Source organism: Bacillus sp. EB106-07-01-XG149, assembly GCF_058791555.1.
On sequence record NZ_JBYTDP010000002.1, the window covers coordinates 816,621 to 874,291 of the forward strand.

Sequence of the window (57,671 nt, forward strand, 5' to 3'; positions counted from 1 at the left end):
GTTTCCACCTTGGTTGTCGTTTCCACCTTGGTTGTCGTTTCCACCTTGGTTGTCGTTTCCACCTTGGTTGTCGTTTCCACCTTGGTTGTCGTTTCCGCCTTGATTACCTAAAACTTTTATACTATCTTGATCAAATACAAATTGAACATCGTAGAAATGGTGATAATTCATCGCATCAATATCTACTTTTACTTTTGCGTTTAATTTTTTAGATAAATCATCTACTTCTAACTCTACTACTTTTGTATTTTGCTCTTTATTCTCACTTAATACTTTTGCATTAACAAAAGAACTATTCTTCTCAAACTCAAACTTTGTAATCCATGCACTATTCGTTAATGTAAACGATACATACTTCTTACCATCTTTCACTTTTAGTACAGCTGGACTCTTTGTATATGTGTTCATCATTGAAATTTCTTCTGTTTTATCTTTTAGAACTTTAAAGCCAATGCTGTATTCACCATCTTTAAGGGCTTTTGGATCAATGGTTGTGTTGTTGCCTTGGTTGTTGTTTCCGCCTTGGTTGTCGTTTCCGCCTTGGTTATTGTTTCCGCCTTGGTTATCGTTTCCGCCTTGGTTATCGTTTCCGCCTTGATTATCGTTTCCGCCTTGATTATCGTTTCCGCCTTGATTATCGTTTCCGCCTTGATTATCGTTTCCGCCTTGATTGTCTAACGGTTTAACGCTATCTTTATCAAATGCGAATTGAATGTCGTAGAAATGATGATAATTCATTGAATCGATATCTACTTTTACTTTTGCATTTAACTTTTTAGATAAATCATCTACTTCTACTTCCACTACGCGTGTATCAGCTTTTTTATCTTCACTTAATACACTCGCATCAACGAACGAACCATTTTTCTCAAATTCAAACTTTGTAATCCATGCACTATTCGTTAATGTGAATGATACATATTTTTTACCATCTTTCACCTTTAACACGCCCGGACTCTTCGTATACGTGTTCATCATTGAAATTTCTTCTGTTTGATCTTTTAAAGCTTTGAAACTGATGCTGTATTCGCCATCTTTCATTGTTTCAACATTCGGCTTCTCTACTTCTGGTTTCTCTACCTCTGGCTTTTTATCTCCATCTGGTTGCTTTTCTTCGTTCTTAATTGGCTCAAGTTTATCTTGATTAAATTGAAGTTGTAATTCATGCGTTTGTTTATAATTTTGTGATGCCACTTCAATAAATACTTTTGTATTCAACTTTTTAGATAAACTGTCTACTTCAAATTCTACTACTCTTGTATTTTTCTCTTTATCTTCACTTACTACTTTCGCATCAACAAATGAACCATCTTTTTCTGTTTGGAAATTTTTAATTGATGCGTTATCTGTTAATGTTACAGTCGCTTTTTTCTTACCGTTTTCTACTTTTAATACTGCTGGACTTATTAGCTTGTCTTTCATTCTAGATTCTTCATCTGTCTTATCTTTTAATACTTTAAATGGAATGCTGTACTCTCCATCTTTAATTGTTTCAACTTCTGGTTTTTCTACTTCCGGCTTTTTATCTCCATCCGGTTGTTTTTCTTCATTTTTAATTTGTTCAAGTTTATCTTGTTCAAATAAAAGTTGTACATTATGTGTTTGCTTGTAACCTTGTGATGCCACTTCAATAAATACTTTTGTATTTATTTTTTTAGATAAATCGTCCACTTCAAACTCTACTACTCTTGTATCTTTTTCTTTATCTTCACTCACTACTTTTGCATCAACAAATGCGCCATCTTTTTCCGTTTGGAAATTTTTAATTAATGAGCTACTTGTTAGTGTTACAATTGCCTTTTTCTTACCGTTTTCTACTTTTAATACTCCTGGATTTACCATGTAAGTATTCATCTTAGATTCTTCATCTGTTTGATCTTTTAACACTTTAAATGGAATACTATAATTCCCATCGTTAATTGTGTTAGAATTGGGTTGTTGATCTGGGTCAGGCTTTTGGTCGGGCTTCTGACTTGGATCCGGTTTTTCATTTGGATCTGGCTTATTTGCTGGATCCTCTTTTTCATTTGGTTTTTCTACATGAATCGGTGTAATACTATTTTGATCAAATGCAATACGCACATCATAGTCATGATGATAACTTAAAAAGTCTATGTCTACTTTTACTTTCGCATTTAATACTTTCTCTACATCGTCCACTTCAAATTCTACTACTCGTGTATCTTTTTCTTTATCTTCACTAATTACATTTGTCGCAACAAACTGGCCACTTTTTTCTGTTTCAAACTTCGTAATCCATGAACTATGTTCTAACGTAAAGGATACCTTCTTCTTCCCATCCTTCACTTTTAAAGTTCCTGGACTTACAGAGTATTGATTCATCATAGATTCTTCATCTGATGTATCCTTAAGAACTTTGAAACCGATTGAATATTCACCGTCAGCTAGTTGGCTTGCTGCTTGAACTGCAAGAGGTTGTAATGTTGATACGAATGTAAATATCATTAAACACATCGCAACAACAATTTTAAGATATCTATTCAATGGGATAACGCTCCTTTATTTAGTTTTGACGTACTTTACGAATTAAGAAAACACCTGAAATAAGAATTAACACTGCAAATAATCCGATGCGTGCTTCATCGCCTGTTTTTGGGTTATCTGTTTTTTCAGCTTTACCACTTTCATTTGTTCCTTTGTTCGCCTCTTTATTTGTTTCTTTATTCTCTTCTTTCTTCACTTCTTCTTTTACTTTTGTATCTGTTTTTGTCTGATCATTATTCTTTGTTGCAGCAGTTGCTTTATTTTCTCCACCTACCGCTTTTACATTTGCATCAAACGCAAAGCGAATTGTGTAGTTATGGTCATAATTTACGTTAGGTACAACAACATGAATTTTTGCAGCTGCTGGCTTAGATAAATCGTCTATTTTAAACTCTACAGTTCTTTTATCTGCTGATTCATCTTTACTAACAACTTTTGCATCAACAAAGTTCCCGTTCTCTGGTGCTTTAAATTCTGTAATCCAAGCACTATGATTCATCGGAATTTGTACTCTCATCTCACCATTTTTCACAATTAACTTAGCTGGTTTTTCAAAATAATCATTTGCCATTGAAGCTGAATCATTTTCTGCTTTTTGTATGACATAGTTAATATCATAAGTACCGTCAGCTACATTTGCCGAAGCTTGTCCAAATGGCACTACGAAAAAAGCTAGCATACATACGAATGTCATCATAAAAGCGGGTAATACAGAAATCTTTCTCATTTGGCTTACTTCCTCCTTGTTTATCTTTCATCCATACTTTTTTGAAAATGATAATTATTCTCAATTTATAAGAAAAAAATAATAATCCTCTATCATTATTTAATTGTAATTTATTTATGTAATGTAGATATTATTGATTATCATTCTCACTACGTGTTAAAAATAATATCCCTCCCTATTCCTTATAAAGAGCGATTTACATTTTAACATAAGTCCCTATTTCTATTGATGATTATCATTCTCAATGAAGGTCAAAAAAAATAAAACTAACCATTCTCCTACTCTATCACCTCTATCTACAAAATGATATCGTTATAGAAAACCTTATACCTTTCACTCCTCACTTTCCTTCCAATATTTCCACAACTAAGTCAATCTTAGCCTAATGCTAATTTTTTTGTCAACTATATTACGTATAAAATTTTTAATATCTAAATTTCCCTATATGTAATTTTTTCTACAAAAAAAGAGACTTTCTTTCATAGAAAGCCTCTTTTCACTATTTTTCTACAGCAACTTCTTGCTTTTGAAATAAAGAAACTACATATCCAATTGCAATTCCAATGATACCCGGAACTAGCCAACCAATCCCTACACTATATAGTGGAATTTTATCTAAGATAGGAGCAAGGGCCACTACTTGAAGATTTGCATTATGCAACCCATCAAAGAAGCTAATTGCAAATGAACCTACAATACCGCCTACATACATAGCTAATGGAAGACGAATATAGTTTTCAACAAGTGATAATACAATCAGTACGATACCAATTGGGTAAATTGCAATTAAAATCGGTAATGCTAATGCGTTTAACTGAGTTAACCCAAGGTTTGCTACCATAAATGCTAATACACAGAAGATGAAAACAACCTTTTGATAAGAAAGCTTTGGTAATAAGGAAGAAAAATATTCCCCACAAGCTGCAACAATACCTACAGAAGTTGTTAAACATGCCGCTGTAATTGCGATCCCTAATAATAAAGTTCCGTAACTACCAAATAAATGATTTACAACGTTTGTTAAAATAATTCCTCCGTTTGCCCCCATTCCAAGAGACACACTAGAAGCTCCCAGATAAGCAAGTGCTAAATAAACAAGTAGTAAACCGAGCGCTGCAATAAATCCTGCAAAGATTGTTACTTTTGCAATGCTGTTCTTATTTGTAACGCCTTTTGCTTTTAAAGCATTAATAACAACATTTCCGAAAACAAGTGCTGCAAGTCCATCTAAAGTTAAATATCCATCAATAAAACCTTTAAAGAGCGGAGCATTATACGCTTCTGTCGGTGCACCAAATTCTCCAATTGGTGTAATAATTGCTTTACCTACGATAATTGCTATAACAGCTAACAAAATCGGAGTTAATACTTTACCGATGCGGCCCACTAATTTCGATGGGTTTAAAGCTAAATAGAAAGTTACTGCAAAGAAAATGAATGTAAAGATAACAAGTGGATAAGATTGACCAGCTATCTCACTTGGTAAAAATGGTGCAACACTCATTTCATAAGCAACTGTTCCTGTACGCGGAACACTTACGAATACGCCTAAACATAAATAAATTGCAGTGATAAAAACAAGTGCGAATACAGGGTGTACACGTCCCGCTAGCTCATTAATATCTCCCTTTAGAGCTATAACAATTACCCCTAATAAAGGTAATCCAACACCTGTTACGATAAAGCCAAATAACGCGATCCATACGTCTGTTCCAGCACCTTGCCCTAACGCCGGCGGGAAAATCATATTACCTGCACCGAAAAATAGTGCAAACAACATTAAACTTATTGCAAACATCTCAGAAAACTTTAAAGATGATTTCATTTCTACTAACCTCCTAATTTTTTATATTAACAAAATATTCTGAATTAAATACCGTCACATATCCTCTTTCAAGCATACTTCCCCGTAAAAGAACGCAAAAAACACCCGTCCCTAACAAAGGGACGAGTGTTGAAATCGTGGTTCCACCCTTATTCTAATAAAATGAATTTATAACAAAATAAGCTCATTTTATAGCTCGTGTAAATTGATAACGGTTTTATCCGCCAAGAATTACAATGCATCATGCAGTTCACTCTTGAAGTTTAGAGGTGGTAAGTTTGTCTTTCCGTATTAGGAAGCTCACAGCCTAGGCTTCCCTCTCTGAGAATCGTCAAAAACAACTCATGTCCTCATCATTACTTTTATAAAATATCTTGTCGAAACTTGTTGTTTTTTATTATATGGGCTATTTTTTAAAAAATCAATAGTTTTATTGTTTCTGACAAAAAAATATAGGGAGAAAATTTTCCCTCCCTATAACTGATTTATTAAAATATCTAATTCCTCAGATGTAACGCTCCGCCATTTTCCCACTTCAAGATCGTCTAGCTCTATATTCAGAATACGAACCCGCTTTAGCTTTGTTACAGTAAACCCGAAAGCACGGCTCATTCTACGAATTTGTCTGTTCATTCCTTGCGTTAAAACGATGCGAAATGTAGATTGATCCATTCTCGTCACTTTACAAGGCTTCGTCATTCCATCTTTAATCTTTACACCGCTGGACATCTCATCAATAAACCAATCTGTAAACGGCTTATCAACCGTAACGATGTATTCTTTCTCGTGCTCATGATCACCGTGTAAAATTTGATTTGCAATCCCACCGTCATTCGTTAATAAGATTAGTCCTTCCGACGCTTTATCTAATCGCCCAACAGGAAAGATACGCTCTGGGTAATTGATATAATCGATAATATTATCTTCAATATGCTCGGCTGCTGTACAAGTAATACCAACTGGTTTATGAAAGGCAATATACACCTTTTCCTTCTCTTCTTTTGCAATAACCTGTCCATCAATCGTTACCACATCACCATCGCTCACGAGTGCACCGTGCGTACATATTTCGCCGTTAATAGCCACGCGTCCGGCTTTAATGAGACGGTCTGTTTCGCGTCTTGAGCAAGATTTTGCTTCGCTTATGTATTGGTTGATTTTCATAGCTTATTCCTTTTCCTATATATTAAAAGCGTCAATCTATGGCAATATCACTCTGCCACGATTGACGCTCGTTTACTTCGCAAAAACAACTAAATAAATAACCCCAATCACCAAAAATATTCCGCAACAAGCTAACAATACTTTTGCAAGTTTGTCCATAAACATATAATGGTTCCCCTTTGTTTCGTTGTTTGCTATTTTAATTCGACAACTGTTACGCCTAGGCCTCCCTCGCCCATGTCACCGTAGCGGTAGTTTTTCACACCGCGATGCTTCTTCAAGTAATCTTGTACACCTTGTCGAAGCGCTCCTGTTCCTTTACCGTGAATAATTGATACGCGCGGATAGCTTGCAAGCTGTGCATCATCTAAATATTTTTCAACGCGCATCATTGCATCTTCATAACGTTCACCGCGAAGATCAAGCTCTAACGAAACGTGATAATCTCTACCCTTCACACTTGCGACCGCTTTTTTCTCAGTTTGCTTCGGTGTATTAATGTATTCCATATTGGATTCTTTCACTTTCATCTTCAGAATACCAATTTGTACGCTCCACTCTGTATCACTTACCTTTTCAAGTAATTGACCTTTTTGACCAAACGTTAACACTTTTACTTCATCACCTGCGCGTAATTGTTGTTTTGGCGCTGTGTTTTTCACGTTTACTTTTTGTTTCTTCACAAGCTCTGGCGCCGTACCTTCTAGACGGCTCTTTGCTTCAATAAGCTCATGGTCTTTCACGTTTATAAGCTGTGCTTTACGCAATTGACGAAGTTCTCGAATAATGCCTTCTGCTTCTTTCTTTGCAGCTTCGACTTTTTCTTCCCCTTCTTTTTGCGCTTTTAATAATTTTTCATCGCGCTCATCATTAAATTCAATAATTTGACGCTGTAATTCGCGATGCAGTTTTTCAGATTGCTTGCGAAGTGCTTCTGCTTCGTTCCAGTCACGCTCTGCATTCTTTTGACTTTCTTCTAACTTCGCAATCATATTTTCAATTTTGTTTGTATCTGTACTAATGTGGTTACGAGCTTGATCAATCACGCGATCAGATAATCCAAGGCGCTTCGAAATTTCAAAGGCATTACTACGTCCTGGTACACCGATTAATAATTTATACGTTGGGCTTAATGTATTCACGTCGAACTCAACGCTCGCATTAATAACTTTCTCACGGTTATATCCGTATGCTTTTAATTCTGGGTAATGCGTCGTAGCAACAACGCGAGCACCACGATTACATACTTCATCTAAAATTGAAATTGCTAATGCAGCCCCTTCTTGCGGGTCTGTTCCAGCACCTAATTCATCGAATAGAACTAAGCTTTCAAAATCAGCTTTTTCTAAAATATCAACAATGTTCACCATATGTGAGGAGAACGTACTTAAACTTTGTTCAATCGATTGCTCATCACCGATATCGGCAAAGATATTTTTAAATACACAAATCTCTGACTCATCCATTACTGGAATGTGAAGGCCAGATTGCGCCATTAATACACAAATACCAACTGTTTTCAGCGTAACTGTTTTACCACCTGTATTCGGTCCTGTGATAACAATTGTCGTGAAATCTTTACCTAACATAATGTTATTTGGCACGATAATTTCTGGATCAATAAGCGGATGACGTGCTTGTCTTAAATCCATATAGCGCTCGTTATTTACAATTGGCTTCGTTGCTTTAATTCGCTTCGCATAAAAAGCTTTCGCAAAGATGAAGTCAAGATTCGCAACTACTTCTACGTTAGATAAAACGATATCCGCTTCTACTGCCACTTCTTCTGTTAACATCAATAAGATGCGTTCGATTTCTTGTTTTTCTTTCACTCGTGCTTCTTGAAGCGCGTTATTTAACTCTACAATGACTTGTGGTTCAATAAATAACGTTTGCCCAGAAGCTGATTGATCATGGACAATACCGCCATACACACCGCGGTATTCTTGTTTTACTGGGATTACGTAACGTTCGTTACGAATCGTTACAATCGCGTCAGACAACATCTTTTGCGCGTTGGAAGAACGCGTCATGTTTTCTAACTTTTCACGAATACGACTTTCCGCAGTACGAATTTGAGTACGAATACCACGCAGTTTATCACTTGCGCTATCGACTACTTCACCGCCATCACCGATACAATTTGTAATTTTCTTTTCTAAATCATATAAAGATACAATTTGAGCGACATGAGTTTCTAAAATTGGAAGCTCCACACCATTATCAACCATATCTTCGATGAAACGTTTCATATTACGACTACCGTACATTGTATTTGCAATATCAAGTAGTTCGTTCGGACTTAACATACTTCCAATCTTTGCACGCTTCACATTTGAGCGAATATCCGTAATACCACCTAATGGTGCACTACCTTTTAAGCGAATGACTTTCGCTGCTTCATCCGTTGTATCTTGCATTTCTACAATTTCTTCAAAATCAGTGCTTGGCACTAAATGCTTCACTTTGTCACGGCCAAGTGAAGAGGCTGTATGTTCAAGTAATTGTTCTTTTACTTTATTGTATTCTAATACACGCAACGTTCTTTCTAACATGTTGCAGGTCCCCCTTGTGTTACTTATTACGTTTAATATAATCTAATAAACGTTCAATATCCCACGTGTTAATCACGTTATCTTTTTGAATCCAACCTTTACGTGCTGCTGCTACACCTGTTTCCATATCTTCTAACATTTCAAGCGTATGAGCATCCGTATTAATCGCTACTTTCACACCAGCGTCTTGTGCTTGTTTTAATAATTTCGCGCTTAAATCTAGACGGTTTGGATTCGCATTTAATTCTAAAACTGTATTTGTTTCTTTTGCGAGCTCGATTAATAAATCTGTATCCACATCATAGCCCTCGCGGCGTCCAAGAAGACGTCCTGTCGGATGAGCAATCATTGTGACATGCTTATTCTCTAGCGCAGCACGAAGACGTTTCATAATCGTTTCACGGTCTTGTGAGAAGCTAGAGTGAATCGCTCCAATGACATAATCTAATTCTGCTAATACTTCATCGTCAAAATCAAGTGTTGCATCCGGTAAAATATCCATTTCAATTCCGCGTAAAATTGTAATGTCTGGATACTTTTCGTTCATACGTTCAATTTCTTTCGCTTGTTCACGAAGGCGCTCTTTCGTTAAACCGTTCGCTACTTTCAAGTATTGTGAGTGATCTGTAATCGCCATAAACTTATATCCACGAGCACGACACGCTTGTACCATCTCTTCAATGGAAAAAGCACCGTCACTCCATGTTGTATGCATATGTAAATCACCTTGTATGTCAGAGAACTGAATTAAGTTTGGATACTCTTTAATTAATTCAATTTCTTTTCCATCTTCACGCACTTCTGGTGGGATAAATGGAAGACCGAAATGAGCGAAGAACTCCTCTTCTGTTTCAAATGTTCTCACTTCACCTGTTTCTAAGTTTTCTACACCGTACTCACTAATTTTCTCGCCTCTATCTTTCGCGATTTGGCGCATTTTTACGTTATGGTCTTTTGATCCTGTGAAATGATGAAGAGTTGTAATAAATTCTTCAGGTTTTACTAAGCGGAAATCGATTGAAATATCATATTCATATTGAAGACGAACAGAAACTTTCGTATCTCCACTTGCGATTACTTCAATCATATTATCAAATTGCAGTAAATGCTCACGTACTGCAGCTGGTTCTGACGTTGCAATGATAAAGTCTAAATCTTTCACTGTTTCACGAACACGGCGCAAACTACCAGCACGAGAGAAAAGAATTACTTCAGCAATATTCGACAATTTCTCCTCTATTTCCCCGGCAATAGGCAATACCATTGCGATTGGTAAACGCTCTGGACGAGATCCTACTTGATCGATTGCTTCTAATATTTTCTCTTCTGTCTTCTTACCGAAACCTGCTAAAGCTTGTACTTTATTTTCCTCACAAACCGCTTTTAGCGATTCCATATCAACAACACCAAGTTCTTTATATAACTTAGCCACCTTTTTACCACCAAGTCCTGGCAATTTTAATAACGGTAATAAGCTACTTGGCACTTCTTTCTCAAGCTCTTGTAATACTTCAGATGTTCCCGATTCTATATATTCTTGAATAACTGCCGCTGTTCCTTTTCCAATGCCCGGAATCTTCGTAAAATCTTCAATTTCAGAAAGACTGCGATCGTCACTTTCTAACGCTGCCGCCGCCTTACGAAATGCAGATATTTTAAATGGATTCGCGCCCTTTAGTTCCATAAAAAGCCCAATTGTCTCTAGTAATTTAATAACTTGTTTTTTATTTACTTTCATCATTACCCCGCCTTTCTTTCATAGAAAAAAACTCCTCTTTCCGAAAAAAGAGAAGTTATACTCTGCTACCTGTCTGCCATAGTTCCTTCACCTTTTCAGAAAGAATCGGTGTATCGTCTACAATTATTTTGCTAATTGATGATTTTTGTAATGGTGTTTGTATTTGTTCAATTGGAAGAATGTTTCCAACGATAATTAAAACAAACAAAATAATATATACTTCTAAAAATCCGAGAATTGCCCCCGCAAACGCATTGACTTGCTTTAAAACCGGTATTTCTGCAAACATATTTAACAAATTACCAAGTAATGAAAGTGCAATTTTTGTAATAATAAACAATATGATAAACGCTAGTGCTTGATAAAATACTGTTTCAATATTATTTGCATCAATCCATTCTGGAACAGATACGTTTTTATCAAATGGATACGGAATAAATTTCGCAAGTGCTGGCGCTAAATCTTTACAGTACCAGTATGCAACAAGGTATGCGATAATAAAGCTTGTTAACTTTACAAGTTGCAGAATAAACCCTCTGCGTAAGCCGAGGAAAAATCCCATAACAAGCAGTAAAATGATAATAATATCAATCATGTTATTCCATTCCTTTTTTTGTCATACTTTCTTTCAATTTCTCATGTTCTTCTTTTAATTTTATGTAATCGTGTATGACGTTTACTGCCGTCAATACCGCTAGTCTACTCGTGTCAAGCGAAGGATTCTTGGCATTGAGTTCGCGCATTTTATCATCCACAATCGCTGCTACCATGCGGATATGACTTGTACTTTCATCGCCAACAACTGAATATTGTTGACCATAGATTTCTACATTAATTCGACTTTTCTTTCCCTTTTGTTGTGACAACTCACCGGCCTCCAATCACGTACAGAATCCTAAAGTTTATCATACCATGAACCATCATATTATGGAAACAGAAAGAACAATCCGATATGATAAAAATAACAATATAAAAAAAGGAGCGACCATCTTGTCAAATTCTATCGTAATACAAACAAGTTCTACAGTAATTGAAGACATGAAACAACAATATAAACAAGCGCTTAGCCCAAAAATCCCACAAGGCGGGATCTTCATGGCAAAGGTGCCATCTTGCACGATTACAGCTTATAAATCTGGAAAAGTAATGTTCCAAGGAGGCCGTGCTGAAGCAGAAGCTTCTCGTTGGCAAACTGTCTCTCAAACACCGAAAACAGCTGTAAAAAAATCTGTCGATTCACACCGTTATGCACCCCCTGCTTCCATCGGTACAATGTCTATCGTAGGGTCAGATGAAGTTGGTACTGGTGATTTCTTCGGACCGATGACAGTAGTTGCTGTATATGTGGATGCGAAGCAAATCCCACTGTTAAAAGAACTTGGTGTAAAAGACTCTAAAAACTTAAATGACGATCAAATTACTGCCATTGCAAAACAACTTCTACACGTTGTTCCTTACAGCTCTCTTGTCCTTCATAATGAAAAATATAACGAGCTATTTGATAAAGGAAACAACCAAGGTAAGTTAAAAGCTTTACTACATAATAAAGCTATTACAAACTTATTAGCTAAAATTGCACCTACAAAGCCTGAAGGCGTCTTAATCGATCAATTCACACAACCAGATACATACTATAAATATTTAGCAAAGCAAAAGCAGGTACAGCGTGAAAATGTTTACTTCGCGACGAAAGGCGAAAGCGTCCATTTAGCAGTAGCCGCTGCTTCTATTTTAGCTCGCTACTCATTCGTAAAACAGTTTGACGAATTAAGCAAAAAAGCTGGTATGTCACTTCCAAAAGGTGCTGGTAAACAAGTCGATATCGCCGCTGCTAAATTAATTCAAAAGCTTGGTAAAGAACGATTACCTGAGTTTGTGAAAATGCATTTCGCTAATAAGGAGAAGGCCTTTCGCTTATTAAAATAGTATCGACAAAAACAGGAGGCTACAAACTCCTGTTTTTTTGTTTCCCTACTATTATCCTTATAATTTTGTTACAATTAAAATATACAGATTATTCTAACACAGGAGGAGATTCCCATTGCTACTTCTACAAATGATTCTAAATATTTTACTAGGCGATCCACACGAAAGACAGTTTGAAATTAGAGAAAACATTCAGCTACTAAGTGAACAACGAGAATTCAACGATTTAATAGAGCGCTATGGCCGATCTTTCTTATTAAACTTTCGGATTCGAAGATTTATCGGGAAACACGATGCCCGCTTGTTAATACATAATCCAGCAAAACTACAACACTTCTGTGAGGAACTTGAATGTATGATTAGAAGAAAAAGATTGTTTACATAAGGAGGGAATTCATATGAACGCTTTAAAAGTTAAAAAGTTATTATATGTTTTCGTACACCTCGTAGGCCCACTTTCTTACCTGACTATTTCTACCATTTGGGGAGCTTTTTTCACTTCTAAATCCACATTCGAAAATATATCTGATAATCTTGGTGTGATGGCCATCTATTACGTGCTCATGAGCTTACTGTGGTTTTTCTATTTAGATCGATTAGACAAAGATGTAGATAAAATTACAAAAGAGATTAATGATAATAAGGTGTAATACATATAAAAAAAGGAGAGCCGCCAAGACTCTCCTTTTTTATGTTAGCTTCTTTTCTGCTTCTTATTTGATGAAGATACTTTATGAGAACCTGTTTCATGTGTCGTCGTTCCTTGTCCTTCTACTTCTGGAGAACCTAGGCTTGATCTTGAATGATCTTTTTTTACTTTTTTACTCATTTATATTCACCCCTTCGCGTTACTTTTTGCTACGAGGTAATAAACTATGCAAACAAAAAAGCGAGAGGAAACCCTCTCGCTTTTTCATATCTTAAAACTCAGAAGAACCTGGAGTTCTTGGGAATGGAATTACGTCACGGATGTTAGCCATGCCAGTGATGTACATTAAGAAGCGCTCAAAACCTAGACCGAATCCAGCGTGTTTTGTACCGCCGTATTTTCTAAGTTCTAAGTACCACCAGTAGTCCTCTTCGTTCATACCTAATTCTTTAATTCTGTCTACTAAAACGTCCATTCTTTCTTCACGTTGGCTTCCGCCGATTAATTCGCCGATGCCAGGAACTAGAAGGTCAGTAGCAGCTACTGTTTTTCCATCTTCATTCATACGCATGTAGAACGCTTTAATGTCTTTTGGATAGTCAGTTACGAATACAGGGCGTTTGAAAATTTCTTCTGATAAGTATCTTTCGTGCTCTGTTTGTAAGTCAATACCCCATTCTACTGGATATTTGAATTCAGCACCTGACTCTTGAAGCACTTTAATTGCTTCTGTATATGTGATACGACCGAAGTCAGAGTTGATTACGTTGTTCATGCGCTCAAGAACTGTTTTATCAACGAAGCTGTTGAAGAATTCCATTTCTTCTGGTGCATGCTCTAGTACGTATTTCATTGCATATTTCAGCATATCTTCTGTAAGATCCATTACGTCGCCTAATTCAGCGAATGCAATCTCCGGCTCAACCATCCAGAACTCAGCTGCGTGGCGAGTTGTGTTTGAGTTTTCTGCACGGAATGTAGGTCCGAATGTGTATACGTCACGGAATGCTAATGCATAAGCTTCAGCGTTCAGCTGTCCACTTACTGTTAAGTTTGTTTCTTTGCCGAAGAAGTCTTTTGATTCATCAACTTGTCCGTCTTCACCTTTTGGTACGTTGTTTAAATCTTGCGTTGTTACGCGGAACATTTCGCCTGCACCTTCTGTATCACTACCAGTGATGATTGGTGTGTGAACATGTACGAATCCACGCTCTTGGAAGAACTGGTGAATCGCAAATGCTGCGACAGAACGTACACGGAACGTTGCAGAGAATGCATTTGTTCTTGGACGTAAGTGAGCAATTGTACGTAAGTATTCAAACGTGTGACGTTTCTTTTGAAGTGGGTAATCAGAATCTGATAAGCCCTCGATATCAATTTTTTCTGCTTTAATTTCAAATGGTTGCTTCGCTCCAGGCGTTGCAATTACTGTACCTTCTACTTTAACTGAAGAGCTAAGTGGAAGTTTTGCAATTTCTTTGAAGTTTTCTAACTCTGTATCGAAAACGATTTGAACGCTTTTGAAAAAGCTACCGTCGTTTAATTCGATGAAACCAAATGCTTTTGAATCACGTAAGTTACGAATCCACCCTGATACTTGTACTGTTTGACCTGCGTATTTATCTGTATCTCTATACAGACTTTTTACTAATGTGTTTTCCATAGTGAAATTCTCCTTTGCACATATATTTAAATACAAAAAAACCTTTCATCCATAAAGGGACGAAAGGTTAAACTTCGCGGTACCACCCAATTTGTCATAAAGACCAACTTTAACTCGTATGTAATACATACTTCCCGGTTTGTAACAGGCCGGATTCCCGTCTAAGCCTACTCTTGAATACAAGTTTCAATTTCGGTTAGCAACTCCAAGGTGTTCTTCACATATACCGCCTCATCAGGCTCTCACCGTCCCTGACTCGCTTTGGATTATAGTATATACTACTTTTCCTTATCATCGTCTTTCATTTTGTTAAACTAAAATTAATGTACTACATTCGAGAGAAAGATGCAAGATACCAAAAAATATATCAGCGATTTTTGTAACATATCGACTTACCGACAATCGTGCCATAAAAAAAAATTGCCGGACTGAATCCGGCAATCTTTTTTTACTTACGTAACTCCGCACCAAATTTCTCTTCTACCGTTGTTAATACACGGTTATGTGCTTCTGTTACTTCTTCGTCTGTTAACGTACGTTCTGCATCGAAGTAGGTCATAGAGAATGCAAGTGATTTCTTGCCTTCTTCCATTTTTTCACCTTCGTATAAGTCGAATAGCGCTACGTCTTTCAGAAGTTCTCCTCCAGCTTCAGCAATGACTTGCTTCATTTCGCCAGCTTTTGTTTCTTTCGTTACGACAACAGCCATATCACGTGTCATAGATGGGAAACGTGGGATTGCTGAGTAGTAAGTTTCTTCTGCGTCTGCACCGAATACTTTTACAAGAGATAGTTCGAATACGAATGTATTTTTCACATCTAATTGTTTTTCTGCTTCAGGGTGCAATTGACCGATGAAACCAATTACTTCGCCATCTAATACGATGTCAGCTGTACGACCTGGGTGCATACCTTCACGTTTTGCTGGTGCATAAGTGATTTGGTTTGAAACGCCAAGTACATCGAATAATCCTTCTAGTACACCTTTCACAACGAAGAAGTCTACTACTTTCTTTTCACCTTGCCATGCATGGTGAAGAGCAAGACCTGTCATAACACCTGCAAGATGTTGTTCTTCTTTCGGAAGTTCTCCTGCTTCTGTCGGTAAGAAGACAGAACCTACTTCGTATAAAGCAACGCTATCGTTTTTACGTGCAACATTGTATGAAACTGCTTCTAGTAATTGCGGTACTAAACTTAAACGAAGTTGGCTACGCTCTTCACTCATTGGAAGTGCAAGATTTACAGGAGCTTTTTCATTTGGCTCAACCATATATTGTTTCGCTTTATCAGTGCTTGTTAATGAATATGTGATTGCTTCATATAAACCAGCACCTTCTAAGAAGCGACGTACTTTACGACGTTTCGTTTGTGCTGCTGTTAATTTACCACGAGTCATCGTTCCAGAAGGTAATGTAACTGGAATGTGGTCATAACCGTATAGGCGGCCCACTTCTTCTACTAAGTCTTCTGAAATTGTAATGTCAGGACGACGTGCTGGTACATTTACATGGAATGTCCCTTCTACTTCTGTGAATGGGAATTTCAAGTTTGTGAACATTGTACCCATTTCACTTGCAGAAATATCTGTACCTAATACACGATTTACTTTTTCAGCAGTAACAGATACTGTACGCTCTTGTACTTGTAAGTTGTCAGCTTCTACTACACCTTCAAGTGCTTCTCCACCAGCGTATTTCGCCATTAAAGCAGCTGCGTGTTGAATTGCTTCAAATGTACGTGTTGGGTCGATTCCTTTTTCAAAACGTGCACTTGATTCACTGCGAAGACCTAAGTCTTTTGATGTACGGCGTACTGTTTGACCTGCAAAGTATGCAGATTCAATCAAAACATTTACTGTCTCATTTGTAACTTCAGAATCCGCTCCGCCCATTACACCAGCAACAGCTAAAGCTTTTGTTCCGTTTGTAATTACAAGGTGGTGGCTTTGTAACGTACGCTCTTGATCATCTAACGTTTCAATTTTTTCGCCTTCTTTTGCAAGACGAACAACGATTTCTTTTGAACCTAATTTATCGTAATCGAATGCATGTAACGGTTGACCGTATTCCATTAAAATGTAGTTTGTAATATCAACTACATTGCTAATCGGACGAATGCCAGCTGCCATAAGGCGCGTTTGCATCCACATTGGTGATGGACCAATCTTTACGTTCTTCACCATTTTTGCAATATATAATGGGTTTTCTTCTTTCGCTTCTACACTTACAGAAATGTAATCAGAAGTTTTTTCTGCTGTTTCTTGTAAGCTGATAGCTGGAAGTTTTACTTCACGACCATAAATAGCAGCGACTTCATATGCAACACCTAGCATGTTTAAGCAATCTGCACGGTTTGGTGTTAAACCAAGCTCAAGTACTTCATCATGTAAGTTTAAAATTTCAAGTGCGTCTGCACCAACTTCAGCGTCACTCGGGAAGATGAAGATACCGTCTGCATATTCTTTTGAAACTAACTTTCCATCAATGCCAAGCTCTTGAAGCGCACAAACCATACCGTGAGAAGCTTCACCACGTAGTTTTGCCTTTTTAATTTTGAAGTTGCCAGGAAGTACAGCACCAACTTTTGCAACTGGTACTTTTAAACCTTTTGCAATGTTAGCAGCTCCACAAATAATTTGAACTGGCTCTTCTTCACCGATATCGATTAAGCATTTGCTTAATTTATCAGCTTCTGGGTGTTTTTCACATTCTAATACGTGACCAACTACAACACCTTTTACACCTTTATTTAATACTTCAACACCTTCTACTTCAATACCACTTTTCGTGATTTTGTCTGCTAGTTCTTGTGCTGTTACATCTTTAATATCTACATACTCTTGTAACCAACGATATGATACGAACATACTTATCCTCTCCTTCCCTTACGCTCGTTTGAATTGTTGTAAGAAACGTACATCATTTGTATAGAAATGACGAATGTCATCTACGCCGTATTTCAACATTGCGATACGCTCTGCGCCCATACCGAATGCGAAACCTTGATATTCTTTTGAATCATAACCAGCCATTTCAAGTACGTTCGGATGAACCATACCTGCGCCTAAAATTTCGATCCAGCCAGTTCCTTTACAAGTGCCGCAACCTTTGCCGTGACACATCATACAAGAAATATCCATCTCTACAGATGGCTCTGTGAATGGGAAGAAACTTGGACGAAGACGGATTTCACGATCTTCACCGAACATCTTTTTCACGAATACTTGCAGTGTACCTTTTAAGTCACTCATGCGAATGTTTTTATCAATTACAAGACCTTCAATTTGCATGAACTGGTGTGAATGCGTCGCATCATCGTCATCACGGCGATACACTTTACCAGGACAAATAATTTTAATTGGGCCTTTTTCTTTATTATTTTCCATCGTACGTGCTTGCACAGAAGATGTATGTGTACGTAGTAACGTTTCTTCTGTAATGTAGAATGTATCTTGCATATCACGCGCTGGGTGATCTTTCGGTAAGTTTAATGCTTCGAAGTTGTAGTAGTCTTTTTCTACTTCTGTTCCTTCAGCTACTTCATAACCCATACCGATGAATACATCTTCAATTTGTTCAACAACAGCTGTTAACGGATGGTGACAACCTGTTTCAACAGGACGGCCTGGTAGTGTAACATCAATTGTTTCCGTAGCCAATTTCGCTTCAATTACTGCTTTTTCTAAGTTACCAATTTTGTCTTCTAAACGCGTTTGGATCGCTTCACGTACTTCATTTACTAATGCTCCCATACGTGGACGCTCTTCTGCTGATAATTTTCCCATGCCGCGTAATACTTCTGTAATTGGACCTTTTTTCCCTAAATACGCTACGCGTACGTCGTTTAAGCCCTTTAGCTCTTTCGCTTCTTCAATAAGCTCTAACGCTTTTTGTTTTAGCTCTTTTAAACGTGCTTCCATTTGGAACCCTCCTAATTTTAAAAATAAAAAAACCTCGCTCCCAAAAAGGGACGAGGTAAATTCGCGGTACCACCCTAAATTGACAGACCAGGTCTGCCCACTCATTAGTTATAACGATCAATTCTGACCGGAACGCCTTTACATATATATGGTCCTGGCGTCAACTCCAGAGGTGAATTCACTTCCGTCTACCATAAGAATACTTTCAGTCTAAGGCATTCTCTCCCTTTATGGCGATTTTGTAAGTTACTCTTCTCTATCAACGTTTTTCGTTATTTAACTTTTAATATAATATACTTCAACTTATTATAAGAAGTTTTTTATTTGTTCGCAACTGGGCTTTGCAAATAATACGTTAAAATCCCTGCTGCAACCGCAACATTTAATGATTCTGCCCCGCCGTAAATCGGAATATACAAGTTTTGATCACTTTTTGCAAGAATTTCTTCGCTTACGCCACTTCCTTCATTTCCTACAATTAATGCAAAACTACCAGCTGGTGTTACTTCACCATATGGAACTCCATTTTCAAGAGCGGTTCCATATACAGGAACGTTATTTTCTTTTAACTTGTCTACCCACTCTTCTAAGTTCCCTTTTACAACTGGTAAATGGAAAATAGAACCTTGTGTAGAACGAAGCACTTTACTATTATATGCATCAACGCATCCTTCTCCAAGCACAACAGCATGAATACCAGCTGCATCAGCTGTACGAATAATTGTCCCTAAGTTGCCCGGGTCTTGAAGACCATCTAATAAAAGAAACTTTCCATCTGCAAGAGCTACTTCACTCTCGTGTTTCTCACAAACAGCAAATACCCCTTGCGTCGTTTCTGTTTCACGGAGTACTTTTACGATTGCTTCAGGTACGATATACATTTCCACATCATTAACTGTCCAATCTTTCGGAAGATCTGTCTGATCAGAAACGATAAGTTCTGTTACAACTCCTGCTTTTAAAGCTTCCTCCACTAAGTGGAATCCTTCTACAAAAAATAAACCTTTTTTATCGCGCTCTTTTTTCGTCTGCAGCTTTTTCCACTGCTTCACACGCGGATTTTGCACTGAATCAATGTTTTTCATAATATGTATTTCCCTCTCTTCTTGTCTTATCATTATAGCCTATTTTTCATACATATTTACATAAAAAAGAACAAAAACTAACGTCAGTTTCAATTCTGAAGAAGAGGTGAAGATAATGAGTTTTAATTTACGCGGTGCTGTATTAGCGAATGTATCTGGAAATTCACAAGATCAATTACAAGAAACGATTGTCGATGCAATTCAAAGCGGTGAAGAAAAAATGCTTCCAGGTCTTGGCGTTTTATTCGAAGTCATTTGGAAAAATGCTGATGAAAATGAAAAACACGAAATGTTAGGAACACTGGAGCAAGGATTAAAAAAATAAACAATAAAAGGTCACCTTAGAAAAAAAACTAAGGTGACCTTTTATGTCTATAAAATTTTTCTTCTCCTAAACATTTCTACTTTACTAACGCTATCCCGATGGAGTACAATGTTCAAAATACATTTAAACCGATCGATTTTCTTATAGACACCATTAGATAAAAAGGAGTGAATGTTTTATGCAACGTATTACGCTTGAACAAGTTTTTAAACATCACATTACACAAAAATATGTAAACCGTTCTGGAATGGTCCACGCGATTGCTGTCGCTTACCATGCGTTTCACTTAGCGAAAAAGCATCATGCCTCAGTCGATGCTGCAACAAAAGCTGGTTTCCTTCATGATATCGGACATCACACATGGTACAGCGAGGGAGAATGGGACTATGACTTGTATAAAAAGAATGATATACATGCAATTAAAGGAGCAGAAAGAGCTCATAAATTGCTTATTAGATTAGGAGAACATCCGAAACTAGCAAAAGAAATTTCTATCGCGATTCTTCTTCATACAGATTCTTTCTTAGTACAGCAAGAAATTGAAAGGACATCTCTTCAAAACATTATTAAATGGGCAGACGAAGCAGATGAAGAAGCAGGCGGAGCACACCATTATAGAACGATTTCTTATGAAAAAGCACTTAAAGCTATTCAGCAGTTAGACCGATTGGTAGAACGTGAATTACAAATAGAGCAATCAAAATCGAATAACAAGATAGAACATAGTTATCAATGAGAAAGAGGCATCACTATAGGGTGATACCTCTTTTATTATTTTATGGAAAATACACTTTTATATGTAATATTTAAATATTACATATAAAAACAAAATACTTTATAATTAAATATACAAATATAAAGAGGTGATTTTATAAATGCAACCCGCTACACAACTTTCTAATGAACAGAAATACTCTATGTCATGGGGACAATTTATTAGCTCAGTTTTATTCGCTTTTTTCGGAACCGGACTTATTACTGTGTTCCTCGCAATGCCCTTAACAATTTATACAGCCGGTCTTACAGATAAAAAACAAATTGCCCTGTATGAATCTATCGTAAATACTGCAAGTATCGTATTACAACTAGCCGTGTTGTTATTCTTCATTTTTAAATTCGAACCCGCAAAAAAATTACTACTAAAATCTTTTAACTTTAAAGCACTTAAAGAATGGCGTACATACGTATACTTACTTCTTTTCTTCACTATAAACATTATACTCAATTACATCTTGTTAAATTATATGTTCCAAGACGCAACAAAGCAGCAATCTTCCGCACTTAACTTAGACGTTTTTAAGCAGTATCAAATATTATTACTTCTCGGCTTCGCAATACTCACACCAATTTTTGAAGAACTTATTTTCCGTGGCTTTATACTTGGCTTCTTCTCAGAGCGATTTCCATTTTGGATTGCAGCCATCATAACAAGTTTCTTCTTCGGTATCGCTCATACATACTCACTTGGAGTCATGGTAATTACTTTCTTCATGGGATTATTAATGGCTATTTTATGTAAAAAAACAAAATCCATTATTCCAGCTATGTTATTTCATATTATGAATAATATGTTGGCATTCTTGAGTTAAAAAGAGGTATCATCGCGATACCTCTTTTATTAATTCGTATTGTTACTTCTCATTTCTATCAATTTATACATATTTATTAATAATATCCAAAATAAACCTCATGTAGTAAAATATAACTGATTCCATAGAAGGAGACTATATATGTTGAGCTTACTTTGGGTTGTTTATATGCCACTTCTTGTTTTATGCGGATTTTTCGGTGGTATCTTTTTAATTGTTATTAGCATGAAACATCGTAAATTATTTGTTGGTTTAATGGGGCTACTTAGCTTCTCCTTTGTCACACTACCTTTTGTTTTTTGGGGCATGGGAGTGGATAGCAATACAATCCTCCCTATTTCAACAACTTTATATTGGATACTGTTTTCTTTAACTGGATTATTAGCAGGGGTAAGTGGAGTCCAAGCCAAAATTAAAAGTATACGTAATATGGGATTCATTATTTTTATCGCTGGTATATTAGGGGTTATCTTCTGGTTACTCATGACTGTAGGTGATTCATACTATATATAATATTTTTTAGAAACGCATAAATCGGAGGTAATACAAAAGTGTTCGGAATATTAACTTGGTTGGTTGTGGCTCTTACTTTGATGTTATGCCAATTCATCGTTGGCATTTTTTTAATTATTGCTGGTATTAAATGTCGTAAATCACTTACTATTATGGCTGGTTTCATTAGCATATCGCTTATTGTTGTTCCTATCCTTTGTATAGGTTCTGGAATAGATTTAGAGGGGATGGTTCCAATTTCGGGAACTTTATATTGGTGTTTCTTCTCTTTGGCTGGACTATTAGCTATTATAAGTGGCAGACAAATATCAAGTATTCGTGCTTTGGGAATGGTTTTGTTTATAACAGGATTGTGCTCCGTAACTGGTTATCATTTTTTATATTTAACTCTTTAAAAAGACAAAAAAAGCAGGGAAATTAATTCCCTGCTTTTCTATTTGGTTTATTGCCTGACGGTAAGAAGAACGATAACACCCAAGCAATACCAGCTAATATTGTCGCAATTAAGAAGGCATCGTTAATACCGTTAATTGCAGATAGTTTTGAAATTTGTCCAAATAATAGTTGCGTGCTCATCGCATCTCCTGCTTGAGCTGATCCAGCAATCGCTGCTAAACTTTGCCCCATGCCGTGTACTTTATCAACTAAAATTGGGTTTGATATTGTTAACATATTTCCATAATCTGCTACGTGAGCAGTCGTTTGCTGCGTCATAAGTGTGATTAAAATCGCTGTTCCAATTGAACCAGCTACTTGTCTTGATGTATTTTGCGTTGCTGTACCGTGAGAAATTAATTTCATCGGCAGTGCGTTCATACCAGCTGTCATAATTGGCATCATAATGAATGACATACCAATCGAACGTATAATATAATCCGTCATAATAACGCTATATGGTGTATCCATCGATAACGTTGTGAATTCATATGTCGCAAACGTTGTAATGGCTAAACCGACAATTGCTAACGGACGAATACCATACTTATCAAATAGTTTACCTGCAATAGGTCCCATGATCCCCATAATTAATGATCCTGGAAGTAATAATAAACCTGATTCTATCGGCGTGAAACCGCGAATGTTTTGCAAGTATACTGGAAGCAATAACATACCTCCGAATAATGCCATCGTAACGATTGCATTAATTACTAAAGTGAAAGTAAATACTGGGTATTTAAACACTTGTAAATCAAGCATTTTATTGTCCGTTGTTAGCTCTCTCCAAATAAATACCGCAATACCTACTACACCAATGATAAGTGAAATAACAACCTCTGCACTAGTCCAACTATTATTTCCTGCTTCACTAAATCCGTACAATAAGCTACCTAGTCCAATACTTGAACTAACAACACCGAATACATCTAACTTCGTTTTAGATACCGGCTGAGCTAGTGTAAAGAATTTTAAAGATAGGAATGTAATAATTAAACCGATAATAAACATCGCATAGAACATTAAGTTCCAGCTATAGTTTTCAATCACCCAGCCCGTTACAGTCGGTCCGATAGCTGGTGCTAAAATCATCGCTACACCTAGTAATCCCATCGCTGCTCCGCGCTTATGAGGCGGGAATAATGTCATGAAAATATTCATACCAACCGGCATTAAAATACCTGCACCAACAGCTTGAATAACGCGGCCCGTCATCATCATTGTAAAGTTTCCTGAAATAGCACAAATGATAGATCCTACCGTGAAGAATAACATTGCCGCTACGAATAATTTACGATACGTAAATCGTGAAACTAAAAAGGCACTAATTGGTACTAAAATACCATTTACAAGCATGAAACCTGTAATTAACCATTGTGCTGTTGAAGTTGATACGTTAAATTCATTCATTAACGGAGGCAATGCAACGTTAATGATTGTTTGGTTTAAAATAGAAACGAACATACCGAGAATTAATACGGCTACAACTGCTTTTACGTTCACATTCTCTGCAGGCGTAAACATTTGTTTTTTCGGCACTTCTTTTTCTTGTTTTACTTCTTCTTGCTTTCCTGTTTCTAACTCAACTACATTAGAAATTTCTGCTTCTTGCTTTCGTTCAATTTCTTTCTCTTCTGTTTCTACCTTACTTACTTCTATTTTATTTACGGCTGGGACTTGTTCTTCTCCCACGTTCGTTTTTTTCTTTCGTAAAAGACGATTTACAAGGAAGAAGACGATTATACAAAATAGTGCATATCCTGCAATTGCAATTGAGGACATCTCATCTCCCCCTTACTTATGAATACGAACTGACACATTCATTCCAGGAACAATATTTACTGATTTACTATGATCTAAAGAAATTTTAACTGGTACTACTTGTGTTACTTTCGTATAGTTCGCTGTTGCGTTGCTTGATGGTAACATAGAGAATGTATTCGCTGTTGTTAATCCAACTTGCTCTACTTTTCCTGATAACGTTGTATCTGGGTATGCATCTACATACACATCTACATCTTGACCTTTTTGTACATCGTCAACATCTGTTTCTTCAATGTTTGCTGTTACCCATAAATTGTTCATATCAAATGCATAAGCAATTGGGCTACCCGCTCCAACGAAAGCATTTGTTGTTGCATTTGATTGTACAACTGTTGCATTTTGTGGAATTGTTACATCTACTGTTTGTTCTCCATTTGCTGCCGCTACAGTAACAGCACCTAATTTATCATTTTCATTGTAATTCTTTCCTACTTCAGCTTTCCAGTCAGTTAATTTACCTGCTACTGGTGATGCAATCGGAATTACCTTTCCATCAATTTTTGCATTTTCTGTTTTCAAATAATTTTCCGCTTGATTGTAATAGTAATAACCGCCAATACCGCCGCCAACTAGTACAATTAATGTGATAATGTTGATAATCACCATTCTTCGAAACTGATTCATTGCATTCCTCTCCTTATATCGCATATAATTTTTTTCTAAACTATTTACGTCCTTATTGTTTAGATTGTTTAATTGTTAATTATATTAACTTTTAAACAAAAAAATCACACCATCTGCGGTGTAAATCGAAATTTATCTACCTGCGAGCGGTGCTGATTTCTGAAGGACTATCGTTTATAATTATAAATAATTATTTTGAATCTACAACCGACAATTTAAGTATGAAATGTTGCTTAAACAACAATATAATACCTATATGTTGTTTAAGTATAAAAAATTAAACGAGGGGAAGTAAAAATGTCTATTAAAAATACAAATGATCCACGTGTAAAGCGGACGAGACAACTCATACAGGATGCTTTTGTCGCTTTAGTAGGCGAAAAAGGATTTGATGATGTAACTGTTCAACATATTGCAGAACGTGCTCCCGTAAATCGTGCTACGTTTTATAGCCATTACCATGATAAATATGACCTATTAGACAAAAGCATCGAAGAAATGTTAGAGAAATTAACAGAAGTTATTAAGCCGAAAAATAGAAATAAAGAAGAGTTTCAACTTACATTTGATTCACCACATCCGACATTTTTGGCTTTGTTCGAACATATCGCAGAAAATGTGAACTTCTATAACGTTATGCTTGGTGATAAAGCCGCTGGAAACTACTCTTATAAAATGATGAAAACAATACAAACACATTTAACATTAAGCTTGTCTATTTCACAGCCAGATGATAAAGATCTTATGGTTCCTCGTGATATTTTAATTAGTTATGTGACAGGAGCTCATATCGGGATGATTATGTCATGGTTAAAAAGAGGGATGATTTATACCCCGCATTTTATGGCCATGCAATTAACTCGTTTAATTATTTTAGGAGCTCATACTGCTGCAGGATTAGAACGACCTTTTTAAAACATAAAAAAGCGAAGGAGAACCTCCTTCGCTTTTTCTATTAATTAAATGTAATGTTATGTACAGCCTCTTTATCAAGACGTTTAATAACTTCTACAATTAACTTCACTGCATTTTCATAGTCATCACGGTGTAACATTGCCGCATGAGAATGAATGTAGCGCGTTGCAATCGTAATTGCCATAGACGGAATACCATTTACAGCAATATGAATGGCACCTGCATCCGTTCCTCCGCCCGCTACTGAATCATATTGATACGGAATTTCTAATTCGTCAGCAACATCAACTACAAAGTCACGTAAACCAGTATGACCAATAACAGACGCATCATATAAAATAATCTGTGGTCCATCGCCCATTTTACTTTGCGCTTCTTTTGCCGTTACACCTGGCGTATCTCCAGCGATGCCAACATCTACTGCGAACGCGATATCTGGTTTAATATAATTCGCAGATGTTTTCGCGCCACGAAGGCCAACTTCTTCTTGTACAGTCCCTACGCCGTATACAACGTTTGGATGCTTTTCATCTTTTAACTGTTTTAATACGTCAATTGCAATTGCACAACCAATTCGGTTATCCCATGCTTTTGCAAGTAACATTTTTTCATTTTTCATCACTTGGAATTCAAAGTAAGGTACAACTTGATCTCCTGGTCGTACGCCCCACTCCATTGCCTCTTCTTGGCTAGAAGCACCAATATCGATGAACATGTCTTTAATTTCAACTGGCTTTTTACGCGCTTCTGGAGGTAAGATGTGCGGTGGTTTTGAACCAATTACACCTGTTACATCTCCTTTACGCGTTACAATTGTCACGCGCTGCGCAAGCATAACTTGTGACCACCAGCCACCAACCGTTTGGAAACGAAGGAAACCTTTGTCATCAATTTGCGTGATCATAAAGCCGACTTCATCTAAATGACCTGCAACCATAATTTTCGGGCCGTTTTCTTCCCCTACTTTTTTCGCAACTAAGCTTCCTAAATTATCAGTAGAAAGTTCGTCCGCAAACGGCTCAATATATTTCTTCATTACTTCGCGTGGTTCACGCTCGTTACCCGCAATACCACGTGCATCTGTTAATTCTTTTAGCATTGTCAATGTCGCGTCTAATTTTGTCATTGCCAACACCCTCCTTTTTCTTCAGTCACTTCATTATACAAAAGGAAATTGAAATATTCAAAAATTAAATCAGTATCCTTGTGTTTGACGCTGATGATTTACTTCATTTTTATCTAAATATGCCTTTTCAATCTCTTCTTGCTCAAACTCTAGCGCTTGTCCAAGTCGAAGATAGCTTGTAAATAATTCAATATAGTTCGTAATAGATGGTTGATCTGTAAAACGAATTACTTTCGCATATGTGTCTAAGAAAATTTCTACTTGTGTTTTATTCGTTTGTGCACATTTATAGAATAGGAAGTTTTTATCAATACCTAAATCAATTCCGATTGATAAAATAAAATGCAAGCCATCTACGTATTCTTCTAATATTACTTCACGTTCTGATGCTGGTTTGTTGCTCCAATATTTAAAACAACGTGTTTCATTTGCAAGTTCTCCAATTTCTACAAGAAGAGCTAACATTTTTTCTTTTAACAACTTTTTCGGTTGTAAATCATGCTCTTTCACAATACGGTCATCTAATTCTTTTTGTAATTTAAATAGTTGTAGTAAGTCCATTCTATTGTCCTCCTCCAACATCGCATTTTACGCAACAATGTTGTTTCATCTCAAAGTTCATTATTATTTTTCGTTTCTTATTAATAAGTCAGCCATTTATCTCTTTACAAAATAGCTTGTCCTTAATTTACAAATACGTTTCAATCATCACTATTAGATTGTTCACTCCGATTGGTGATAGTTAATCATTATCCGGGGATTGTCCACTGATAAAAAATTTATTTTATCTGATGAAAGTTCCATATCATCTTTCCATTATAGCAGTGTCGTTTCAGGTAGGAAAGATACTCTTCTTTCCAAAGGGGGATAATTGAAAAAAGCCAGGAGAATTCTCCTGGCTTCATATATATATTCTTCTATATCGCTATAGCTTTTATATTGATTTTGTCATATCGATAACGACATACTTCTCTTTGAATACAAATAAAAAAACCTTAGAAGAAAAATCTTCTAAGGTTTCAACTAATTAATTAGTTAATGTTGTTTTTTGCAACTGTTGCTAATTCAGCGAAAGCTTTTTCGTCATGAACAGCTAAGTCAGCAAGCATCTTGCGGTTAACTTCGATGCCAGCATTTTTAAGACCGTGCATTAAGCGGCTGTAAGAAAGACCATTCATACGAGCTGCTGCGTTGATACGTGTAATCCATAATTTACGGAAGTCACGTTTCTTTTGACGACGGTCACGGAATGCATACATTAGAGATTTCATAACCTGTTGGTTAGCAACCTTGAATAATGTACTCTTAGAACCGTAGTAACCTTTTGCTAATTTTATAACTTTTTTACGACGTTGACGAGTAACTGTACCACCTTTTACTCTTGGCATAATATTACCTCCTAATTGTTCTATATATCAGCCGAACTTATTTTAAGTTGTCAAGCATTTGACGAATGCGTTTGAAGTCACCAGCGCTTACTACACCAGCTTTACGTAGTTTACGTTTAGCTTTTGTAGATTTGTTAGCGAATAAATGGCTTGTGTAAGCGTGAGAACGTTTCAGTTTACCTGATCCAGTCTTTTTGAAACGCTTTGCAGAGCCGCGATGAGTTTTTTGTTTAGGCATAGGTATTTCCTCCTCTATCTATTACTTATCGTTTTTCGGTGCTAAAACTAAGAACATACTACGTCCTTCCATTTTAGGCTTAGATTCAATTGTACTAACTTCAGCACAAGCTTCTGAGAAGCGATCTAAAACACGTTGACCGATTTCTTTATGAGTAATGGCACGTCCTTTAAAGCGAATTGACGCTTTAACCTTGTCGCCTTTCTCTAAAAACTTGATAGCATTACGAAGTTTTGTGTTAAAGTCGTGTTCATCAATTGTTGGACTTAAACGAACTTCTTTCATGCTAATTACTTTTTGATTTTTGCGCTGTTCTTTTTCTTTCTTCTGTTGCTCAAAGCGGAATTTACCGTAGTCCATAATGCGGCATACTGGCGGTTTCGCATTTGGAGCAACTAATACTAAATCAAGATTAAGATTTGCAGCTAAGTCTAAAGCGTCATTACGAGACTTGATTCCAAGTTGATCGCCATTTGCACCAACTAAACGTACTTCACGTGCACGAATTTGCTCGTTAATCATCATATCCTTGCTAATAGTAAGCCACCTCCAAGGTTTTTTCAGAACATCTTTTGTAGTCATAGAACCCGACAAAAAAAGTGCGGGCATACGACACCCACACTTGTAAATTCTTAAGTAAGAAATACATTTACCTGTAAACTGCGAATGCGTCCATCAGGTGAGAAGCGGGTGCTTCTACTTTTTCCACAAAACAATATTCTATTATCCTTGATGAGTTTATCATAGGACATGACGTCTGTCAAGAAGACGCGATGTGTTTTACTAACAACAAGAAATATTGTAACAAACAACTAACATACTTGCAATACTTTTTTATGATAAGTATTGTTTGGTTATTTTTTCTAGTTTTTCTTTTTTATAATACATACGAAAGCCGCGGTATACCGCGGCTCTGTCTTATCGTTTTCCTTCTACTTTAATCATATCAACAAAAGCATCTAATGCAATTGTTTCTGATTTTTGTTCACCATATTTACGTACGTTTACGCCGTTTTCAGTTACTTCATTGTCACCTACTACAAGCATGTACGGAATTTTTTGCATTTGTGCTTCACGGATTTTGTAACCAATTTTCTCTTCGCGAGTATCTAATTCAACACGGATACCAGCACGTCGTAATTCATCTTGTACTTTCTTCGCATAGTCTAAATGTACTTGCGGAGAAACTGGAATTACTTGCGCTTGAACTGGAGCTAACCAAGTTGGGAATGCACCTTTGTATTCTTCAATTAAGAAGGCTACGAAACGTTCCATAGTTGATACAACACCACGGTGAATTACAACTGGACGATGTTGTTTACCGTCTTCACCAACGTAAGATAATTCAAAGCGTTCTGGAAGTAAGAAGTCTAATTGTACAGTTGAAAGTGTTTCGTCTTTTCCAAGAGCAGTACGAACTTGAACGTCAAGTTTTGGACCGTAGAATGCCGCTTCACCTTCAGCTTCATAGTAATCAAGACCCATTTCATCCATAGCTTCTTTTAACATACCTTGTGCTTTTTCCCACATTTCATCATCAGCATAGTACTTTTTAGTATCAGCTGGGTCACGATAAGATAGACGGAATGAATAGTTCTCTAAACCGAAATCTTTGTACACTTCTAGAGTTAAGTTTACAACACGTTTTAACTCTTCTTTAATTTGATCTGGGCGAACGAAAATGTGCGCATCGTTTAAAGTCATTCCGCGTACACGTTGTAATCCAGATAATGCTCCAGACATTTCATAGCGGTGCATTGTTCCAAGTTCCGCAATACGGATTGGTAATTCACGGTAGCTGTGAATATCATTTTTATAAACCATCATGTGGTGAGGGCAGTTCATTGGACGAAGAACTAACTCTTCATTATCCATTTCCATTGATGGGAACATACCATCACGGTAGTGATTCCAGTGACCAGAAGTTTCATAAAGCTCTCTGCTTCCTAGTACTGGAGTGTATACGTGATCATAGCCTAAGCTTGCTTCTTTATCAACGATGTAACGCTCGATAATGCGGCGGATAGTTGCACCTTTTGGTAACCAAAGTGGTAAACCTTGTCCTACTTTTTGGCTATTAGTAAATAGTTTTAATTCTTTACCTAATTTACGGTGATCGCGCTCTTTCGCTTCTTCAAGCATACGTAAGTGCTCATCTAATTCTGCTTTCTTAACGAATGCAGTACCGTAAATACGTTGTAGCATTTTATTATTGCTATCGCCGCGCCAGTAAGCACCTGCAACGCTTAATAATTTAAATACTTTAATTTTCCCTGTAGATGGAAGGTGAACACCACGGCAAAGGTCGAAGAATTCGCCTTGCTCATAGATTGAAATAACTGCATCTTCTGGAAGGTCGTTAATTAAATCTAATTTTAACTCATCGCCGATTTCTTCAAAGCGACGAAGTGCTTCTGCACGTGGCACTTCATGACGAACGATTTCTAAGTTCTCGTTCACAATTTTTTGCATTTCTTTTTCGATTTTCTTGAAGTCTTCAACTGTAATTGCTTCTTCCATATCAATATCGTAGTAGAAGCCATTTTCAATTACTGGACCAATGCCAAGCTCAAGCTTAGCATCTTTATATAAACGTTTTAACGCTTGTGCTAATAGGTGGGCTGTTGAATGGCGTAAAATGTATAAGCCATCTTCAGAATCTAATGTAATAATAGAAACTGCACCATCTTCTTCGATTGGTGTAACAAGATCGATCATCTCATCGTTTAATTTTCCAGCCACAGCTTTTTTCTTTAAGCCTGGGCTAATAGAAGCTGCGATTTCTTCAGTTGTTACGCCTTTTGGAAACTCCTTCACAGCTCCATCAGGGAAAGTAATTTTAACTACATCTGCCATCACTGGTCACTCCTCTTTTTTTCAAAATAAAAAACACTCATCCCGTAAAAAGGGACGAGTGTTGAATTCGTGGTTCCACCCTTGTTCCAATTAACATTATTGTTAATTGCTCAAGTTCAACATAACGGTGTTGTCCGTTAGCAATTACTAGGAAAAACCGTTCACTGCTAAAGTTTAGAGGTGGTAAGTAATAATCCCGTACTAGGAAGCTCACACCCTAAGGCTTCCCTCTCTGAAAATCGTAGAAAACTACTCATGTCCTCATCATGACATTTCAATATATTTCATTTATGTAGGTAATTATATGCTCAAAAACTTAGAAAATCAAGGGCGTTACCTTTATTTTTTAAATTTTTCACATTGCGCTCAAACTCATGTAATCCATGTAATTGGACCCGTTCTTGAAATACATTTCGCAAAGTAATAATCATATTATGGTCTTGTTCTTTCGTATATAAATAAATTTTTTTCGGCGAAATAGAAAGAAGTGGTGCAATTACTTTCGTATCAATATATACATCCTTTTGCTTCAATAATTCCTCATCTATATATTGGACCAATTTCTCCTGTTTTAAACGTCTACCTTTATCATCATAGAAAATAAAGCTTTCATCAAAAATAAGATGCACACAGGACAAACGTGATTTTCGGCTACGCACTTGTTGCCTTAGCGTCTCAATAAACATTTGATATTCTTGTTCCAACTTATACTCATCAATCGACACTTCAGCAAGCTTAGCTACCATTTCCCTATATGTACGAAGGCGAAAACGAACATATGATGAAAACGAGAACGAAAGCGGATCACAAAGCCAGTTATTTAAAGAGGATTTAATATATGATTCAAATGTGTGACGTGTTAATTCTCGAGCAATCTCTTTTCTTCTTCCCTTTAAAATCTCTTGTGCCATATGCAATATTTGATGACACTCTTCCTCTTCTTCATAAAAAAACTTCTCTTTTAAGATTGTATAAATCCACTCATTTTGCTTTACATTCACAATGAAATATACCATTACCGGCAATAAAATCTTTTCAATATAATTCGATTCACATACTGGTATATGAATCACCACTTTTTGTTCCTCTAAATACACACTCGTTTCCTTATATAACAGTTCCGCTCTTTTCAATAGTTGTCTATATACATGCATAGCATCATTTTTTTCTTCGAAGCAAATTTCAATCACTTTTGTCCCCCCTTTTATCCCTGCTCTAAAGGATTGTATCTATACGTTACAAATCCTATAAGAGTCCGTCCCGTGGAAGTTCACTCTTAGTAGAATTACATTTCCTATCGTTAGAAAATCCACTCAATATGGCTTGCTAATTTTATATATATTAAGGGAGGGAGAAAAAAATGATACAAGCTACAATGAATTTTCTATAAGAAGTTTTTCGTTTTACAATTCACCTATTCTGAAAAGTGTTCAAAACGAAAAAAGAGCAAGCTTTTCAGCTTACTCTTTACTTATGACGTCGGTTTTTCCCGCCAATCGGAATTGGCTTCGCTAAATATTTAATTCGTTCCATAATACGTGCTGCTTTCATTTGTTCTGCTTCACCACGCTGTGTATACGTTAAATGATGTTCCAATTCCTTGAAATCAAAGTTAGACGTAAAGAACGTCGGTAAGTTTTCTAACATACGGAATTGCAAAATTGCGCCAAGCACATCGTCACGCACAAAGCTTGACATCGCTTCTGCTCCGATATCATCTAGCATTAAAACTTGTACGCGTTTCACCGCATCAATCTTTTCCCCAATCGAATTATCTTGAATCGAACTTTTAATTTCACGTAGAAATTCAGGAAAGTATACGAGCATCGAACTTATTTTCTTTTGAGCAAGCTCATTCGCCATTGCTCCTAACAAATACGTTTTCCCTACACCAAATTTACCGTACAAATATAAACCTTGTACTTTTTTACCAGGTTCATATGTACTTAAAAATTCATTAGCAGCACCAATTGCATCAATACGCGCATCTAAATCTGAAGGATCTAAGTTTTCCATCGTTGCCTGTAAAATGTCAGTTGGCATATATACACTTTGAACGAGTTTTTCATATTTCTTTCTCTCGTCATATGCTACTTTTCTAACGCAACGATCGTATTGAATATCAATCATCTTCCCTTGGATAACGAGCTTTGGCTCATATCCTTGCAGCATGTTTTTACACGAACCTAGATCCGGACAATCTACGCAACCTACACTTTGTCCAATATATTCGTATAACTTCACAAGGCTACGCTCAATCATAGAAGTTGTTACTTCACCTTGATGTTCGTCTATAAATTCTTTCACACGCGGATGTGCCATTACTTCCGCCTTTAATACTTCATATCTATTTTTAAAATTTTTATTTTCCATTAACTTTGCAAATGAATTTTGAATATGCTCCATTTTCTCACCTCAAAGAGCGTTCATTCTCTTCTATTAATCACGCTTATATTTTTTTAACACTTCTTCTAGTCGTTTTCGTTCATCATCTAACGTACTTGCATCTTTTTTCTTACTTACATCTTTCTTCACTGTTTCTTTCTCTTGTTCTTTCGGCTCTTCTTTCAGCCAATCTGGTACCATTTCTTTTCTTATCGTTTTCTTCGACGTACGGCCTTTTTTCTTCGTCTCAGCCCATTCTTGATATTGACGATTTTCTTCTTTCGCTAATGCCATTGCTTCAGCTACTGTACCGACCTTTTTACGTGCCCAATGCCCAGCAATTTTCTCCACATACGTTTTCGCAAGCTTCATATCTGAGCGTAGCATAACATAATAAATAAGTACATTCACAACACCTGGCGTTAATTTTTGGTTGATCATTACATCTTCAACGATCTGCAAGTCAGCCTTTGTCGCCTCTGCACCACCAGAGATTTCTTTTAATAGTTGTTTTGGTGAGATTTCCTCTAACTGTTTTATTAACATCTCTTCTTGCGTAGAAGGCTCTTTCCCTTCCATCAAACGTGCAGCGTGAGGTTGTACTCTTTCACTTAATACAGGTAACGCTTGACCATTTTCGAACTGATACCAATCACGTGCTCCTTTTCTAAGCCTTTCGATATCAATTGTCTGCATCTCTGTCACCGTACCAAGAACGATATTTTGCATCGATAACACATCTACATCGTACACGTAAGCAAGTGTACTGACACATTCTCGCACTTGATCTGTAATCGCCTTTTTAGGGACAAGAGCGGACAAGCCATCTACAAATAAGGAGAAATCAAAGAAATCATTCCAAACTTTTGGAGCGTCTCCCTTCTCGTTACTTGGCATAGCTGTCGTTTTTGGAATACGAAGATCTTCTTGCGCATGCTCAAGCTGTCCTGGATTAAACGAACCAAACACATCATTGAAAGAACGCGTAACATTTTCATAAGAAGCAAAATCAAATTCTTCTTCTAAGAAATATTGCTTTACTTGATTATATTTTGTCCGACTCAATCGATTGTATAAAAAGATGCTTAACACAATATCATCAAAAAACTGCTTCGGAGATAAAGGTGGTTGCAATTCGTATATAAACATTCGAATATCTTTTTCTTTCTTAATATATACTTTCAAAAGCCCAATTGCTTCTAACTTTACTCGTTCCTCATATATTTCGGGAAGCTGCATTTGCATGGTCACCATAAGGGAATGATGTGTATTCTCTTTTCCAAACACACGATCTTGCTCTAACTCTCCCCATAGCGTCATGTACAAGCTAAAAGCTCTACTACCTATTAACGGCTGATACAACATCGTTAACACTTTTCGGTCGTAATTATGCAGTAACCCTTTCGCACTTACTTTATAACGATCAATTGGCAATAGCTCCATCCATGACTGTTTTTCCATTCTTGCTTTTCCTTTCTCTCATCCAATCTATCCTCTACTTCATTCGTTCTATCTTCATTATATAATTGCTTAGCGAAAAAGAGCTATTAGCTTTCGCTTCTAGCTCTCTTATCTCATTACTTACGGTATGTAAAGAGAATAAAATACAACTTCTACTCTCTTTCTTTTTGCAGTATATCTTTTAATTCTTCAATAAATACATTTAAATCTTTAAATTGGCGATATACAGAAGCAAAACGCACGTAAGCAACATCATCAATATCACGCAGTTCTTCCATAACAATTTCACCAATCATATCACTTTTCACTTCTGATATACCTAAATTACGAAGTTCACGTTCCACACTTTGAGTTACTTCTTCTAATTGTCTTAAAGATACTGGCCTTTTTTCGCACGCTTTAATTAAGCCGCGCAAAATCTTTTCTTTATTAAACTCTTCTCGTGTACCTTCTTTTTTTACAACGATAAGAGGTGACTCTTCTACTCTTTCAAATGTCGTAAAGCGACTTAAACAGCTTTCACACTCTCTCCTTCTTCGAATAGAGCGCCCCTCGTCTACCGGACGCGAATCTAACACTCTTGTACCATTATGAGAACAGGATGGACAACGCAATATATTCACTCCTTTACACTATACTCTTTATTTTTTCTCTACTTACTTCATCTGACAATATATATACAATATTATATAACTCATTCTAACTCTCTTACCACTTTAAGTTTAAACACATTATTTTATCATCTCGTTTTCAAAAATAAGATGGTAGATGGAGTGCTAACTTATTCGTAAGAGCTCAATTTATCTCACTAACGAGTACGTTATATTTTTCCTTTTTTATAAACTAAAAAAGAGGTGCATTATACACCTCTTTACATTTTAAATCAATTATGTTCTTTTTTAAAGAGCTTTTGTTTCTCTCTGCTTAATTTCGAAGCTACCAGTGCCTCGAGGAAGCTCGATGCTCTCACGCGTTTTCGCGTTTAAACCTTCTGCAATATATTCTGCAGCAACATTTGGATCAATACGATCCCCACAAGTATAAACATCAATACTTGCGTAACCGTGCTCCGGAAAGCTATGAATTGTTAAATGTGATTCCGAGATAATTACTACTCCACTTACACCTTGTGGTGCAAATTTATGGAAAGCAACCTCACGCACTTCAGCACCAGCTCTCAGTGCTGCATCCACAAATAATTGTTCAATATACGGCATGTCATTAAGCTTGTCGAAATCGCAATCCCAAAGTTCAGCGATTACGTGACGACCCATCGTATCCATAGTATCCATTCTACAGTTCCCCCTTGTAAATTTATTCTAACTGTTCGAATTGAAAACTAATTTGCAATTTGGCTTGCTCCACTACCACGGGGGAAAGTTAGTCCAGAGAGGTCCTAACCCTTTAAGTAGTGACTACGTACCTCAGCTCTTAAGTTTACGAGTGTTAGTATACTTTGTTTATTTTCATTTTGCAACAACAGTTTTTTCGATTTTCTGTCATATTTTCCTCTTTACTTTTCCCTAAAAAAAATAAACGATTCACAAATACAGTAATCACAACGTTTCGTGGTATGTCCACTTTCAAAAATATACTTATATAATTTTTTTCCTTTTCAGAAAAAAATAAAAAAAAGAAGGCAAATATCCACTTGCCCTCTCCCTTATTCACTTAAATATGTTGCACATTTTTTTGTTTCGCTAATTCGTCAACAACTAACGTTACAAGATCTACAACACGACGAGAGTAGCCCCACTCGTTATCATACCAAGCAAGTACTTTCACTTTACGATCACCCATTACCATTGTAGATAAACCATCAATAATAGCTGAGTGTGTATTTGTATTAAAGTCAATAGATACTAAAGGCTCTTCGCTGAATTCTACAATGCCTTTTAACGCACCGTTTGCAACAGTTTTGAATGCTTCATTAATAGCTTCAACTGTCACATCACGCTTTACATCTACTACTAAGTCAACAAGAGACACGTTTGGCGTTGGTACACGAAGTGCCATACCATGAAGTTTTCCGTTTAAGTGCGGAAGAACTTTTGCAAGCGCTTTCGCAGCACCTGTCGTTGTCGGAATGATCGATTGTCCGCAAGCACGTGCTCTTCTTAAATCTTTATGTGGGTTATCAATATTTTTTTGGTCATTTGTATAAGCATGAACAGTTGTCATTAAACCGTTTTCAATTCCAAACTGCTCATCTAACACCTTAACAACAGGCGCTAAACAGTTTGTTGTGCAAGATGCATTTGAAATAACAGTATGTTTTGTAATATCTAATTGGTCTTCGTTCACACCAACTACAATTGTTACATCTTCATTTTTACCAGGCGCTGTTAAAATAACTTTTTTCGCTCCAGCTTCAACATGAAGAATTGCTTTTTCTTTTGAATTAAATTTACCAGTTGCTTCAATTACAACTTCAACACCTAGATCTGTCCAAGGCAATTCCTTTGGATCGCGGTTGTTTAAAAGGCGAATCATTTTCCCATCAACTAACAAGTGATCTTCAAATGCTTCTACTGTTCCGTCAAACTTGCCGTGAACTGTATCATATTTAATTAAATGTGCTAACGTTTCAGATGGATAGCTTGCATTGATTGCTACAATTTCGAATGCGCTTTCTTTTATTGCCTGACGAAATACCATTCTCCCAATACGTCCAAATCCATTAATTGCCACACGAGTCATAATATGTTATCCCCCTTGAATGCGTTATACTATTTATCTCCAATCCCAATAATAGTATAACACAAAAAGGGGATATGTCACTAAGCATTTTCATTAATTTCACAATTTTTTAGTCAATAATGTTCCAATTCTTTAAAATCACCTGTAATTGTGTTTTCGTTCCCATAATTGTGCCATCATTATTTATCACTTCATCTGCATTTTTCACTTTTTCTTCTAACGGCATTTGAGATTGAATACGAACTGTTGCTTCTTCTTCTGAAAAATTATTTCGTTTCATTAAACGTTCTAATTGCGTATGTGGCTTAACCGCTACAACTAAAACGCGGTCAACGAGACTTGTTAATTTGCTTTCAAATAAGAGAGGTATATCTAACACAACCGCTTGCATACCTTCCTTTATGTACTTTTCCTTTTGTGTATTCATTTCCTCACGAACTGCAGGATGAACGATTTTATTTAACTGCAATCGTTTTTCTTCATTATAGAAAACGACACTTCCTAATTTCGGGCGATCCAATTCTCCATCTTCTTGTAATACTTCCGTTCCAAACACTTCTACAATTTTGTTATATGCTGGTTTTCCTCGTTCTACAACTTCTCGCGCAATAATATCTGCATCAATAACTGGTATACTCAGTTCACGAAACATTTGAGACACTGTACTTTTTCCACTTGCAATGCCTCCCGTTAATCCAATTACTACTGTCATCATAATCCTCCTCACAATATAAAAGGCGCGAAACTAATGTTCCACGCCCATACTTACATTTTCCAAATTCCAATAATAATGAGTAATACCCCAGGCAGGAATGTAAATTTTTGTAACCATTTCATATTCGATAAAACCGTTCCAAGTTTCATTCCAATAAATAAAAACAAAGAACTCATAACCGCAACCAATATTGCCATCATAGCGGGCGCATAACCTAATAAAGATGCACCAATTCCAGCACCGAACGAATCTATAGAAAGAGCGATACCAAGAAGTAACGCTTCTCCTGCAGAAATGGTGCCTGATTTATCAAAATCTGCAACAGTCGGTTTCCGTAAAATTTGAATCACTAGCCCGAGCGAAGCAATTTCTAATTTCCAAACCTTCTCCTCTTGCTTTGGTTCTTCTTTTTTCTCACTTCGAAAAAATTGGTATAATACCCAAATTCCTATTCCAATAAGAACAAGCCCACCGATACGCGTTGCGATAACAGGTGAAAATATTTTCGCGATCATATGTCCAACTCCCATTGAAACAAGCATAACAGCCGCTGAACACATTCCGATAATTATAATTGATCTTAGTGGAATTCTTACGCTTCTTAAACCATATGTTAGCCCTACACTACAGCTATCTAAGCTTAATGTAAAAGCTAATAAAATAAGAGATAAATAAAGGTACATCGGTAAGCTCCTCCCTTATACATAGCCCTGCTGTATGTATATGACAAATGCCTATCCGATGTTATCTCTTTTCTATATTCTCGGCTGACAAATCGGGCAGTAATGCGTTCCTCTTCCGCCAACAACTGTTTTTTCTAATATCGTACCGCAAGTCACACATGGTTCTCCTTTTTTTCCGTATACATTTAGAAGTTCTTGGAATGAGCCAATTTGCCCTTGCGAATTCATATACGTTCGAATTGTACTTCCGCCTCGCTTCACTGCTTCACCTAACGTTGTAACAGTCGCCTCGTAAATTCGTTCAATTTCTTCTGCTGTTAAAGACGAAGCTTCTCGTTCCGGATGAATTTGAGAACGGAATAAAACTTCATCTACATATATATTTCCAAGCCCTACTAAAAGACGCTGGTCTAATAATACGACTTTTATTTTACGATTGGTCTTTTGCAATCTTTCTTGTAAATACTGCGGTGTCAATTCAGCATCAAACGGCTCCGGACCTAAGTCAGCAAGAGGCATTTGATTCAATTCTTCACCTTTCTTAAAGAGATGCATCGTACCAAACTTTCTCACATCTTTATAATGTAGTTCAGTTCCATCTGTAAATAAGAAACGGACGTGTGTATGCTTATCAATTGGCTCGTCCTCTTGATGCAGTAAAAACTTACCTTCCATACGCAAATGTGAAACAATAACATAATTCGTTACATATAAAAGCAAAAACTTTCCTCTTCGCTTTATATTTTCAATCTTTTCGCCTCTTAGCATTTCTTTAAAGATTTCTGCATCATCCGGACGTTTTACTATTTTTGGATAGGTAACAATAACATCTTCAATTGTTTTTCCTGTCACAAGATTTTCAAGTGTCCGTCTGACGTTTTCAACCTCTGGTAATTCAGGCATTTCATCACTTCCTTATTTTGCGTCGTACCAAGTTGGACCGTAAGAATAATCAACTTTCAGCGGAACTGCGAGTTCAATTGCATGCTCCATTACTTCTGGTACAAGCTTCTCTAATTTTTCAATTTCTTCTTTTGGCGCTTCAAATATCAATTCATCGTGTACTTGCAGAAGTAGACGCGCCTGTAATCCTTCTTCTTCTAGACGGTCTGCCATAATAATCATCGCTTTTTTAATAATATCTGCTGCAGTCCCTTGAATTGGTGTATTCATAGCCGTACGCTCAGCAAAGCTACGTAAATTGAAATTACGACTCGTAATTTCCGGAATATAACGGCGGCGATTTAATAATGTAGCCACATATCCTTTTTGTTTCGCATCTTTTACGATGTCACTCATGTATTCTTGTACACCAGGGAAACTTTCTAAATACTTTTCAATAAATTCCGCTGCTGCTTTTCTTGTAATTCCTAAGTTTTGTGAAAGACCATAATCACTAATACCATACACAATTCCGAAATTAACAGCTTTCGCTTGTCGTCTCATATTCGAAGTTACTTCATCTTTTTCAACGCCAAATACATCCATCGCTGTTTTCGTATGAATATCCATATCATGTTGGAACGCTTCAACTAGCCCTTTATCATTTGCAATATGAGCTAATACGCGAAGTTCAATTTGTGAATAATCTGCCGCGTACATAATCCATCCTTCTTCTGATGGAACAAATGCCTGACGAATCTTTCTTCCTTCTTCTAATCGAATCGGGATATTTTGCAAGTTCGGATCCGTTGAACTTAATCGACCTGTTTGCGTTAATACTTGATTGAAACGAGTATGGATTTTAGATGAATCTTCATGTACAACTTTTAATAAACCTTCAATATAAGTTGAATTTAGTTTCCCTAATTGACGATAATGTAAAATGTTTGGAATGATTTCATGGCGATCCATAAGCTTTTCTAGTACATCAGCTGACGTAGAATAGCCTGTTTTCGTCTTTTTAATAACTGGTAAGTTTAAGTTCTCAAACAGAATAACACCAAGCTGCTTCGGTGAATTAATATTAAATTCTGTTCCCGCAAGCTTATAAATTTCCTGTTCCATTTCCTTTAATCTACCTGCAAGTTCTTCTCCCATATTACGAAGACGCTCCGTATCAACTTTTACACCTTTTACTTCCATATCAGCTAATACACGCGCAAGTGGTAATTCTAACTCTGTAAACAGTTCATATTGCTCATTCTTTTGTAACTCTTCTACGAATGTTTGCTTTACATCATATAATACGTGCACTTTACGAGCTACATGCTCCGCTACTACTTCTAGCTCTGGAACAGCACGCTTCGCACCTTTTCCGTAAACTTCTTCATCAGATTTCACAGCATGTGTTTCTTTCATTTTTGCTACAGTACGGAAATCTTTATCCGTATCAGCCGGGTCAAGTAAATAAGCAGCGATTAATAGATCAAAGTCAATCCCTTGCATATCTATCCCGTTCCATTTAAGTGCAACGATTGCGCGCTTCGCATCAAAGGTATACTTTCTCATTTCTCCATCTGCAAGCCACTCTTTAAAAGCGTCTGACTTAAGAGCAATGTCTGTTTGAATAAAGTAACAGCCATTTTCATTTTGAATACCAAAACCTTGAATGTCTGCTCTATGATAGTTATCTTCTTGTACTTCAACAATAAGCGCACTATCTTGCACTAGCATTTCTTCTGTAACTTCTTCCACAATATCAAATGTAATATCATCTAATTCAGCTGGAGTCGTTTCTTCTGGCGTAACACCTAATTTATTTAAAAGGGATGTAAATCCTAAATTCTCGAACATTGGAATCACATCACTTGCTTCATACCCTTTATACTCCATATCATCCACATGCACTGTAATCGGTGCATCTGTAATGATAGTTGCAAGATCTTTACTCATAAGAGCTTGGTCTTTATTTGCTTCTAGCTTTTCTTTTAATTTCTTCCCGCTTACTTGATCTATATTTTCATACACTGCCTCGACCGTTTCAAACTGTGTTAACAATTTAATCGCAGTTTTTTCACCAACTCCTGGTACACCTGGAATATTATCTGACTGGTCTCCCATTAAACCTTTCATATCGATAATTTGCTTTGGTGATAAGCTGTATTTCTCAAATAAAGCTTCTTTCGTATATTCATCCACTTCTGTAATCCCTTTGCGAGGAATACATACGAGTGTATTATCTGAAACAAGTTGCAGTAAGTCTTTATCTCCTGAAATAACTTTTACATGAAACCCTTGTTCACTCGCTTCTTTCGCTAACGTCCCCATAATGTCATCCGCTTCATAATTTTCTAATTCATAACGCGGTACGTTGAATGCATCAAGCATCTCACGAATAAACGGGAATTGCTCTGATAATTCAGGTGGAGTCTTTTGACGTCCTCCTTTATACTCACTATACGTTTTATGACGGAATGTCGTTTTACCCGCATCAAACGCTACTAACATATGCGTCGGTTTTTCTTCCTCTAATATTCTCATTAACATCATTGTAAAACCGTAAATTGCGTTCGTATGTATACCTTTGTCGTTATTTAAAAGCGGTAGTGCAAAGAAAGCACGATACGCGATATTATTACCATCTACTAATACGACCTTTTTTTCCAAACCAGAAACCTCCCCATACAAATTTGAAATAATTTTTTTCACAGAAAAAAACCGTTCCTTTCCTCTCTCTATATTAACATGACTAATAGAGAGAAGAAAAATAACGGCTATTTTCTATCATATATACAAACGTTTACTAACATAAAAGGGAAGTGACGAGAACAGCATAACTATTCTCGTCCAAAATTACTCCTTGGATGAAGGGGTTTTCATGTATTATATTAACAGACCTTTATTAATATTTAATTAAGCCATTGTTAATATTTTGTAAACATCCTTCATCCTATTTTTCAGTTGCTGATTTTGGTAAAACAACTGTAAATGTTGTCCCTTCCCCAACTTCACTATCCACTGTAATCGTACCGTGATGTGCCTCAACTAAATGCTTTACAATCGATAATCCAAGGCCTGTACCACCAGTATTTCTACTTCTCGCTTTATCCACTCGGTAAAAGCGTTCAAAAATACGCGGAATTTCATCTTTACTAATACCAATTCCGGTATCCGATACTTTTATATAAGCATTATATTTATCTTCTGCTAATTCTACAGAAACAACGCCTCCAGCCGGCGTATATACGATTGCGTTATTCATTAAATTAATAAAGATTTGCTTCAAACGACTTGGATCTCCAATGACCGAGACTCCTTTTAGCGCATTTACTTGTAAAGAAATTTCTTTTTCTCCTGCTTTGTTATCAAGCACCATATGAATGTCTTCAAGAAGTCCCTTCATATCAACGGTCCCCATACTCAATTTAAATCCTTGTTGCTCAATCTTTGATAAATCTAATAAATCTTCAATTAACCCTTGCATGCGTTCACTTTCTTTTAAAATAATGTGCAAGAAATGTTCGCAGAATTTTTTATTATCCATCGCTCCATCCAAGAGCGTTTCTGAAAAACCTTTAATAGAAGTAATCGGTGTCTTTAGTTCATGAGAAACATTCGCTAAAAAGTCTTTTCTCATTTGTTCTAATTTCTTTAGCTCAGTAATGTCATGGAATACAAGGACAATCCCTTTCCATTCATGGTTCGTCCCGATAATCGGTGCTCCATATACTTCGAAATGCTTTCGCTCAATTCCAAGCGGCAATAACATTTGTTTACGCACTTTCACTTCTGTCATAAAGATTTCTTCCACGAGCTCTATAATTTCTGTATGATGAAACGACTCATAATATAAACGATCTAAATATTCTTCATCTGTTACGTGGAAAGTCTCCTTATACGAACGGTTTACAAGGTTTATATAACCGCGACTATCAATTAAAATCATTCCGCTTCCCATATTTTCAATTAACGTATGCAGACGATCTTGTTGCATTTCTTGCTCAAGTGTCATCTCTTGTAAATTACGGGCTAAAATATTAATCGCTTTACTCAGCATTCCCGTTTCATCCGAATGACTCTCATAAGCGCGTGCTTTATAATTTCCCTTCGCTAATTCGATAGCAACTTTCGTAACGGATTCAATCGGCCTAATATATTGCCCTGTAATTTTCATACCTAAAAATACGACTACGAGACAAGCGATAACAAATCCGATAATTAATAATCCCCACGTTTTTTGATGAACAGATTTCAAAGGCTCAATTGTACTTTTTACCAAAATGTACCCTTGTTTTCCTGCTACATCTTGAACGAACACCGCATGGTAAAATTCATTATTCTGCTCTGTTTCTTTCGTAATGACTTTATTTCTTTGTTTCGTTGTTTCAGAAGTAAGTTCTTTAATTATCCCTTGGCTAAAAGCAGACTGTTCTCCTCCGCTATATTGAACTTTCTTTTTTTCATCTACAAATGCAATAGAAGCCTGTATTTTTTCTTCTAACTTTTCAAATACATATGGATTTTTTAAAACATCATCAAAACCCTGTTCTTCTGCTAATACCGCAACATACTCTGTCTCTTTTACCATTCTCTCTTTGGCATGATCTATATAGTAGTTTTCAAACACGGTTTCCAGTAATAAACCTAGTCCAACTAAAATAAAAACAATAAGAGAAACAAATGTAAAAAGAAGCCTGGAACGAAATTTATTCATCCCCTTTTGGCTCCTCTAATTTATATCCTAAACCACGTATCGTTTTAATGTACGTCGGTTTTTTCGTATTTTGTTCAATTTTATCGCGCAAATGGCTAATATGAACGTCAACAATTCGTGTATCACCAGCAAAATCATAGTTCCATACAGCACTTAATAATTGATCACGTGTCAACACGCGACTTTTATTTTTCGCAAGATAAACAAGTAGTTCAAATTCTTTTGGTGTTAATTCAAGCTTTCTTCCTTGGAAATAAGCCTCATAAAATTCCGGCAAAATTTTAAGTTCAGCAATTGTGATGCTCTCTTCATCTGACGCTTCTTTCACTTGTTCTTCTTGTTGTAATTTCGTGCGGCGCAAAATTGCCTTCACACGCGCAACAACTTCCCTTGGGCTAAATGGCTTCGTCATATAATCATCTGCCCCAAGTTCAAGACCTAGCACCTTATCAAATTCATCATCTTTTGCTGTTAACATTAAAATCGGCGTCATAACGCGCTGCAATCGTAATTCTTTACACACTTCCATACCATCCATTTTTGGAAGCATTAAATCTAATATAATTAAATCTGGGCGTTCTGTTGTCGCTTTTTGAAGCGCCATTTCTCCATCCATCGCTGTTATCACTTCAAACCCAGCTTGTTGTAGATTAAATTCAATTAAAGTTAAGATAAACTCCTCATCATCAACTACTAAAATACGATTGTTCATTCTTTTCCTCCAAGTTATAGACTTGAAACCTTCTTCATCCTAGTATTTTCCCCGTTATTCTCATCATACTAGAAAACAAGGTCCCTCTCAATATAATTGTCTATACATGGATTCAGATTGTGCTATTGTTATTACTCATTCACTCCAATTAACGTGTTGTTATCCATACTTTATACACTTCTATATCGTTATTAAACTCCACATTCGTATAAATATTAAATTCTCGATTTTGCGCTAACAAAAACGCAAGAGCATACGCTATTTTATAGTCTAGCGTTTCATATCCATCAAATACTCTTCCGTACATTTCATTCGCGACCCCGTCTGCCCACACTTCAGCTTCTCTTATCGTTTCAAAGATAACACCTTCTCTTTTCCACTTCATCTTAAAAATCACCCCTTTCATTGACTTCAATTACCAATAAATATATTATTTATTTAAATATACAAATAAATATGATTAGGAGACTATTATGCGAGTATTACTACCTATTTTAACTTTAGCAGTAACATGTTTCCTTACTTTTAACGTACCAAGCTGGGATACGATTAAAACAGGTTGTTCAGAATTTGCCGAAGGGTTTAAAGAAGGATTTTTCAACTAAAAATAGCGCTAGCCCCTTATAGTAAGGTATGCTAGCGCTATTCATATTTTCATGTTTTAAAAATTATCTAATGCTTTTTCCATAATAGAAACTGATTTAAAAGGCGGCGTTACTGTTAAGGAACCTTTTACAACCGTTTCTCCTTTTTCATCATGAGCAGATACAAGCATATCAATTGTATGTTCCTCCTCAGAAACAGCCACAACTTCAAAGTGGATTTGTAACGTTTCATAATGGTGAACATGCTTCACGAACGTAAGGTCCTTCCTAGTAATATGACTACCTGGACCTGGTAAATATTTCGTAACTGCCGTTGTAATCATTCCCGTTAGCATAATGCTTGGTACAATCGGCTTTTCATACGGAGTTTGGGATGCGTAATCATGCTGAATATATAATGGATTGGCATCATTCGTTAACCCTAAGTACAATAACAAATCTTTATCCTCAATTTTTTCAGTGATAGATAATTTCTCTCCTACTGTAATTTCATCCATTCTACGACCAATTTGAACTTTTTTCTTTAACATGTTACAACCCCCTCCGATTTTTTCACCTTATTATCCTACTAATAGCGATACCTGATCCGAAATTTACTATGATGAGGGCAATGTATAGTATAAATCTATAGTTTCATTATAGGATACACCAAATGATAGCGTTTTCATATTATTTCAAAAAAACATTTGAATAAATAGTAGAAAAAGATTCGGGGCCCCGAATCTTTTTCCACTTATATTTAATTATTAAACAAGAACCTTCATTACATTACGTACAGATTCTACAGAGCGATCTAACGCTTCTCTTTCATCTGTAAGAAGTTCTAACTCAATAATTTTTTCAATTCCGTTACCACCTAGAATTACTGGTACCCCTAAGTAAAGGTCGCTATAACCATATTCACCTTCAAGGTATGCAATAGCTGGTAATACACGGCGTTGATCTTTTAAGATTGCTTCTGTCATTTCAACTAAAGAAGCAGCTGGTGCGTAATATGCACTACCGTTTCCTAATAAGCCTACAATCTCGCCGCCACCTTTACGGGTACGTTCTACGATTGCTTCTAAACGCTCTTTCGGAATTAACGTTTCTAACGGAATGCCACCTGCATAAGAATAACGTACAAGAGGTACCATATCGTCACCGTGTCCACCAAGAACAAATCCTGTAATGTCTTTCACAGAAAGATTTAATTCCTGTGCAATAAATGTACGGAAACGAGCTGTATCTAATACGCCCGATTGACCGATAACACGCTCTTTCGGGAATCCTGCTTCTTTAAATACAGAATATGTCATTGCATCAACTGGATTTGTTAATACAACAATAATCGCATTTGGTGAATGTTTTGCAATGTCGCGCGTAATACTTTTCATAATTTTAGAGTTTGTTGCTACTAAGTCATCACGGCTCATACCAGGCTTACGTGCAATACCTGCTGTAATAACGACAACGTCAGAATCAGCAGTATCTGCGTAATCAGATGTTCCAATAATGTTAGCATCAAAACCTTGTACTGGGCTCGCTTCTAACATATCTAACGCTTTCCCTTTTGTTGGATTTTCCAGTTGTGGAATGTCCACTAATACAACATCTGCAAGTTCTTTTTGTGCTAATAAGAATGCTGTTGTTGCTCCTGTAAATCCTGCACCGATGACTGAAACTTTCTTGCGTTTGATTGTCATAATTTACCCCCCCGCTTTAATTATGCGTTTTTGATTATCGCTACATCCATGTTTTTAATAAGTTCATTAGCGAACTCAGAACATTTCACTTCTGTTGCACCTTCCATTAAGCGTGCGAAATCATAAGTTACTACTTTTGAAGCAATTGTTTTCTCAACTGAATCAGTTACTAATTTCGCAGCTTCGTTCCATCCTAAGTGCTCTAATAATAATACACCAGAAAGAAGAACTGAAGATGGGTTTACTTTATCTAAACCTGCATATTTTGGAGCTGTACCATGTGTAGCTTCAAAGATAGCATGTCCAGTCACATAGTTAATGTTTGCACCAGGTGCAATACCAATTCCACCTACTTGTGCAGCAAGTGCATCAGAGATGTAGTCTCCGTTTAAGTTCATTGTTGCAACAACATCGAACTCACGTGGACGAGTTAAAATTTGTTGTAAGAAGATGTCTGCAATAGAATCTTTTACGATGATTTTTCCAGCCACTTCAGCGTCTGCCATTGCTTTATTCGCTGCATCTTTACCATCTTTCTCAACGATACGGTCATATTCAGCCCAAGTAAATACTTTATCGCCGAATTCTTGTTCCGCTACTTCGTAACCCCAGTTTTTGAAAGCACCTTCTGTAAATTTCATAATGTTTCCTTTATGAACTAATGTAACAGAAGAACGCTTTTCGTTAATTGCATATTGAATTGCAGCACGAACAAGACGCTTTGTCCCTTCTTCTGAGATTGGTTTAATACCAATACCAGATGTTTCTGGGAAGCGGATTTTATTAACACCCATTGCTTCTTTTAAGAAAGCAAGGACTTTTTCTGCTTCCGGAGATCCTTGTGCATATTCAATTCCAGCATAAATGTCTTCTGTATTCTCACGGAAAATAACCATATCAGTATCTTCCGGACGTTTTACAGGTGAAGGAACACCATCAAAATAACGAACTGGACGTAGACATACATATAAATCTAGTTCTTGACGAAGTGCTACGTTTAGAGAACGAATACCACCGCCAACTGGAGTTGTAAGTGGACCTTTAATCGCGATTAAATATTCACGGATTAAATTTAAAGTTTCTTCTGGTAACCACTCGCCTGTTTGGTTGAATGCTTTTTCCCCTGCAAGCACTTCTTTCCAAACGATTTCCTTCTCACCATCATAAGCTTTTTCAACTGCTGCTTCTAGTACACGAGATGCAGCTGCCCAAATATCAGGACCAATTCCATCTCCTTCGATAAATGGAATAATCGGATTGTTTGGTACATTCATAACACCATTAGTTACAGTAATTTTTTCACCTGTCTTCAATGTGATAACCCCCATGTTTGAAATTTCATATGTATGAAACTGAGGGAATAACCCCTCAGTTCAAACCGTTATTTAAATTAAAATATTCTAATCATTACGTCTTTCCGAAAAAATCAGACTTTTGAAAGCGTATTTTCACTATCAAAATAGTGTTTTTCGCTTATCGTTGTGCAATTGGAACGTACACTTGATGTGTTGGTCCATTATAATCAGCACGTGGACGGATTAAACGGTTGTTTTCATATTGTTCTAGAATATGAGCTAACCAGCCTGACATACGGCTAATTGCAAAAATAGGTGTAAATAAGTCATGGTCAATTCCTAAACAATGGTATACAGAAGCTGAATAGAAATCAACATTTGGTGGAAGACCTTTTTCTTTTGTTACAATGTCTTCAATTTTGATAGACATATTATACCATTTGTCTTCTCCTAAAAGCACGCATAATCTCTTAGACATTTCGCGTAAATGTTTTGCACGCGGATCACCCTGCTCATATACACGGTGGCCAAAGCCCATGATTTTCACTTTATTTTGAAGAGCATTATGAATATATGATTCTACATTTTCTTCTTCGCCAATTTCAGTTAGCATCTTCATTACATTTTCGTTTGCCCCGCCGTGAAGAGGACCTTTTAACGCACCGATTGCTGCTGTAATACCAGAATATACATCTGAAAGTGTAGCTACACAAACGCGTGCAGTAAATGTAGAAGCGTTTAACTCATGATCTGCGTGAAGTACAAGCGCCTTATCAAAAGCTTCAATTTCAACTTCATTTGGCTCGCGATCATTTAACATGTACAAGAAGTTTGCAGCTAATGATAAATCGTTTCTAGGCTCAACAACATCTAAACCTTTACGAATTCTTGCATAAGCAGCAACTAAAGTTCCCACTTGAGCCTGCAATTTAACCGCTTTCAAATAATTGGAGTTTTCATCCATAATTTCAGCGCTCTCATCGTATAATGATAGCATGGAAATTGCAGTTCGTAAAACAGACATCGGATGTGCGATTTTTAAATCTACTTGTTTCAAATATGTTAAAATCTCACCTGGAACTTTATAGTATTCCGATACAGTCTCTTTAAATTTCGCTAGTTCTTGTTCACTAGGAAGCTTGCGATGCCATAATAAGTACACTACTTCTTCAAATGTAGCATTCTCAGCTAAATCATCAATATTATACCCAACATAAGTTAATGTATCATCAATAATAGAGCTCACAGATGATGTTGTTGCTACTACCCCTTCTAAACCTCGAATAACAGTCATGACATTCTCTCCTTTTCCTGAAAATTCTCCCAACCTTGCTCCTTATATCTATTTGCTCCCCTTTTGAATTATGAACGCCCGTTCACTCTTTAGGCAAGCAAAATGCACGATCATGCAAATTTATTGCGATGTTCCCCTCTTATGTCCATTGTCTACATGGAAAGCATGAGCGTGAATGTCTCCCCGAATCCTCACGCTCAAAACAACAAGTTAGTGAGGAAAATTAATTCCGAAGAGTTTTATGATAAAAACAACATAAAACAATATCATTATAAAATTGTTTTATGTTGTTTTTATTTTATCTGGTGTAAAGTCTCTGCTGTTATGTAACTTTTCAAAGTTTCTAATCCTATTATAAACAATTATCTGACTTTTGTGAACAGAAAGAATTCAAAATTTTTATATTACTATAAAATTCCTCATTTAAACATCTGTATAATACTCATAACTGCATAGGCAATCCCAGCCCCAATTAATGGACCTACAGCAACTCCATTAAATAAAGCAACCGCTATAATTGTCCCGAAAACGAGCGCAGTTGTAATATGAGGATCCGTCGTCAATAATTGTACGCCGCCTTTCGCTAACAAAGCAACCGCTACCCCTGAAGCTAAAGCAATCCATGCATAATACGATTTCGCCGCTTCTCCAAGTTGTTTAAAACCTATTTCCCCCGTTGCAATCGGTACGAGTACTGCTATTGTAATAACCGTTACACCGAGGTTAATCCCTTTCGTTTGTAGATAAGGAAAGACTTTATCTCCTAGAAACGTAAATTTCAATAAAAATAACACACCAATGGCTACAGTAAGCGATTGGTTTTTAGCAACAAGTCCTATAATAAGTAGTATGAATAAAAATAACGTTGACTGACTAATCATGTTTGCACTTCCTTTCTGAAAATAATGAACTCATTTCCAAACAAAAATACCTTTAAACCTATCGTTATACATGCTATATCGATGTATATTCAACAATAACCACTTCATTTTTTATGTATTTTAAAATGACAAACTGAGACTTTCATCATCAAAAATTTAAGCATGTATACATTTTTGAAAACGATTGTCTCTCCTTTCTTTTCTAATAAGAAACAGGTAAAATAAAAAGAAGAGAAAATGAAGTTTTTACCATATAGTAGAAGCATCAACACCAAGCTTTTACAGTCACTCATGTACTGAAAAAGCAGGAAAAATCCATCATTCCACTATAACATAAAGTGAAACTTTAATCAGTGGGGCATTTTCCACTGATTATTAGTTGAACCAATCGGGCATTTACGGGCAGTTTATCTCCATCTAACTCCTTTGATCCAGCTGCACTTCGGGTAGGAGATTTACTGCCCGTTAACGCGGGGTAAAGTGAAACTTTAATCAGTGGGGAACACTCGTTATAAGTTGAACGAATTAGGATAATCCAAATTGGAATGGGAGGTATACATCTTTGAACCGAAACTTACTATATATGATATTGCGACTCATATTTGTCATTGTAGCAACGGTAGCCGGGTTCTATGCATTACTATATATGTCAGGACTTATCTATCCTTTTATTATCGCTTTCGCATTTGCTTATTTGATTAATCCCGTCGTCAATTTCCTTAATCAAAAACTACAATTTCCTCGCGCGCTAGCAGTACTCGTTAGCTTAATTCTCGTATTCGGAGCTATCGTCGGACTCGTTACATATCTTGTAACGGAAGCAATATCGGCCACAACATACTTACTACAACTTGTTACAGTAAAGTTCCCGGATATCGTTAAATTCGCAGAGCAATTTGCACTTAATCATATTATGCCTCTCTATGATGATTTAATTTCTAAATTTAATCATCTTGGGGAACCACAGCGCTATACGATTACACAAAACATTCAAAACTTAGGAACCGAAGCAACGACGCAAATGAAAGAACTTTTAACTGCTATTATAAGCGGGTTAACAAATTTCATTAGTGCATTACCAACAACTTTAACTGTCCTTGTATTCGTTTTATTAGCCACTTTCTTCATTAGTTACGATTGGCACCGTCTTGCTCAGAAAGTAAGAAAATTTTTGCCGAACCGTGTTCACGGCTATGGAAAAACTATTTTTGTCGATTTAAGAAAAGCTTTATTTGGTTTTGTTAAAGCGCAACTTACACTCGTATCTATGACAACTGTTATTGTACTAATCGGACTTTTAATATTACGCGTACCATACGCCATTACTATCGCGATTATTACAGGGGTTGTAGATTTACTCCCGTATTTAGGAACAGGTGCCGTCTTCGTTCCTTGGGTTATATACGTATTTTTCACTGGCGATACTGCTTTCGCCATCGGTCTTCTCATCTTATACATCGTCGTGATTGTCCAAAGACAAATTATGGAGCCTAAAGTACTTTCATCTAATATCGGCCTCGATCCATTAGCAACACTGATTGCTCTATTTGTCGGCTTTAAGCTTTTTGGCTTTTTAGGATTAATCATCGGTCCAGTCATCTTAGTACTACTTAATACATTGCACAAAGCTCGTGTATTCCATGATTTGTGGAAATATATTAAAGGCTCACCTTCAAAATAATAGTTTCTAATTCATATACAACAAAAAACTTACATGTAATCAGTGGGAATTTCCCACTGATTATTCCTTGTACTTATTTTTCACACTCATTACATGCAACAAGAGGATTCCCCACAAAAAGGATAATACTCTTGTTTTTTTGCATAGAAAACGCATATTCCGAGGTATTTTTACATATTTATTCTATTATTTTTATAATTATTACTTACATTTTTTACTTTTTATGCAAATGAATAAATATACAAAATGGTATAAAATGAGACTTAAACTAACAATTTTCCTGTTCGTATCTAACTTTTCCATTCCAATTGATTCTTTTTATATACAAAACCAACTTGAGTTCATATGAATTTCCCTACAACACACTCATTAAGAACTACCTACATATCCAATCGAAAAATACATAGCAAATATAATAAGGCAAAACTATGATCAGTAAGGATTTTGTCCACCACCGATTATTAACTTTCACCAACCGGACTTGTATGAGCAGTCTAATTTCCACTTAACTCCTTCGCATTCACCACATTTTAAGGCATGATACAGCAAAACTTTAATTAACAGAGCTTCATCCATCCGCCATCCTTTTGTGGGCAAAAAAAATAGCGCTTAGATCGCTATAATCTAAGCACTATTTCTGCACAATAATAGTAGAACTCTTTCTAAACTTCCATTCCATCCACTTCATAACAAATGGCTTCAACAAAGCCCTCGTCATAGGGATAACGAAGATCAAACCCATTATATCCGTTACGTATCCAGGAAGCACCAAAAGAATACCTCCTATAAAGATAAAAATACCATCCAGTACTGCTCCTCCTGGCATTTCTCCTCTATTCAACTTAGATTGAATCTCTCCAAGTACTTTAAATCCTTGTCTTTTCGCCAAATAGACACCTACAACACCCGTAAATACAATCATGGCGAACGTAGACCATAAACCTATTACATGACTCGATCCAATTAAGACTGTAATCTCAATCGCCGGTATTAAAATAAACAAGAATAGTAACCACTTCATAGTTCTACACTCCTCTCACACATCACTTTAAACGAACCCAGAGCACCCGTATACGCTACACAGAAACTAAACACCTTTCCCTATTGAACCTCGTAACAAACGGCTTTTAAACGCAATTCCAGGCGTTTCAAGCTGATTCCACCTCGTTTTTGTGTAAAAAAAAGAGAAGGACTCCGATCCTTCTCTTCGTATTACTTATAGCACTTCCGCATGTCCATTATAAACAATTCCGCGTGCTGCATCAACTGTTACTTCTTGGCCATTTTTTAAAGTTGCTGTTACGCCGTTTACACCAACAATAACAGGAATACCGATTGATACACCTACAACAGCCGCATGGCTTGTTAGACCGCCTTCTTCTACAACTAGAGCAGCAGCTTTTTCGATTGCAGGAATCATATCTTTATCAGTGCTTGTTGTAACAAGGATATCACCTTTGTTTACGTTCGCTACAGCTTCAGCAGCTGTTTTCGCTACAACTACTTTACCTTTTGCAGCTTTACGACCGATTCCTTGTCCTTTCGCAACTTCTTCACCAACAACATGGATTTTCATTAAGTTTGTTGTACCAGTTTCAGCAACTGGAACACCAGCAGTGATTACTACAGTGTCTCCAAGTCCAATTAGACCTGCATCCATACCTGTTTGAATTGCAGTATCTAACATTTCGTCAGTAGACGCTGCACGTTTTCCAGCCATAAATGCTTGTACACCCCAAACAAGCGCAAGACGACGTCCTACTTGCTCGTCAGATGTTACAGCTACGATTGGAGATTTCGGACGGTATTTAGAGATCATTTTCGCAGTATGTCCACTTTCTGTTGGAGCTACGATTGCAGCTACATCAAGAGCAAGTGCTGTATGCGCAACAGATTGGCTAATTGCATCTGTAATTGTTGGAGTGAACTCTTTAATACGTTTTTTGAACATATCTTCATATTGTAATGATTTTTCAACACGTACTGCAATGTTAGCCATCATTGTTACTGCTTCTACTGGGTATTGACCAGCAGCTGTTTCACCTGAAAGCATGATTGCATCTGTACCATCGAAGATTGCGTTAGCTACGTCACTTGCTTCCGCACGAGTTGGACGTGGGTTACGTTGCATAGAATCTAACATTTGTGTCGCAGTAATAACCGGTTTACCTAACACGTTACATTTTTTGATTAGACGTTTTTGTACTAATGGTACTTCTTCTGGTGGAATTTCTACACCCATATCACCACGAGCTACCATTAAACCGTCAGAAACTTCTAAGATTGAATCGATGTTATCGATACCCTCTTGGTTTTCGATTTTTGGTACGATTTGGATGTATTGAGCGTTATGCCCTTCTAATAATTCACGGATTTCTAATACGTCAGATGCTTTACGTACGAATGAAGCTGCGATGAAATCAACTTTTTGCTCGATACCGAAAACGATATCTTTTACGTCTTTTTCAGTGATACCAGGAAGCTTAATGCTTACGTTTGGTACGTTAACACCTTTTTTATTTTTTACAGTTCCGCTGTTTAAAACTTTTGTACGGATGTTTCCGTCAGCTTTTTCGATTACTTCTAGTTCGATAAGACCGTCATCGATTAGAATACGAGAACCTGGGTCTACATCGTCATAAAGACCAGCATAAGATACAGAGAACTTCTCTGCAGTACCTAATACTTGCTCAGTAGAAAGAACTACTTCCGCACCTGTTACAAGCTCAGCTTGTCCGTCTACGAAGTCGTGAGTACGGATTTCTGGACCTTTTGTATCAAGTAAGATACCAACTGTTTTACCAGTTTTCTTTGAAGCTTCACGAATGTTTTTAATACGAGCGCCGTGCTCTTCATGGCTACCATGAGAGAAGTTTAAACGAGCAACGTTCATACCCGCTTCGATTAATTGTTCTAATTTCTCAATACTTTCACTAGCAGGACCTATAGTACATACAATTTTAGTTTTACGCATATTGCACCTCCGAAAATTATGAAACCGTTCCCAAATATCCGACATTAAGCCGATTAGATGGATAATTCTTTAGATAATTGATACATATCTTTATCGATTGTATGCTTTTGAGCTAACGCTTCGATAATATCATGATCAACAAGTTTATTATCTTGAATACCTACACAACGTCCACCTCTACCAGCAATTAATAATTCAACTGCTCTTGCGCCAAGACGACTTGCTAATACACGGTCTTGTGCACTTGGTGATCCACCACGTTGTACGTGACCTAATACAGTTACACGAGTATCAAAGTTTGTTGCTTCTTCAATGTGCTTACCGATGTCAATTGCACTTCCAACACCTTCAGCCACAATGATAATACTGTGTTTTTTACCACGTTCACTACCGCGCTTCAGACGAGCAATAACATCTTCCATGTCATACTCTTCTTCTGGAATTAAGATTGTTTCGGCACCATCAGCTAAACCAGCCCATAATGCGATATCTCCAGCATGACGCCCCATTACTTCGATAACATATGTACGTTCATGAGATGTAGCTGTGTCACGAATTTTATCAATTGCATCAATAACAGTATTTAAAGCTGTATCGAAACCAATTGTGAAGTCTGTTCCAGGAATATCATTGTCGATTGTACCTGGTACACCAACACATGGGAATCCTTGTTCAGTTAATTTTTTAGCACCTTGGTAAGAGCCATCTCCACCAATAACAACAAGTCCTTCGATACCGTGTTTCTTTAATTGCTCGATACCTTTTAGTCGTACTTCTGGATCTTTAAACTCAGGACATCTTGCTGTATATAATTTCGTACCACCACGGTGGATAATATCGCCAACAGAACCAAGTTCTAATTTTTCAATATGACCAGAAATTAAACCCGCGTATCCATGGTAAATACCATATACTTCAATATCATGGAAAATCGCTTTACGAACAACTGCACGAATGGCAGCATTCATACCAGGTGAATCTCCACCACTTGTTAATACACCAATACGTTTCATTTGTACTCACCTCATAAAGATTATTTGCCTTATAATAAAATAACACGAAAAAATATAAAAACACAATGGAGAAGATGTGTCTTTTCATAATAAAAACGTGCATTCGCGAAGAGGAACGCACGCTTTTATTATTTTATCCCAATGGAAGCGTTTGAAAACGAAACTTGCCCAATTTTCATATATTTTTCATAACGTTTTTCGATTAATTCATCTTTCGAAATTCCGCTTAATTGTTCAAAAGTTTTCTTAAGCATTAAATCTATATTTTCTGATTGTTTTAAAATATTACGATGCGCTCCACCTTTTGCCTCTGGAATAATTTCGTCAATTACACCTAATTCTTTCAAATCTAATGCTGTAATTTTCATCGCTTCTGCAGCTTCTTTTGCTTTACCAGCG

54 protein-coding genes and 5 other annotated features (1 of these 59 only partly in view) are annotated in these 57,671 nt (G+C 36.6%); of the genes, 11 read left to right on the plus strand and 43 right to left on the minus strand.

Features of this window, described 5'->3' with window-relative positions; all coding sequences use genetic code 11:
* The 8 genes from isdX2 to zapA form a co-directional block, all read right to left on the minus strand.
* A partial coding sequence (gene isdX2, locus AC3WTA_RS10350; RefSeq protein WP_492332871.1) for an NEAT domain-containing hemophore IsdX2 occupies positions 1 to 2,505 on the minus strand: 2,505 nt, incomplete at its 3' end.
* A 19-nt stretch (positions 2,506 to 2,524) separates the two neighbouring features.
* Positions 2,525 to 3,232 carry a heme uptake protein IsdC gene (gene isdC, locus AC3WTA_RS10355; protein WP_078182790.1) on the minus strand — a complete coding sequence of 236 codons (708 nt, stop codon included), beginning with the start codon at positions 3,230 to 3,232 and terminating at the stop codon, positions 2,525 to 2,527.
* A gap of 499 nt (positions 3,233 to 3,731) precedes the next feature.
* A complete protein-coding gene (brnQ6, locus tag AC3WTA_RS10360) occupies positions 3,732 to 5,057 on the minus strand; it encodes a branched-chain amino acid transport system II carrier protein BrnQ6 (RefSeq protein ID WP_000842661.1) in 1,326 nt (441 codons plus the stop codon).
* A gap of 115 nt (positions 5,058 to 5,172) precedes the next feature.
* Positions 5,173 to 5,423: a binding site (T-box leader), on the minus strand.
* Positions 5,424 to 5,531: 108 nt separating this feature from the next.
* On the minus strand, positions 5,532 to 6,221 hold the full coding sequence (locus AC3WTA_RS10365) for a 23S rRNA pseudouridine(2604) synthase RluF (RefSeq protein WP_000700742.1): 690 nt from the start codon (positions 6,219 to 6,221) through the stop codon (positions 5,532 to 5,534).
* 194 nt (positions 6,222 to 6,415) lie between these two features.
* The gene (locus AC3WTA_RS10370; RefSeq protein ID WP_000893722.1) at positions 6,416 to 8,776 is read right to left on the minus strand and encodes an endonuclease MutS2; all 2,361 of its coding nucleotides are present in this window, start codon (positions 8,774 to 8,776) and stop codon (positions 6,416 to 6,418) included.
* Positions 8,777 to 8,795: 19 nt separating this feature from the next.
* Positions 8,796 to 10,514, minus strand: a complete 1,719-nt coding sequence (polX, locus tag AC3WTA_RS10375; RefSeq protein WP_492332872.1) for a DNA polymerase/3'-5' exonuclease PolX — start codon at positions 10,512 to 10,514, stop codon at positions 8,796 to 8,798.
* A gap of 55 nt (positions 10,515 to 10,569) precedes the next feature.
* On the minus strand, positions 10,570 to 11,109 hold the full coding sequence (locus tag AC3WTA_RS10380) for a CvpA family protein (RefSeq protein ID WP_000565411.1): 540 nt from the start codon (positions 11,107 to 11,109) through the stop codon (positions 10,570 to 10,572).
* Between the two features lies 1 nt (position 11,110).
* Positions 11,111 to 11,380 carry a cell division protein ZapA gene (gene zapA, locus AC3WTA_RS10385; protein WP_000082701.1) on the minus strand — a complete coding sequence of 90 codons (270 nt, stop codon included), beginning with the start codon at positions 11,378 to 11,380 and terminating at the stop codon, positions 11,111 to 11,113.
* 124 nt (positions 11,381 to 11,504) lie between these two features.
* Between zapA and rnhC the strand changes: the two genes are divergently transcribed.
* From rnhC to AC3WTA_RS10400, 3 genes are all read left to right on the plus strand, one after another.
* On the plus strand, positions 11,505 to 12,440 hold the full coding sequence (gene rnhC, locus AC3WTA_RS10390; RefSeq protein WP_000071613.1) for a ribonuclease HIII: 936 nt from the start codon (positions 11,505 to 11,507) through the stop codon (positions 12,438 to 12,440).
* A 115-nt stretch (positions 12,441 to 12,555) separates the two neighbouring features.
* Positions 12,556 to 12,825: a hypothetical protein gene (locus AC3WTA_RS10395; protein ID WP_000925541.1), complete on the plus strand. Its 270-nt coding sequence runs from the start codon at positions 12,556 to 12,558 to the stop codon at positions 12,823 to 12,825.
* A 13-nt stretch (positions 12,826 to 12,838) separates the two neighbouring features.
* Positions 12,839 to 13,090 carry a hypothetical protein gene (locus tag AC3WTA_RS10400; RefSeq protein ID WP_048562156.1) on the plus strand — a complete coding sequence of 84 codons (252 nt, stop codon included), beginning with the start codon at positions 12,839 to 12,841 and terminating at the stop codon, positions 13,088 to 13,090.
* Positions 13,091 to 13,134: 44 nt separating this feature from the next.
* Here the strand turns inward: AC3WTA_RS10400 and AC3WTA_RS10405 are convergent, their stop codons facing one another.
* From AC3WTA_RS10405 to AC3WTA_RS10425, 5 genes are all read right to left on the minus strand, one after another.
* On the minus strand, positions 13,135 to 13,269 hold the full coding sequence (locus tag AC3WTA_RS10405) for a YuzL family protein (RefSeq protein ID WP_000039594.1): 135 nt from the start codon (positions 13,267 to 13,269) through the stop codon (positions 13,135 to 13,137).
* A 91-nt stretch (positions 13,270 to 13,360) separates the two neighbouring features.
* Complete coding sequence (asnS, locus tag AC3WTA_RS10410) at positions 13,361 to 14,752, minus strand: asparagine--tRNA ligase (protein WP_353706530.1); 1,392 nt, start codon at positions 14,750 to 14,752, stop codon at positions 13,361 to 13,363.
* Positions 14,753 to 14,804: 52 nt separating this feature from the next.
* Positions 14,805 to 15,056 (minus strand) — a binding site (T-box leader).
* Positions 15,057 to 15,200: 144 nt separating this feature from the next.
* Complete coding sequence (gene pheT / locus AC3WTA_RS10415) at positions 15,201 to 17,621, minus strand: phenylalanine--tRNA ligase subunit beta (protein ID WP_000498198.1); 2,421 nt, start codon at positions 17,619 to 17,621, stop codon at positions 15,201 to 15,203.
* An 18-nt stretch (positions 17,622 to 17,639) separates the two neighbouring features.
* Positions 17,640 to 18,674, minus strand: coding sequence for a phenylalanine--tRNA ligase subunit alpha (pheS, locus tag AC3WTA_RS10420; protein ID WP_000388220.1), 1,035 nt, complete (start codon positions 18,672 to 18,674; stop codon positions 17,640 to 17,642).
* A 43-nt stretch (positions 18,675 to 18,717) separates the two neighbouring features.
* Positions 18,718 to 18,946 (minus strand) — a binding site (T-box leader).
* A gap of 48 nt (positions 18,947 to 18,994) precedes the next feature.
* Complete coding sequence (locus tag AC3WTA_RS10425; protein ID WP_002096285.1) at positions 18,995 to 19,792, minus strand: TrmH family RNA methyltransferase; 798 nt, start codon at positions 19,790 to 19,792, stop codon at positions 18,995 to 18,997.
* A gap of 82 nt (positions 19,793 to 19,874) precedes the next feature.
* Between AC3WTA_RS10425 and sspI the strand changes: the two genes are divergently transcribed.
* From sspI to AC3WTA_RS10450, 5 genes are all read left to right on the plus strand, one after another.
* A complete protein-coding gene (sspI, locus tag AC3WTA_RS10430) occupies positions 19,875 to 20,084 on the plus strand; it encodes a small acid-soluble spore protein SspI (protein WP_000009511.1) in 210 nt (69 codons plus the stop codon).
* Positions 20,085 to 20,262: 178 nt separating this feature from the next.
* Complete coding sequence (locus AC3WTA_RS10435) at positions 20,263 to 20,820, plus strand: HD domain-containing protein (RefSeq protein WP_001189001.1); 558 nt, start codon at positions 20,263 to 20,265, stop codon at positions 20,818 to 20,820.
* Between the two features lie 139 nt (positions 20,821 to 20,959).
* Positions 20,960 to 21,673 carry a CPBP family intramembrane glutamic endopeptidase gene (locus tag AC3WTA_RS10440; protein WP_001182116.1) on the plus strand — a complete coding sequence of 238 codons (714 nt, stop codon included), beginning with the start codon at positions 20,960 to 20,962 and terminating at the stop codon, positions 21,671 to 21,673.
* Between the two features lie 141 nt (positions 21,674 to 21,814).
* Entirely contained in the window at positions 21,815 to 22,186 is a 372-nt protein-coding gene (locus tag AC3WTA_RS10445; protein ID WP_000950047.1) for a hypothetical protein, read from the plus strand.
* A 38-nt stretch (positions 22,187 to 22,224) separates the two neighbouring features.
* A complete protein-coding gene (locus tag AC3WTA_RS10450; RefSeq protein WP_000467049.1) occupies positions 22,225 to 22,581 on the plus strand; it encodes a hypothetical protein in 357 nt (118 codons plus the stop codon).
* Between the two features lie 22 nt (positions 22,582 to 22,603).
* Here AC3WTA_RS10450 and AC3WTA_RS10455 read toward each other — a convergent pair whose 3' ends face one another.
* Both AC3WTA_RS10455 and AC3WTA_RS10460 read right to left on the minus strand, forming a co-directional pair.
* Positions 22,604 to 24,403: a DHA2 family efflux MFS transporter permease subunit gene (locus tag AC3WTA_RS10455; protein WP_000094766.1), complete on the minus strand. Its 1,800-nt coding sequence runs from the start codon at positions 24,401 to 24,403 to the stop codon at positions 22,604 to 22,606.
* Between the two features lie 12 nt (positions 24,404 to 24,415).
* A complete protein-coding gene (locus AC3WTA_RS10460; protein WP_001071413.1) occupies positions 24,416 to 25,069 on the minus strand; it encodes an HlyD family secretion protein in 654 nt (217 codons plus the stop codon).
* Positions 25,070 to 25,366: 297 nt separating this feature from the next.
* Here AC3WTA_RS10460 and AC3WTA_RS10465 point away from each other — a divergent pair, with 297 nt between their 5' ends.
* Positions 25,367 to 25,984, plus strand: coding sequence for a TetR/AcrR family transcriptional regulator (locus tag AC3WTA_RS10465; RefSeq protein ID WP_000023655.1), 618 nt, complete (start codon positions 25,367 to 25,369; stop codon positions 25,982 to 25,984).
* Between the two features lie 40 nt (positions 25,985 to 26,024).
* Here AC3WTA_RS10465 and AC3WTA_RS10470 read toward each other — a convergent pair whose 3' ends face one another.
* The 19 genes from AC3WTA_RS10470 to AC3WTA_RS10560 form a co-directional block, all read right to left on the minus strand.
* On the minus strand, positions 26,025 to 27,110 hold the full coding sequence (locus AC3WTA_RS10470) for a M42 family metallopeptidase (RefSeq protein ID WP_000163550.1): 1,086 nt from the start codon (positions 27,108 to 27,110) through the stop codon (positions 26,025 to 26,027).
* 69 nt (positions 27,111 to 27,179) lie between these two features.
* A complete protein-coding gene (locus AC3WTA_RS10475) occupies positions 27,180 to 27,671 on the minus strand; it encodes a dUTP diphosphatase (protein ID WP_000365057.1) in 492 nt (163 codons plus the stop codon).
* A gap of 470 nt (positions 27,672 to 28,141) precedes the next feature.
* Positions 28,142 to 28,498: a 50S ribosomal protein L20 gene (gene rplT / locus AC3WTA_RS10480; RefSeq protein WP_001138364.1), complete on the minus strand. Its 357-nt coding sequence runs from the start codon at positions 28,496 to 28,498 to the stop codon at positions 28,142 to 28,144.
* A 37-nt stretch (positions 28,499 to 28,535) separates the two neighbouring features.
* Positions 28,536 to 28,736 carry a 50S ribosomal protein L35 gene (gene rpmI, locus AC3WTA_RS10485; RefSeq protein WP_001125946.1) on the minus strand — a complete coding sequence of 67 codons (201 nt, stop codon included), beginning with the start codon at positions 28,734 to 28,736 and terminating at the stop codon, positions 28,536 to 28,538.
* A 21-nt stretch (positions 28,737 to 28,757) separates the two neighbouring features.
* A complete protein-coding gene (infC, locus tag AC3WTA_RS10490; RefSeq protein ID WP_000973214.1) occupies positions 28,758 to 29,261 on the minus strand; it encodes a translation initiation factor IF-3 in 504 nt (167 codons plus the stop codon).
* A 62-nt stretch (positions 29,262 to 29,323) separates the two neighbouring features.
* Positions 29,324 to 29,444 (minus strand) — a sequence feature (ribosomal protein L20 leader region).
* Between the two features lie 210 nt (positions 29,445 to 29,654).
* Complete coding sequence (gene thrS, locus AC3WTA_RS10495) at positions 29,655 to 31,592, minus strand: threonine--tRNA ligase (RefSeq protein WP_000786074.1); 1,938 nt, start codon at positions 31,590 to 31,592, stop codon at positions 29,655 to 29,657.
* Positions 31,593 to 31,639: 47 nt separating this feature from the next.
* Positions 31,640 to 31,869 (minus strand) — a binding site (T-box leader).
* Positions 31,870 to 31,900: 31 nt separating this feature from the next.
* On the minus strand, positions 31,901 to 32,782 hold the full coding sequence (gene ytxC, locus AC3WTA_RS10500) for a putative sporulation protein YtxC (protein WP_000569607.1): 882 nt from the start codon (positions 32,780 to 32,782) through the stop codon (positions 31,901 to 31,903).
* A gap of 277 nt (positions 32,783 to 33,059) precedes the next feature.
* Complete coding sequence (gene dnaI, locus AC3WTA_RS10505; protein ID WP_000400116.1) at positions 33,060 to 33,998, minus strand: primosomal protein DnaI; 939 nt, start codon at positions 33,996 to 33,998, stop codon at positions 33,060 to 33,062.
* Between the two features lie 33 nt (positions 33,999 to 34,031).
* Positions 34,032 to 35,438, minus strand: a complete 1,407-nt coding sequence (locus AC3WTA_RS10510) for a replication initiation and membrane attachment family protein (RefSeq protein WP_078182792.1) — start codon at positions 35,436 to 35,438, stop codon at positions 34,032 to 34,034.
* A gap of 152 nt (positions 35,439 to 35,590) precedes the next feature.
* Positions 35,591 to 36,052, minus strand: coding sequence for a transcriptional regulator NrdR (gene nrdR, locus AC3WTA_RS10515; RefSeq protein WP_001203687.1), 462 nt, complete (start codon positions 36,050 to 36,052; stop codon positions 35,591 to 35,593).
* A gap of 285 nt (positions 36,053 to 36,337) precedes the next feature.
* A complete protein-coding gene (gene speD, locus AC3WTA_RS10520; RefSeq protein WP_002003660.1) occupies positions 36,338 to 36,721 on the minus strand; it encodes an adenosylmethionine decarboxylase in 384 nt (127 codons plus the stop codon).
* Between the two features lie 388 nt (positions 36,722 to 37,109).
* Positions 37,110 to 38,138: a glyceraldehyde-3-phosphate dehydrogenase gene (locus AC3WTA_RS10525; protein ID WP_000198978.1), complete on the minus strand. Its 1,029-nt coding sequence runs from the start codon at positions 38,136 to 38,138 to the stop codon at positions 37,110 to 37,112.
* A 109-nt stretch (positions 38,139 to 38,247) separates the two neighbouring features.
* A complete protein-coding gene (gene coaE, locus AC3WTA_RS10530; protein ID WP_000219319.1) occupies positions 38,248 to 38,850 on the minus strand; it encodes a dephospho-CoA kinase in 603 nt (200 codons plus the stop codon).
* 53 nt (positions 38,851 to 38,903) lie between these two features.
* Positions 38,904 to 39,536, minus strand: a complete 633-nt coding sequence (gene ytaF, locus AC3WTA_RS10535) for a sporulation membrane protein YtaF (protein WP_000281748.1) — start codon at positions 39,534 to 39,536, stop codon at positions 38,904 to 38,906.
* Positions 39,537 to 39,608: 72 nt separating this feature from the next.
* Positions 39,609 to 40,439, minus strand: a complete 831-nt coding sequence (gene mutM / locus AC3WTA_RS10540) for a DNA-formamidopyrimidine glycosylase (protein ID WP_001114486.1) — start codon at positions 40,437 to 40,439, stop codon at positions 39,609 to 39,611.
* 12 nt (positions 40,440 to 40,451) lie between these two features.
* The gene (gene polA, locus AC3WTA_RS10545) at positions 40,452 to 43,085 is read right to left on the minus strand and encodes a DNA polymerase I (protein WP_000412834.1); all 2,634 of its coding nucleotides are present in this window, start codon (positions 43,083 to 43,085) and stop codon (positions 40,452 to 40,454) included.
* A 283-nt stretch (positions 43,086 to 43,368) separates the two neighbouring features.
* Positions 43,369 to 45,132 (minus strand): sensory box histidine kinase PhoR, encoded by a 1,764-nt coding sequence (gene phoR / locus AC3WTA_RS10550; protein ID WP_001032126.1) that lies wholly within the window; start codon positions 45,130 to 45,132, stop codon positions 43,369 to 43,371.
* Positions 45,125 to 45,844, minus strand: coding sequence for a two-component system response regulator PhoP (gene phoP, locus AC3WTA_RS10555; protein WP_001065222.1), 720 nt, complete (start codon positions 45,842 to 45,844; stop codon positions 45,125 to 45,127). The genes phoR and phoP overlap by 8 nt, the downstream gene beginning before the upstream one ends.
* Before the next feature lie 148 nt (positions 45,845 to 45,992).
* Positions 45,993 to 46,229, minus strand: a complete 237-nt coding sequence (locus tag AC3WTA_RS10560; protein WP_000871421.1) for a hypothetical protein — start codon at positions 46,227 to 46,229, stop codon at positions 45,993 to 45,995.
* A gap of 88 nt (positions 46,230 to 46,317) precedes the next feature.
* Between AC3WTA_RS10560 and AC3WTA_RS10565 the strand changes: the two genes are divergently transcribed.
* Positions 46,318 to 46,449 (plus strand): hypothetical protein, encoded by a 132-nt coding sequence (locus AC3WTA_RS10565; RefSeq protein ID WP_001265021.1) that lies wholly within the window; start codon positions 46,318 to 46,320, stop codon positions 46,447 to 46,449.
* Positions 46,450 to 46,505: 56 nt separating this feature from the next.
* Here the strand turns inward: AC3WTA_RS10565 and AC3WTA_RS10570 are convergent, their stop codons facing one another.
* The 5 genes from AC3WTA_RS10570 to AC3WTA_RS10590 form a co-directional block, all read right to left on the minus strand.
* Positions 46,506 to 46,979, minus strand: coding sequence for a MaoC family dehydratase (locus AC3WTA_RS10570; RefSeq protein ID WP_000914190.1), 474 nt, complete (start codon positions 46,977 to 46,979; stop codon positions 46,506 to 46,508).
* Between the two features lie 216 nt (positions 46,980 to 47,195).
* A complete protein-coding gene (gene mdh / locus AC3WTA_RS10575) occupies positions 47,196 to 48,134 on the minus strand; it encodes a malate dehydrogenase (protein WP_000153236.1) in 939 nt (312 codons plus the stop codon).
* Between the two features lie 20 nt (positions 48,135 to 48,154).
* Positions 48,155 to 49,447, minus strand: coding sequence for an NADP-dependent isocitrate dehydrogenase (gene icd / locus AC3WTA_RS10580; RefSeq protein WP_117616433.1), 1,293 nt, complete (start codon positions 49,445 to 49,447; stop codon positions 48,155 to 48,157).
* Positions 49,448 to 49,607: 160 nt separating this feature from the next.
* On the minus strand, positions 49,608 to 50,756 hold the full coding sequence (citZ, locus tag AC3WTA_RS10585) for a citrate synthase (RefSeq protein WP_002203699.1): 1,149 nt from the start codon (positions 50,754 to 50,756) through the stop codon (positions 49,608 to 49,610).
* Positions 50,757 to 51,142: 386 nt separating this feature from the next.
* Positions 51,143 to 51,604, minus strand: coding sequence for a DUF441 domain-containing protein (locus AC3WTA_RS10590; RefSeq protein ID WP_000625511.1), 462 nt, complete (start codon positions 51,602 to 51,604; stop codon positions 51,143 to 51,145).
* 562 nt (positions 51,605 to 52,166) lie between these two features.
* Between AC3WTA_RS10590 and ytvI the strand changes: the two genes are divergently transcribed.
* Positions 52,167 to 53,285 (plus strand): sporulation integral membrane protein YtvI, encoded by a 1,119-nt coding sequence (ytvI, locus tag AC3WTA_RS10595; RefSeq protein WP_001081380.1) that lies wholly within the window; start codon positions 52,167 to 52,169, stop codon positions 53,283 to 53,285.
* A 631-nt stretch (positions 53,286 to 53,916) separates the two neighbouring features.
* On the opposite strand, the gene AC3WTA_RS10600 is transcribed toward ytvI, so the two are convergent.
* From AC3WTA_RS10600 to accA, 4 genes are all read right to left on the minus strand, one after another.
* A complete protein-coding gene (locus AC3WTA_RS10600) occupies positions 53,917 to 54,306 on the minus strand; it encodes an FxsA family protein (protein WP_000871634.1) in 390 nt (129 codons plus the stop codon).
* A 195-nt stretch (positions 54,307 to 54,501) separates the two neighbouring features.
* Positions 54,502 to 56,259: a pyruvate kinase gene (pyk, locus tag AC3WTA_RS10605; protein WP_001232679.1), complete on the minus strand. Its 1,758-nt coding sequence runs from the start codon at positions 56,257 to 56,259 to the stop codon at positions 54,502 to 54,504.
* Between the two features lie 53 nt (positions 56,260 to 56,312).
* Positions 56,313 to 57,272, minus strand: a complete 960-nt coding sequence (pfkA, locus tag AC3WTA_RS10610; RefSeq protein ID WP_000821162.1) for a 6-phosphofructokinase — start codon at positions 57,270 to 57,272, stop codon at positions 56,313 to 56,315.
* Positions 57,273 to 57,400: 128 nt separating this feature from the next.
* Positions 57,401 to 57,671: the end of an acetyl-CoA carboxylase carboxyl transferase subunit alpha gene (accA, locus tag AC3WTA_RS10615; protein ID WP_000818786.1), read on the minus strand. The gene runs 704 nt beyond the window's last position; only the last 271 of its 975 coding nucleotides appear in the window; its start codon lies off the right edge, out of view — the gene reads right to left on this strand; it ends in the stop codon at positions 57,401 to 57,403.

What these genes read in the sequence shown, in the direction of transcription:
- isdC (WP_078182790.1), bottom strand. Translation starts at nt 3,232, where the DNA reads ATGAGAAAGATTTCTGTATTACCCGCTTTTATGATGACATTCGTATGT.
- brnQ6 (WP_000842661.1), bottom strand. Translation starts at nt 5,057, where the DNA reads ATGAAATCATCTTTAAAGTTTTCTGAGATGTTTGCAATAAGTTTAATG.
- AC3WTA_RS10365 (WP_000700742.1), bottom strand. Translation starts at nt 6,221, where the DNA reads ATGAAAATCAACCAATACATAAGCGAAGCAAAATCTTGCTCAAGACGC.
- AC3WTA_RS10370 (WP_000893722.1), bottom strand. Translation starts at nt 8,776, where the DNA reads ATGTTAGAAAGAACGTTGCGTGTATTAGAATACAATAAAGTAAAAGAA.
- polX (WP_492332872.1), bottom strand. Translation starts at nt 10,514, where the DNA reads ATGAAAGTAAATAAAAAACAAGTTATTAAATTACTAGAGACAATTGGG.
- AC3WTA_RS10380 (WP_000565411.1), bottom strand. Translation starts at nt 11,109, where the DNA reads ATGATTGATATTATTATCATTTTACTGCTTGTTATGGGATTTTTCCTC.
- AC3WTA_RS10400 (WP_048562156.1), top strand. Translation starts at nt 12,839, where the DNA reads ATGAACGCTTTAAAAGTTAAAAAGTTATTATATGTTTTCGTACACCTC.
- AC3WTA_RS10405 (WP_000039594.1), bottom strand. Translation starts at nt 13,269, where the DNA reads ATGAGTAAAAAAGTAAAAAAAGATCATTCAAGATCAAGCCTAGGTTCT.
- asnS (WP_353706530.1), bottom strand. Translation starts at nt 14,752, where the DNA reads ATGGAAAACACATTAGTAAAAAGTCTGTATAGAGATACAGATAAATAC.
- pheT (WP_000498198.1), bottom strand. Translation starts at nt 17,621, where the DNA reads ATGTTCGTATCATATCGTTGGTTACAAGAGTATGTAGATATTAAAGAT.
- pheS (WP_000388220.1), bottom strand. Translation starts at nt 18,674, where the DNA reads ATGGAAGCACGTTTAAAAGAGCTAAAACAAAAAGCGTTAGAGCTTATT.
- AC3WTA_RS10425 (WP_002096285.1), bottom strand. Translation starts at nt 19,792, where the DNA reads ATGATAAGACAAGAAGAGAGGGAAATACATATTATGAAAAACATTGAT.
- sspI (WP_000009511.1), top strand. Translation starts at nt 19,875, where the DNA reads ATGAGTTTTAATTTACGCGGTGCTGTATTAGCGAATGTATCTGGAAAT.
- AC3WTA_RS10435 (WP_001189001.1), top strand. Translation starts at nt 20,263, where the DNA reads ATGCAACGTATTACGCTTGAACAAGTTTTTAAACATCACATTACACAA.
- AC3WTA_RS10440 (WP_001182116.1), top strand. Translation starts at nt 20,960, where the DNA reads ATGCAACCCGCTACACAACTTTCTAATGAACAGAAATACTCTATGTCA.
- AC3WTA_RS10445 (WP_000950047.1), top strand. Translation starts at nt 21,815, where the DNA reads ATGTTGAGCTTACTTTGGGTTGTTTATATGCCACTTCTTGTTTTATGC.
- AC3WTA_RS10455 (WP_000094766.1), bottom strand. Translation starts at nt 24,403, where the DNA reads ATGTCCTCAATTGCAATTGCAGGATATGCACTATTTTGTATAATCGTC.
- AC3WTA_RS10460 (WP_001071413.1), bottom strand. Translation starts at nt 25,069, where the DNA reads ATGAATCAGTTTCGAAGAATGGTGATTATCAACATTATCACATTAATT.
- AC3WTA_RS10465 (WP_000023655.1), top strand. Translation starts at nt 25,367, where the DNA reads ATGTCTATTAAAAATACAAATGATCCACGTGTAAAGCGGACGAGACAA.
- AC3WTA_RS10470 (WP_000163550.1), bottom strand. Translation starts at nt 27,110, where the DNA reads ATGACAAAATTAGACGCGACATTGACAATGCTAAAAGAATTAACAGAT.
- AC3WTA_RS10475 (WP_000365057.1), bottom strand. Translation starts at nt 27,671, where the DNA reads ATGGACTTACTACAACTATTTAAATTACAAAAAGAATTAGATGACCGT.
- rplT (WP_001138364.1), bottom strand. Translation starts at nt 28,498, where the DNA reads ATGCCAAGAGTAAAAGGTGGTACAGTTACTCGTCAACGTCGTAAAAAA.
- rpmI (WP_001125946.1), bottom strand. Translation starts at nt 28,736, where the DNA reads ATGCCTAAACAAAAAACTCATCGCGGCTCTGCAAAGCGTTTCAAAAAG.
- infC (WP_000973214.1), bottom strand. Translation starts at nt 29,261, where the DNA reads ATGATGATTAACGAGCAAATTCGTGCACGTGAAGTACGTTTAGTTGGT.
- thrS (WP_000786074.1), bottom strand. Translation starts at nt 31,592, where the DNA reads ATGGCAGATGTAGTTAAAATTACTTTCCCTGATGGAGCTGTGAAGGAG.
- dnaI (WP_000400116.1), bottom strand. Translation starts at nt 33,998, where the DNA reads ATGGAGCATATTCAAAATTCATTTGCAAAGTTAATGGAAAATAAAAAT.
- AC3WTA_RS10510 (WP_078182792.1), bottom strand. Translation starts at nt 35,438, where the DNA reads ATGGAAAAACAGTCATGGATGGAGCTATTGCCAATTGATCGTTATAAA.
- speD (WP_002003660.1), bottom strand. Translation starts at nt 36,721, where the DNA reads ATGGATACGATGGGTCGTCACGTAATCGCTGAACTTTGGGATTGCGAT.
- AC3WTA_RS10525 (WP_000198978.1), bottom strand. Translation starts at nt 38,138, where the DNA reads ATGACTCGTGTGGCAATTAATGGATTTGGACGTATTGGGAGAATGGTA.
- coaE (WP_000219319.1), bottom strand. Translation starts at nt 38,850, where the DNA reads ATGACAGTAGTAATTGGATTAACGGGAGGCATTGCAAGTGGAAAAAGT.
- ytaF (WP_000281748.1), bottom strand. Translation starts at nt 39,536, where the DNA reads ATGTACCTTTATTTATCTCTTATTTTATTAGCTTTTACATTAAGCTTA.
- mutM (WP_001114486.1), bottom strand. Translation starts at nt 40,439, where the DNA reads ATGCCTGAATTACCAGAGGTTGAAAACGTCAGACGGACACTTGAAAAT.
- phoR (WP_001032126.1), bottom strand. Translation starts at nt 45,132, where the DNA reads ATGAATAAATTTCGTTCCAGGCTTCTTTTTACATTTGTTTCTCTTATT.
- phoP (WP_001065222.1), bottom strand. Translation starts at nt 45,844, where the DNA reads ATGAACAATCGTATTTTAGTAGTTGATGATGAGGAGTTTATCTTAACT.
- AC3WTA_RS10560 (WP_000871421.1), bottom strand. Translation starts at nt 46,229, where the DNA reads ATGAAGTGGAAAAGAGAAGGTGTTATCTTTGAAACGATAAGAGAAGCT.
- AC3WTA_RS10565 (WP_001265021.1), top strand. Translation starts at nt 46,318, where the DNA reads ATGCGAGTATTACTACCTATTTTAACTTTAGCAGTAACATGTTTCCTT.
- AC3WTA_RS10570 (WP_000914190.1), bottom strand. Translation starts at nt 46,979, where the DNA reads ATGTTAAAGAAAAAAGTTCAAATTGGTCGTAGAATGGATGAAATTACA.
- mdh (WP_000153236.1), bottom strand. Translation starts at nt 48,134, where the DNA reads ATGACAATCAAACGCAAGAAAGTTTCAGTCATCGGTGCAGGATTTACA.
- AC3WTA_RS10590 (WP_000625511.1), bottom strand. Translation starts at nt 51,604, where the DNA reads ATGATTAGTCAGTCAACGTTATTTTTATTCATACTACTTATTATAGGA.
- AC3WTA_RS10600 (WP_000871634.1), bottom strand. Translation starts at nt 54,306, where the DNA reads ATGAAGTGGTTACTATTCTTGTTTATTTTAATACCGGCGATTGAGATT.
- pyk (WP_001232679.1), bottom strand. Translation starts at nt 56,259, where the DNA reads ATGCGTAAAACTAAAATTGTATGTACTATAGGTCCTGCTAGTGAAAGT.
- pfkA (WP_000821162.1), bottom strand. Translation starts at nt 57,272, where the DNA reads ATGAAACGTATTGGTGTATTAACAAGTGGTGGAGATTCACCTGGTATG.